55 protein-coding genes (1 of these 55 cut by a window edge) are annotated in these 55,797 nt (G+C 65.1%); 20 read left to right on the top strand and 35 right to left on the bottom strand.

All coding sequences use genetic code 11. The annotated features are described in order from the left end of the window. Positions 1-121 precede the first annotated feature (121 nt). Entirely contained in the window at positions 122-550 is a 429-nt protein-coding gene (locus IF809_RS16415; protein WP_128967868.1) for a GFA family protein, read from the top strand. 9 nt (positions 551-559) lie between these two features. Here the strand turns inward: IF809_RS16415 and IF809_RS16410 are convergent, their stop codons facing one another. Further along, on the bottom strand, positions 560-1,633 hold the full coding sequence (locus tag IF809_RS16410; RefSeq protein WP_128967869.1) for a TauD/TfdA family dioxygenase: 1,074 nt from the start codon (positions 1,631-1,633) through the stop codon (positions 560-562). Positions 1,634-1,737: 104 nt separating this feature from the next. Beyond that, positions 1,738-3,420, bottom strand: coding sequence for a cytochrome b5 domain-containing protein (locus tag IF809_RS16405; RefSeq protein ID WP_462838008.1), 1,683 nt, complete (start codon positions 3,418-3,420; stop codon positions 1,738-1,740). 202 nt (positions 3,421-3,622) lie between these two features. Between IF809_RS16405 and IF809_RS16400 the strand changes: the two genes are divergently transcribed. Next, positions 3,623-4,309 (top strand): helix-turn-helix transcriptional regulator, encoded by a 687-nt coding sequence (locus tag IF809_RS16400; RefSeq protein ID WP_128969445.1) that lies wholly within the window; start codon positions 3,623-3,625, stop codon positions 4,307-4,309. 70 nt (positions 4,310-4,379) lie between these two features. Continuing rightward, positions 4,380-4,751 (top strand): VOC family protein, encoded by a 372-nt coding sequence (locus IF809_RS16395; protein ID WP_128967871.1) that lies wholly within the window; start codon positions 4,380-4,382, stop codon positions 4,749-4,751. Here the strand turns inward: IF809_RS16395 and IF809_RS16390 are convergent. The 5 genes from IF809_RS16390 to IF809_RS16370 are packed head-to-tail and all read right to left on the bottom strand — an operon-like array spanning position 4,748 to position 8,333. Continuing rightward, positions 4,748-5,518, bottom strand: a complete 771-nt coding sequence (locus IF809_RS16390) for a sulfite exporter TauE/SafE family protein (RefSeq protein WP_128967872.1) — start codon at positions 5,516-5,518, stop codon at positions 4,748-4,750. The genes IF809_RS16395 and IF809_RS16390 overlap by 4 nt on opposite strands. Beyond that, positions 5,515-6,768: a CCA tRNA nucleotidyltransferase gene (locus IF809_RS16385; protein WP_128967873.1), complete on the bottom strand. Its 1,254-nt coding sequence runs from the start codon at positions 6,766-6,768 to the stop codon at positions 5,515-5,517. Before IF809_RS16385 ends, IF809_RS16390 begins: the two co-directional genes overlap by 4 nt. A gap of 19 nt (positions 6,769-6,787) precedes the next feature. Next, positions 6,788-7,051 (bottom strand): DUF6111 family protein, encoded by a 264-nt coding sequence (locus IF809_RS16380; RefSeq protein ID WP_092298672.1) that lies wholly within the window; start codon positions 7,049-7,051, stop codon positions 6,788-6,790. Further along, positions 7,048-7,719: a CoA pyrophosphatase gene (locus tag IF809_RS16375; protein WP_128967874.1), complete on the bottom strand. Its 672-nt coding sequence runs from the start codon at positions 7,717-7,719 to the stop codon at positions 7,048-7,050. Before IF809_RS16375 ends, IF809_RS16380 begins: the two co-directional genes overlap by 4 nt. A 2-nt stretch (positions 7,720-7,721) precedes the next feature. Beyond that, a complete protein-coding gene (locus IF809_RS16370; RefSeq protein ID WP_128967875.1) occupies positions 7,722-8,333 on the bottom strand; it encodes a DUF1285 domain-containing protein in 612 nt (203 codons plus the stop codon). Between the two features lie 260 nt (positions 8,334-8,593). Between IF809_RS16370 and IF809_RS16365 the strand changes: the two genes are divergently transcribed. From IF809_RS16365 to IF809_RS16340, 6 genes are all read left to right on the top strand, one after another. Continuing rightward, positions 8,594-9,592: an AAA family ATPase gene (locus IF809_RS16365; protein ID WP_128967876.1), complete on the top strand. Its 999-nt coding sequence runs from the start codon at positions 8,594-8,596 to the stop codon at positions 9,590-9,592. Then, positions 9,592-10,536 carry a DUF58 domain-containing protein gene (locus tag IF809_RS16360; RefSeq protein WP_128967877.1) on the top strand — a complete coding sequence of 315 codons (945 nt, stop codon included), beginning with the start codon at positions 9,592-9,594 and terminating at the stop codon, positions 10,534-10,536. The genes IF809_RS16365 and IF809_RS16360 overlap by 1 nt, the downstream gene beginning before the upstream one ends. Continuing rightward, the gene (locus IF809_RS16355) at positions 10,533-13,346 is read left to right on the top strand and encodes a DUF4159 domain-containing protein (RefSeq protein ID WP_128967878.1); all 2,814 of its coding nucleotides are present in this window, start codon (positions 10,533-10,535) and stop codon (positions 13,344-13,346) included. The genes IF809_RS16360 and IF809_RS16355 overlap by 4 nt, the downstream gene beginning before the upstream one ends. A gap of 7 nt (positions 13,347-13,353) precedes the next feature. Next, a complete protein-coding gene (locus IF809_RS16350; RefSeq protein ID WP_128967879.1) occupies positions 13,354-15,417 on the top strand; it encodes a hypothetical protein in 2,064 nt (687 codons plus the stop codon). A gap of 249 nt (positions 15,418-15,666) precedes the next feature. Next, positions 15,667-16,089: a DUF2946 domain-containing protein gene (locus IF809_RS16345; RefSeq protein ID WP_128967880.1), complete on the top strand. Its 423-nt coding sequence runs from the start codon at positions 15,667-15,669 to the stop codon at positions 16,087-16,089. Positions 16,090-16,237: 148 nt separating this feature from the next. Then, positions 16,238-18,493, top strand: a complete 2,256-nt coding sequence (locus IF809_RS16340) for a TonB-dependent receptor (protein ID WP_128967881.1) — start codon at positions 16,238-16,240, stop codon at positions 18,491-18,493. A gap of 48 nt (positions 18,494-18,541) precedes the next feature. Here the strand turns inward: IF809_RS16340 and IF809_RS16335 are convergent, their stop codons facing one another. The 8 genes from IF809_RS16335 to IF809_RS16300 form a co-directional block, all read right to left on the bottom strand. Beyond that, complete coding sequence (locus IF809_RS16335) at positions 18,542-18,925, bottom strand: RidA family protein (RefSeq protein ID WP_128967882.1); 384 nt, start codon at positions 18,923-18,925, stop codon at positions 18,542-18,544. A 25-nt stretch (positions 18,926-18,950) separates the two neighbouring features. Then, on the bottom strand, positions 18,951-20,561 hold the full coding sequence (locus IF809_RS16330; protein WP_128967883.1) for an N-acyl-D-amino-acid deacylase family protein: 1,611 nt from the start codon (positions 20,559-20,561) through the stop codon (positions 18,951-18,953). Between the two features lie 9 nt (positions 20,562-20,570). Then, entirely contained in the window at positions 20,571-21,851 is a 1,281-nt protein-coding gene (locus tag IF809_RS16325; protein ID WP_462838007.1) for an MFS transporter, read from the bottom strand. A gap of 259 nt (positions 21,852-22,110) precedes the next feature. Further along, on the bottom strand, positions 22,111-22,881 hold the full coding sequence (locus IF809_RS16320; protein ID WP_128967885.1) for an IclR family transcriptional regulator: 771 nt from the start codon (positions 22,879-22,881) through the stop codon (positions 22,111-22,113). Positions 22,882-23,079: 198 nt separating this feature from the next. Beyond that, positions 23,080-23,595 carry a GNAT family N-acetyltransferase gene (locus IF809_RS16315; protein ID WP_128967886.1) on the bottom strand — a complete coding sequence of 172 codons (516 nt, stop codon included), beginning with the start codon at positions 23,593-23,595 and terminating at the stop codon, positions 23,080-23,082. A gap of 58 nt (positions 23,596-23,653) precedes the next feature. Next, complete coding sequence (locus IF809_RS16310; protein WP_128967887.1) at positions 23,654-24,589, bottom strand: glycosyltransferase family 2 protein; 936 nt, start codon at positions 24,587-24,589, stop codon at positions 23,654-23,656. Continuing rightward, entirely contained in the window at positions 24,586-25,737 is a 1,152-nt protein-coding gene (locus tag IF809_RS16305; protein ID WP_462838006.1) for a hypothetical protein, read from the bottom strand. The genes IF809_RS16310 and IF809_RS16305 overlap by 4 nt, the downstream gene beginning before the upstream one ends. 46 nt (positions 25,738-25,783) lie before the next feature. After that, complete coding sequence (locus IF809_RS16300) at positions 25,784-26,275, bottom strand: NUDIX domain-containing protein (RefSeq protein WP_128967889.1); 492 nt, start codon at positions 26,273-26,275, stop codon at positions 25,784-25,786. Between the two features lie 115 nt (positions 26,276-26,390). Between IF809_RS16300 and IF809_RS16295 the strand changes: the two genes are divergently transcribed. Next, positions 26,391-27,272, top strand: a complete 882-nt coding sequence (locus tag IF809_RS16295) for a metallophosphoesterase family protein (RefSeq protein ID WP_128969446.1) — start codon at positions 26,391-26,393, stop codon at positions 27,270-27,272. 126 nt (positions 27,273-27,398) lie between these two features. Here the strand turns inward: IF809_RS16295 and IF809_RS16290 are convergent, their stop codons facing one another. The 3 genes from IF809_RS16290 to IF809_RS16280 form a co-directional block, all read right to left on the bottom strand. Further along, a complete protein-coding gene (locus tag IF809_RS16290; RefSeq protein ID WP_128967890.1) occupies positions 27,399-27,953 on the bottom strand; it encodes a hypothetical protein in 555 nt (184 codons plus the stop codon). Between the two features lie 189 nt (positions 27,954-28,142). Further along, positions 28,143-28,352 (bottom strand): DUF4170 domain-containing protein, encoded by a 210-nt coding sequence (locus tag IF809_RS16285; protein ID WP_008560963.1) that lies wholly within the window; start codon positions 28,350-28,352, stop codon positions 28,143-28,145. A 23-nt stretch (positions 28,353-28,375) separates the two neighbouring features. Then, a complete protein-coding gene (locus IF809_RS16280) occupies positions 28,376-30,010 on the bottom strand; it encodes an isocitrate lyase (protein ID WP_462838005.1) in 1,635 nt (544 codons plus the stop codon). Positions 30,011-30,242: 232 nt separating this feature from the next. Here IF809_RS16280 and IF809_RS16275 point away from each other — a divergent pair, with 232 nt between their 5' ends. The 3 genes from IF809_RS16275 to IF809_RS16265 all read left to right on the top strand — a co-directional run bounded on the left by IF809_RS16275 (position 30,243) and on the right by IF809_RS16265 (position 33,425). After that, the gene (locus IF809_RS16275; RefSeq protein WP_128967892.1) at positions 30,243-31,688 is read left to right on the top strand and encodes a helix-turn-helix domain-containing protein; all 1,446 of its coding nucleotides are present in this window, start codon (positions 30,243-30,245) and stop codon (positions 31,686-31,688) included. A gap of 388 nt (positions 31,689-32,076) precedes the next feature. Then, positions 32,077-32,880 (top strand): anthrax toxin lethal factor-related metalloendopeptidase, encoded by an 804-nt coding sequence (locus IF809_RS16270; protein ID WP_128967893.1) that lies wholly within the window; start codon positions 32,077-32,079, stop codon positions 32,878-32,880. A 176-nt stretch (positions 32,881-33,056) separates the two neighbouring features. Further along, a complete protein-coding gene (locus tag IF809_RS16265; protein ID WP_128967894.1) occupies positions 33,057-33,425 on the top strand; it encodes a hypothetical protein in 369 nt (122 codons plus the stop codon). Between the two features lies 1 nt (position 33,426). Here IF809_RS16265 and IF809_RS16260 read toward each other — a convergent pair whose 3' ends face one another. Then, entirely contained in the window at positions 33,427-34,068 is a 642-nt protein-coding gene (locus tag IF809_RS16260; protein ID WP_128967895.1) for a tetratricopeptide repeat protein, read from the bottom strand. Positions 34,069-34,201: 133 nt separating this feature from the next. Beyond that, positions 34,202-35,158: a zinc metalloprotease HtpX gene (gene htpX, locus IF809_RS16255; RefSeq protein ID WP_128967896.1), complete on the bottom strand. Its 957-nt coding sequence runs from the start codon at positions 35,156-35,158 to the stop codon at positions 34,202-34,204. Positions 35,159-35,343: 185 nt separating this feature from the next. On the opposite strand from htpX, the gene IF809_RS16250 reads away from it, so the two are divergent. The 4 genes from IF809_RS16250 to IF809_RS16235 all read left to right on the top strand — a co-directional run bounded on the left by IF809_RS16250 (position 35,344) and on the right by IF809_RS16235 (position 39,472). Beyond that, positions 35,344-36,642 (top strand): lytic murein transglycosylase, encoded by a 1,299-nt coding sequence (locus IF809_RS16250; protein ID WP_462838004.1) that lies wholly within the window; start codon positions 35,344-35,346, stop codon positions 36,640-36,642. A 111-nt stretch (positions 36,643-36,753) separates the two neighbouring features. Then, entirely contained in the window at positions 36,754-37,257 is a 504-nt protein-coding gene (locus IF809_RS16245; protein WP_128967898.1) for a DUF1993 domain-containing protein, read from the top strand. Positions 37,258-37,438: 181 nt separating this feature from the next. Further along, a complete protein-coding gene (locus IF809_RS16240; protein ID WP_128967899.1) occupies positions 37,439-38,539 on the top strand; it encodes an alkene reductase in 1,101 nt (366 codons plus the stop codon). 129 nt (positions 38,540-38,668) lie between these two features. Continuing rightward, a complete protein-coding gene (locus IF809_RS16235; RefSeq protein ID WP_128967900.1) occupies positions 38,669-39,472 on the top strand; it encodes a tetratricopeptide repeat protein in 804 nt (267 codons plus the stop codon). 80 nt (positions 39,473-39,552) lie between these two features. Here IF809_RS16235 and IF809_RS16230 read toward each other — a convergent pair whose 3' ends face one another. The 8 genes from IF809_RS16230 to glpD all read right to left on the bottom strand — a co-directional run bounded on the left by IF809_RS16230 (position 39,553) and on the right by glpD (position 48,035). Further along, complete coding sequence (locus tag IF809_RS16230) at positions 39,553-40,263, bottom strand: hypothetical protein (protein WP_128967901.1); 711 nt, start codon at positions 40,261-40,263, stop codon at positions 39,553-39,555. A 146-nt stretch (positions 40,264-40,409) separates the two neighbouring features. Next, on the bottom strand, positions 40,410-42,191 hold the full coding sequence (locus tag IF809_RS16225) for an ABC transporter substrate-binding protein (protein ID WP_092298750.1): 1,782 nt from the start codon (positions 42,189-42,191) through the stop codon (positions 40,410-40,412). Between the two features lie 75 nt (positions 42,192-42,266). Next, the gene (locus IF809_RS16220) at positions 42,267-42,596 is read right to left on the bottom strand and encodes a DUF2160 domain-containing protein (protein ID WP_462838003.1); all 330 of its coding nucleotides are present in this window, start codon (positions 42,594-42,596) and stop codon (positions 42,267-42,269) included. A gap of 9 nt (positions 42,597-42,605) precedes the next feature. Beyond that, positions 42,606-43,412, bottom strand: coding sequence for a carbohydrate ABC transporter permease (locus IF809_RS16215; RefSeq protein ID WP_092298756.1), 807 nt, complete (start codon positions 43,410-43,412; stop codon positions 42,606-42,608). After that, on the bottom strand, positions 43,412-44,314 hold the full coding sequence (locus IF809_RS16210) for a carbohydrate ABC transporter permease (protein WP_128967903.1): 903 nt from the start codon (positions 44,312-44,314) through the stop codon (positions 43,412-43,414). Before IF809_RS16210 ends, IF809_RS16215 begins: the two co-directional genes overlap by 1 nt. Then, positions 44,314-45,399 carry an ABC transporter ATP-binding protein gene (locus IF809_RS16205; RefSeq protein WP_462838002.1) on the bottom strand — a complete coding sequence of 362 codons (1,086 nt, stop codon included), beginning with the start codon at positions 45,397-45,399 and terminating at the stop codon, positions 44,314-44,316. Before IF809_RS16205 ends, IF809_RS16210 begins: the two co-directional genes overlap by 1 nt. A 12-nt stretch (positions 45,400-45,411) precedes the next feature. Next, the gene (locus tag IF809_RS16200) at positions 45,412-46,488 is read right to left on the bottom strand and encodes an ABC transporter ATP-binding protein (RefSeq protein ID WP_453980174.1); all 1,077 of its coding nucleotides are present in this window, start codon (positions 46,486-46,488) and stop codon (positions 45,412-45,414) included. Beyond that, positions 46,485-48,035, bottom strand: coding sequence for a glycerol-3-phosphate dehydrogenase (glpD, locus tag IF809_RS16195; protein WP_462838001.1), 1,551 nt, complete (start codon positions 48,033-48,035; stop codon positions 46,485-46,487). Before glpD ends, IF809_RS16200 begins: the two co-directional genes overlap by 4 nt. A gap of 267 nt (positions 48,036-48,302) precedes the next feature. Here glpD and IF809_RS16190 point away from each other — a divergent pair, with 267 nt between their 5' ends. After that, complete coding sequence (locus IF809_RS16190; protein ID WP_128969447.1) at positions 48,303-48,554, top strand: type II toxin-antitoxin system prevent-host-death family antitoxin; 252 nt, start codon at positions 48,303-48,305, stop codon at positions 48,552-48,554. After that, positions 48,554-48,970 (top strand): type II toxin-antitoxin system VapC family toxin, encoded by a 417-nt coding sequence (locus IF809_RS16185; protein WP_128967907.1) that lies wholly within the window; start codon positions 48,554-48,556, stop codon positions 48,968-48,970. The genes IF809_RS16190 and IF809_RS16185 overlap by 1 nt, the downstream gene beginning before the upstream one ends. Positions 48,971-48,974: 4 nt before the next feature. Here the strand turns inward: IF809_RS16185 and IF809_RS16180 are convergent, their stop codons facing one another. Then, entirely contained in the window at positions 48,975-49,820 is an 846-nt protein-coding gene (locus IF809_RS16180; RefSeq protein WP_128967908.1) for a DeoR/GlpR family DNA-binding transcription regulator, read from the bottom strand. Between the two features lie 90 nt (positions 49,821-49,910). Next, entirely contained in the window at positions 49,911-50,585 is a 675-nt protein-coding gene (locus IF809_RS16175; protein ID WP_128967909.1) for an HAD family hydrolase, read from the bottom strand. A gap of 154 nt (positions 50,586-50,739) precedes the next feature. Here IF809_RS16175 and IF809_RS16170 point away from each other — a divergent pair, with 154 nt between their 5' ends. Then, on the top strand, positions 50,740-51,192 hold the full coding sequence (locus IF809_RS16170; RefSeq protein WP_128967910.1) for a nuclear transport factor 2 family protein: 453 nt from the start codon (positions 50,740-50,742) through the stop codon (positions 51,190-51,192). A gap of 105 nt (positions 51,193-51,297) precedes the next feature. Here the strand turns inward: IF809_RS16170 and IF809_RS16165 are convergent, their stop codons facing one another. The 5 genes from IF809_RS16165 to IF809_RS16145 all read right to left on the bottom strand — a co-directional run. Continuing rightward, a complete protein-coding gene (locus IF809_RS16165; RefSeq protein WP_092298786.1) occupies positions 51,298-51,489 on the bottom strand; it encodes a hypothetical protein in 192 nt (63 codons plus the stop codon). Positions 51,490-51,696: 207 nt separating this feature from the next. After that, on the bottom strand, positions 51,697-52,107 hold the full coding sequence (locus IF809_RS16160) for an acyl-CoA thioesterase (protein WP_128967911.1): 411 nt from the start codon (positions 52,105-52,107) through the stop codon (positions 51,697-51,699). Between the two features lie 7 nt (positions 52,108-52,114). Then, complete coding sequence (locus IF809_RS16155) at positions 52,115-54,211, bottom strand: 3-hydroxyacyl-CoA dehydrogenase NAD-binding domain-containing protein (protein WP_462838000.1); 2,097 nt, start codon at positions 54,209-54,211, stop codon at positions 52,115-52,117. A 2-nt stretch (positions 54,212-54,213) separates the two neighbouring features. After that, positions 54,214-55,497, bottom strand: a complete 1,284-nt coding sequence (locus IF809_RS16150; protein ID WP_128967913.1) for an acetyl-CoA C-acetyltransferase — start codon at positions 55,495-55,497, stop codon at positions 54,214-54,216. Beyond that, a protein-coding gene (locus tag IF809_RS16145; protein ID WP_462837999.1) for an acyl-CoA dehydrogenase crosses the window boundary here: on the bottom strand, positions 55,497-55,797 show its end. 1,967 nt of this gene lie beyond the right edge of the window; only the last 301 of its 2,268 coding nucleotides appear in the window; its start codon lies off the right edge, out of view; its stop codon occupies positions 55,497-55,499. Before IF809_RS16145 ends, IF809_RS16150 begins: the two co-directional genes overlap by 1 nt.

The raw sequence follows: 55,797 nt of genomic DNA, 5'->3' as shown, positions 1-55,797 counted from the left end.
CGCTCCCTTGATGCTTTGATCGGGTCGCGCCGCTGATGCCGCCGGTCGCTTTGATTGCGCTCCGGCCCGCGCCTCTCCCCACAATTCAATTTCACCTGACCGGCTCGACGGAGAATCCACCATGGCCGACGCCCAATGCCTTTGCGGTGCTCTCGAGCTCACAGCGCGAGATCAGTCGAAGCTGGTTGCCGCATGCCATTGTTTCGCCTGCCAGAGACGGACCGGCGCGCCATTCGGCGTCGGGGCATTCTACGCGATCGACACTGTCGAGATTTCCGGCGCGGCCACGGAATTCGTCCGCATCGGCGATAGCGGTCGCAAGGTGCGCAGTTATTTTTGCCCCACGTGCGGTTCGACGGTCTACTGGAAGGCGGATGCGCTGCCATCGATGATCGGCGTTGCCGTCGGCGCCTTGGCCGCACCTGACTTCCCGGCGCCCACGTTATCGGTGTTCGAGCAGTCGAAACATCATTGGGTGCATCTGGACGGAGAGGTCGAACATTTTCACGAAGGCGCGATGCGGAAATATTCTGCGGAAGAGCGCATGTGACTTCGACCGTCAGTCCAGCGGAACGTTCAGGCTGGTTCCTTTGACGATGATGCCGCCGCGGTTGCCGACCTCGATCGAGCCATAGCGCTGCCTGAAGCAATCGGGCAGCGGCCGGTCACCTGCCATGCTGAGCCACAAGCGCAGCAAATGACGCTTCCGGCCTGCATCGGGCCAATCGCGGAATCCGGTCCGGTCATGCAGCAGGGCATGATTGTAGACGAACTGCATGTCACCGGGCCGCAGCCGCATGCTGACATGCAGATTGGGATCGTTTGCGAGCGCGTCGAACAGATCGAGCGCCTCGACGCGATCAGGCGTCAGCCTCGGCGCATCGGGGAAGCGCTGCGCGCTGTCGATATATTGGCGCTGATAGAAGCCGGTCAGGAAGCCCGCATGCCAATTCAGCACCGGGATTTCGAGATAGGGCTTCTCGTTCTCCGGCACCTCGCCGCGCCGGTCGGTCGCGATCGGCTCGAACAGGAGAGCGGCAAGGTCGGGACGTCTTGCCTGCATCTCGTTGTAGATGGTCGAGGTGCTGACGAGGAGCGAATCCCCTCCCTCCATCGCCTCGCGAATGCATAACAGGCCGACCACGTCGGACGAATCCGTGTGGAACGTCTGCCGTTCAGACGTCTGATAGATACGTGTGTTCGGGTCCCTCGCATCGGCACCGGTGTCGCGAACGTGGCCGAGAATGTGGCCCGCGGCGTTTTGCGATCGCGCCGATCCCAGATGCGCGCCCACCCCGCAAAAGATCGTCGCCGCGAACTCCTGGCTGTAGTTCTCTACCGGAAGGCCGCGGATGAGTTCGAAACCGAGGCCAGTCAGGAGCCTGGTCTTGAGCTCTTCCAGATGCGCACCGAGCTGCGGAAGCGGGAAGCTCTCTTTTGTGATCTCGGCGATATTCTTGTTCCGACCAAGACAGGACTCAGCCGCATTTTCGAGCTCCGCGATCTCGCTCGCCGTAAGCGACACCAGCCATCGCTCGGGATGGGCCTTCATCTCCGCGCCCAGCCAGGCAGAGGGGATGTCGATCTTCCCTGGAGGGCGATTGCTCCCGCCCGGCGCCGAGATCGGATTCATGGGGTTGCTTCCTGAGGAGATGGGTCGTGGGATGGGAGGAGTGCCAACGATATTGAAGTTTGCGCGCAGCGCAAGCTAACGCCGCGTGGCCTTCGCCCGTCCGGTCATGGCAAGGCGCCTGCAGCCTCGACGAGGTCGCCGATGCAGAAATGAGCCATGTGCGCGACGGCCTCGGCACTGTGGTAGTCGCCGAATTCGGCGGTGGCTTCCTTGCCGGCATACATCCGGGCGATGCCGGCGCCGCCGGGATGATGCGGCGCCCACTCGGTGATGTCGTAGACTCTTCCCCGGATAATGACCCAGCAATCGTCTCTGGTGTTGTGCCGGGCGACCTCGGCGCGCGTGACGGGGCGCGAATTCCTGGCGGGAGCCGCCGGCGTCCACAGCGTGCGGGTGATCGCAGCGTAACTGGCCTTGGCCGCGCGGCGGAAGTCCCAGGGCCCCAATCTCTTGGGCGGCAGCTCGATGCCGATCGTGCGGGCATCGTAGGCATAGATCCAGGAATCGTCCTCGCCGCCACGCTTGTCGTGGGCGAAGGCCGGACTCACCCGCTCGTCGAGCGTCTCCAGCAGCGCCTTCTGCTCGGCGGTGTCCCTCGCCCGCAAGTGATCGAAGGCGAATTTGGAGCCGAGCTGGAAGCGGGTGGCGCGGTAATGCCGCACGCGTTCGTAGTGCAGCAGCGCTGTCGCCACGTCGGTCTTGTGCAGGGCGAAGGCGGAGCCGAGCGCCGCGGCGTCCTCGAAGGACTGCGCGGCGCCCTGGCCGAAGGTGGGAAGCATCGGATGCGCCGCGTCCCCGAGCAGACAGATGCGGCCCTGCACCCAGGTTTCGAGCGCATCGCGATCGTAGAGGCCCCACTTCGTCGGACGAACGATCGCGCCGGCCAGAGCCAGCAGGTCACTTCTGCTGGGGTGCCCGGCGAATGCCTCGCCCACCTCGCGAACGATCTCCTCCCGACCGACTGGAAACCAGTCGCCCTCCTCCTGCTCGAAAGCGGCAGAGTCGGGCTCGTAGCGGGCGATCCACACGTTCAACAACTCGCCGCCGCGCACCCAATACGTCGTCGCCCCGCTCTTGTCGTTGCGATGGCGGTCCATGCTGAAGGAATCGATGGGATTGTTGTCCAGCGCCCTGCCGTCCGCCTTGCGAAGCGCAGCGACCACCGCCCGCGGAATGAGTCCGCGGAAGCATGTCACCTCGGTCCAGCGCCTGGGGCGGGGGTTGGGCCACGCCAGCTGCAACGTGGCGGAGTTGATGCCGTCAGCCCCCACGAGCACCTCTGCCGTGGCGGTCTGGCCATTCGAAAAGGTTGCCGTCACCTCGCCGCCAGTCTGACGCAACTGCGTCAGCCGGCTGTCCATATGCACGGTGATGGGGCATCGCGCGCCGCTGTCAGGACCGAATTCGAACACCCGCTTGTAGAGGCACATCAACAGATCGAGCCGGTGCATGTGATGAAACCCGGCGCCGTCGCCCGCGGCGGTGACATGATCGAACGGCCGCCTGGTCACGCTGCCATCCGCGTTGAACTGCCGCGTCGATTCCAGAATGGCCGCACGGCCGCCGTCGATCGCGCCATCGGGCCCCTTGGGATCGCCGCCATCGAGATCGACGCCGAGCCAGCGACAGATCCGCGCCCCGTTGGGCGGGATGTTCAACCCGGCGCCTGCGGTGCTGGGCACCTTCGTCTGCTCGTAGACATCGACCGATGCGAACACGCCGGACTGCCGCAGCGCCAATGCCGTCATCAGCCCGCCCATTCCTGCGCCGATGATCACTGCCCGCATCCTGTCATCCTCCCGGACTAAGCGAACGCATCGAGTCCAGACTAGCCACGGGCGGACCGGCAATAAAGCGGCTTCTCGCGGAACAGGACGTGTAAGAGGCCCCGATCATCGGCGACAGCAACACGAGTTGCACGGCTTCAGTTTGGGCGAGTTGGCGGCCGATGCTGACAGGATCTGGCAGCATGGCGTGATACGAGCCGGCATGTCGCGCGCTCAACGCCTTCTTGATGTGATCCAGCTCTTGCGCAGCCATCGTCGGCCGGTCGCGGCAGGCCGGCTGGCCGAGGAACTCGGCGTCTCGCTCCGGACGATCTATCGGGACATCGAGACGCTGAAGGGCCAAGGGGCCCATATCGATGGCGAGGCCGGAATCGGCTACGTGCTGCGGCCGGGATTCATGTTGCCGCCTTTGATGTTCTCGGAAGAGGAGATCGAAGCGCTCGTGCTGGGCGGTCGATGGGTTGCGGCACAGCCGGATGAGCCGCTCGGCAAGGCGGCGAGGAACGCACTCGCAAAGATCGCCGCCGTGCTGCCCGATGACCTGCAGCGGAGCCTGGAAACCTCCAGCCTGATGGTCGCTCGCCGTGATCCGGCGGCAGGCGATACCGAATTGCCTGTCATCAGGGCCGCGATCCGCACGGAGCGCAAATTGCGCATCACCTATTGCGACGAACGGGACAATCGCACCCATCGCACGATCTGGCCGATCGCGCTCGGGTTCTTCGATTCCGTACGCATGGTGGCCGCCTGGTGCGAGAACCGTGACGACTTCCGCCATTTCCGCACCGACCGGATCCTGTCGATCACGCTCACGGAGCGGCGCTACCCACGACGCCGCACCGACTTGCTGCAGGAGTGGAAGCAGCAGGAAGGCATGAGTGAGTCCTGATCATGCTGACAGAAACTGTCAGCACCGTCAGTTAAGCGTCGGCCATCGTCAAGCCGAACAGGAGATGCAAATGGCCGATTTCAACCTCGTGGTGCTCTATGTCGCCGACGCGCAAGCGAGCTCCGCCTTCTATCAGACGCTGCTGGGGTGCCCCGTCGCGCAATCATCTCCCAAGTTCGTGGTTCTTCCGCTCGGGAACGGCACCATGCTGGGCCTGTGGCAGCGGGACGCCGTCGTGCCTCCTTCTGCTTCGGAGGCCGGCAGCAGCGAGATCTCGTGGACGGCGCCAGATGCGGAGGCCGTGCGCGCGACCTGTGAGGCGTGGACCACCCGCGGCGTCAGGATCGCGCAGCCGCCGACCGCGATGCCGTTCGGGCACACCTTTGTTGCGCTCGATCCGGACGGGCATCGCCTGCGCGTCCTGGCACCCGCTGCCGTCTAAGCAATCAGCTGCCTCGCCGCCGCCGAGATCATCACCAGCCCGCCGGTGATCACGGCGACGTCGAGGATCGCGGCGTGGATGTGCACCGGCATCCGCTCGACGAAGGCCTTAGCCAGGAACGCGCCGGGGATGGCGATGCCGCCGATCAGGAGTGCGAAGGCGAGCACCTGCGCGGTGACGGCGCCGGCGAGGCCGAACACCGAGATCTTGATCAGGCCGGTGCCGAGCGAAATCATCGCGTCGGTCGCGATCACGGCGGCGCCTTCGAGGCCCGCGGCCATCAGGAGCGAGAGCAGGATCACGCCCGAGCCCGAGGTGCCGCCGACCAGCACGCCGTAGCCGACCGAGCCCGCGGCAAGGCCGGCGTCGCCGATCCTGACCGCGCGCCGCCGCAGCATGCGGCGCAGCGGCACGCTCAGGATCAGCATGGTGCCGATCACGATCGCGGCGCCGGCATTGGTGAGACGGGTGTAACCATAGGCGCCGAGCGCGGTCGTCAGCGCGGCGCAGGCGAGCACGATCAGCGCACGGCGCCGATCGGCGTAGCGGAGATAGGCCACGGCGCGGCTGGAATTGGTGAACAGTGCTGATATCGCGATGATCGGCACCACCGGCTCGGCACCGACCAGCGGCACCAGCACCAGGGGCATCAGGGCGCCGGTGCCGTAACCGGCAAGACCACCGATGATCGAAGCAAACAACGCCATCATCGCGACCAGCAGCAGCTGGAAAATCGAGATGTCGGCGAAGCCTGAGACGATCGTCAATGTTTCTCGCGAGTGGCGCGTGCGGTTGCTTGATCGGCGATGGCGGCGAGTGCGGCTTCCTCTAGTGGAAAATCCGCCGCAAGCCAAGCGTCCTCGGCAAGCGTCAACACGTGTCCGAGCACGGGTCCTTCCGCCAGGCCGCGCGCGATGAAGTCGGCGGCCTTCAGCGGAAATTTCGGCGCAATCCAGCGCTGCGGCAGCTCCGCGAGCGCGCGCCAGCGCGACGAATTCGCGTCGTTGACGCTCCGCGCCCAGGCCAGCAACACGCGATCGTGATAGCGCTCGGGGCCGAGCCGGTAGAGCAGTCGCCGTGCACGCGCCTCGTCCATGGCGGCGAAGCGCCACCAGCGATGGCCCATCGAATCCAGCGCCTTGGTTTCCGCATTGGAGAGCCTGAGGCGCGTGGCAACACGCTTGGCGTCTTCGGTGACGGCCACGGTCAACGCGGCGAGGCGCCGCGTGGGGCTAGCCGGCAGATCGAGCGCGCGCTCGATCGCGATCATCGCGCTCAGCGGCGCGGTATAGGCGACGCCGCCGATCAGGGCTTGCAGCAGGCCGGCATCAGTCATCGCAAGCGCGGCGGCAGATGCGCCTGATGCCACCAGCAGCTTCAGCATCTCCATGCGCACGCGCTCCGCCGAAAGGGCCGCAAGGCCAGCGCGGCCGCGGATGCAGGCGAGGTAGCCGTCGCGATCCGGCTCGCCGGCGCCGAAGGCGGCATGGATGCGGAAGAAGCGCAGGATGCGCAAATAATCCTCGGCGATGCGCTGATCGGGATCGCCGATGAAGCGAACGCGCCGCGCCCTGGCATCGGCGATGCCGCCGACGTAGTCGTAGACCACGCCGCTCGCATCGACCGACAGGCCGTTCATGGTGAAGTCACGCCGCTCGGCGTCCTTCACCCAGTCGCGGCCGAACGCGACCTTGGCCTTGCGGCCGAAGGTTTCGGTGTCCTCGCGCAGCGTCGTGACTTCGTAAGGCGCGCCGTCGATCACCAGCGTGACGGTGCCGTGGTCGATGCCGGTCGGCACGCTCTTGATCCCCGCAGCCTTGGCCCGGCGCACCACCTCGTCCGGCAGCGCCGTGGTCGCGATGTCCAAATCGCCCGGCGGCAGGCCGAGCAGCGCGTTGCGCACGGTACCACCGACGACGCGCGCCTCCTCGCCGTCAGCGTTGAGCAGTTGCAGGACGCGCGCCGTCCCGCCTGCGGTCAGCCAGGGCGCACCAGCAAGTATCGGCTCCGCGCTCATCGTCCGGCCCTTGTCCTTTTCAGCTTTCCCTGCCCGGCACGAGCTTGCCGTTCTCGATATGGGCGGGAATGTAGGTCGAGTTCGGCGCGGCGCCGGAGAAATGCGCAAGGCCAATCAGGCCGGCGATGACGAGCACGAGCGCCACCAGGATCAGGCGCGCGACGACGGTGATCGGCCAGGACGATTGCACGAACAGGCCGGATCGCGTGGCGGCCAGGAACAGCGCATAGACGGCAAAGGGAATGAGGAAGATTCCGATCTCGGTCAGAACCGGCCGGATCATGACGAATAGATCCGCTCATACAGCACACGCAGCATCCCGGCCGTCGCCCCCCAGATGTAACGCTCGGCAAACGGCATGGCATAATAAAACCGCTCCATGCCGCGGAATTCCTTGCTGTGCACCTGGTGATTCACCGGATTCATCAGGAAGGATAGCGGCACTTCGAATGCGTCATCAACCTCGGAATGGTTGATCGTCAGCTGAAAACCCGGCCGCACCCTCGCCACCGTCGGCAGGATGCGGAAGCCGAACGCGGTGCCGTAGAGATCGAGATAGCCGATCGGCTCGACGAACTCTCTGGACAGCCCGACCTCTTCCTCGGCCTCGCGCAGCGCGGCGTCGAGCGGCGAGGAATCGGTCGCGTCGATCTTGCCGCCGGGAAAGGCGATCTGACCGGCGTGATCGTTGAGATGGGCCGAGCGCTGCGTCAGCAGGATGGTCGGCTCGGGATGATCGACCACCGCGATCAGGACCGCGGCGGGACGCACCGGCTGCTCGCGCGCGACGATCTCGAGCATCTTGTCGGTGCCGGGATCGCCGGACGCCGGGATGATGTTGGGATCGTAGAGGCCGGGCGGAACGTCGAAGCCTAGCTTCGCCTTCGAGCGGGCGAAGAAATCCGCGGCCGCCATCGCGACCGGCTCGCTCGTCAGGATAGGCTTGTTCAAATTCAAAGCGCGGCCCTCACCTGCTCCGCATCGGCCATGGGAAAGAATTCGCCCGATGATTCGACGCCGAACATCGGCTGGCCATCGACCATCCGCTCCTCGCCCATGTCAACAAGATCGTAATAGAGCGCGCGGGTGACCTTGGCCCAGAGGTCGGCGCGCACATGCAAGTACGGCGTCAGCCCGCCGTCCGCCGCCTGCTCGAAGCGCAGCCGGTGCGCGGCATCGCAGGTGACCCAATCGTCGACATTGGTGCGGAAGCTGAGCACGCGCTGGTTGCCCTCGCCGTGCTTCAGCATCTCGACCGCCATGAACGGCGCGTCGTCGACGCGGATGCCGACCTTCTCCACCGGCGTGACGAGGAAATGCTTGTCGCCCTCGCGCTTGAGGATGGTCGAGAACAGGCGGACCAGCGCGTGGCGGCCGATTGGCGTGCCCATGTAGAACCAAGTACCATCGGACGCGATTCGGATGTCGAGATCGCCGCAGAACGGCGGATTCCACAGGTGGACCGGAGGCAGGCCTTTTTTGGCGCCTTCGGCCTTGGCAGCACTTTGGGCGGCGGCAGTCAGCCCTTCAAGACCGCGATCGGCGCTCTGCCCTTGGTTCGCCATGGTTTGCCCTGACTTTGTCATTTGGCACGATTGGTGCAGGTCTACGTTGTACGTAACTATACGGTTCCACCCCGGGTAAGTCCGGTGTGGAGGTCTCCACTTCGTGATGCCGTACATAACCCGAAGCCGATAAGGTGGGGATAGGTTAATTCAACGAATACATGGCGTTCCTGCAAGTTTAGCATAGGGCCATGATGCAAAGTTGATGCGGTCGTTTGACGACGCAGGAAAACCGCGTTGCAGGCTGAAGGAGCGAGCGTATGGCGGAAAGTGTCGAGAAACTCGAAGACGGCGTCGTTCGTTCGGCCGAGCAGGTATCGGGTCAGATTCGTGCGGCGAAGGACGCGATCGCATCGGTGATCTTCGGCCAGGATCGCGTGATCGAGAACACGCTGGTCACCATCCTCTCCGGCGGCCACGCGCTGCTGATCGGTGTGCCCGGTCTCGCCAAGACCAAACTGGTCGAAACGCTCGGCGTCACGCTCGGGCTCGACGCCAAGCGCATCCAGTTCACGCCCGACCTGATGCCGTCGGACATTCTCGGCGCCGAAGTGCTGGACGAGAGCACGGCCGGCAAGCGCTCGTTCCGCTTCATCGCGGGTCCCGTGTTCGCGCAGCTGTTGATGGCCGACGAGATCAATCGCGCCAGCCCGCGCACGCAGTCGGCGCTGCTGCAGGCGATGCAGGAGCAGCACATCACCGTCGCCGGCGCACGGCACGATCTGCCGAAGCCGTTCCACGTGCTGGCGACGCAGAACCCGCTGGAGCAGGAAGGCACCTATCCGCTGCCCGAAGCACAGCTCGATCGCTTCCTGATGGAGATCGACGTCGACTATCCCGATCGCGACGCCGAGCGCCGCATCCTGTTCGAGACGACAGGCGCCGAGGAGACGCTGGCGAAGGGATCGATGACTGCGGATGCACTCATCACGGCGCAGCGGCTGGTGCGCCGCCTGCCGGTCGGCGATTCCGTCGTCGAAGCCATTTTGTCGCTGGTGCGCTCGGCGCGTCCGGGACCTGACGCCGGCGAGGCCGGCAAGTTCATCGCCTGGGGCCCCGGCCCGCGCGCCAGCCAGTCCTTGATGCTTGCGGTGCGCGCACGCGCGCTGATCGACGGACGTCTGGCGCCCTCGATCGACGACGTGCTCGATCTCGCCGAGCCGGTGCTGAAGCACCGCATGGCGCTGACGTTCCAGGCGCGCGCCGAAGGCCGGACGATTCCCGACGTGATCAAGCAGTTGAAGACGCGGATCGGTTGATGGCAGCAGAGAACGGGCACACGGCGAAGGAGATCATCGCGATCCGACGTGCCGATGGCGAAAGCCGTACGCTCGCCGCTTCCTTGCCGCGCCTTGTGCTCGAGGCCCGTCGCATTGCCGCCAACGTCATTCACGGCCTGCACGGACGACGCCGCGCCGGCTCCGGCGAGAATTTCTGGCAGTACCGCCGCTTCGTCTCGGGCGAACCGTCGCAGAACGTCGACTGGCGGAGGTCGGCGCGCGACGACCATCTCTATGTCCGCGAGCTTGAATGGGAGGCGTCGCACACGGTCTGGATTTGGCCCGACCGTTCGCCCTCGATGGCCTTCGCCTCGAAGACCGCGCGCGAGTCCAAGCTCGAGCGCACGCTGATCGTCGCCTTCGCGCTGGCTGAGCTGCTGGTCGCGGGCGGCGAGCGCGTCGGCATTCCCGGCTTGATGGCACCGACCGCGAGCCGCAGCGTCATCGACAAGATGGCGCAGGCGATGCTGCATGACGATGCCGACAGGTTGAGCCTGCCGCCCTCCTTCGTGCCCGCGGCGCTGGCCGAAACCATCGTGCTGTCGGATTTCTGGTCGCCTATATCTGAGATCAGGGCGACGCTCGCCGGGCTCTCCGGCTCCGGCGCGCATGGCACGCTGGTGCAGATCGTCGATCCCGCCGAAGAGAGCTTCCCCTATTCCGGTCGCGTCGAGTTCGTCGAGCCAGAAGGCTTTGGCGTGATCACCGCCGGCCGCGCCGAAAGCTGGGCGCAGGATTACACCGCGCGGCTCGCGCTGCACCGCGACCAGATCCGCGCCGAGACCAACAAGCTCGACTGGCTGTTCACGACGCACGCGACCGACCGCTCGGCCGCCGAGCTCCTGCTGTTCCTCCATGCCGGCATGCAGGTGAGCAAATCGGGCGCCCGCACCACGTCGATCAAAGCGGGGCCGGCCGCATGATGGGATTGCCGCTCGCTTTCACCGAACCGCTGCTGCTGATCGGCCTTGTCAGCCTTCCGGTGCTGTGGTGGCTGCTCCGTGTGATGCCGCCGCGTCCGCGCCGCGTCGAGTTTCCGCCGACGCGCCTGTTGTTCGAGATCGCGCCGAGGGAAGAGACTCCGTCGCGCACGCCATGGTGGCTGACCGCATTGCGCCTGCTTGCCGCCGCGCTGGTGATCTTCGCCGCCGCCGGCCCGATCTGGAATCCGCAGACGGGCCTGGCCGCCAGCAAGGCGCCGCTGATGATCATGCTCGACGACGGCTGGAGCGCTGCCTCGAACTGGGACACCAGGATCAGGGCGGCGGACGAGCTGATCGCGAACGCCGACAACGACCGGCGCGCCATCGCTTTGGTGCCGCTGTCGGAGCCGAACCGCGACATCACGCTGATGCCCGCTGGGGCGGCGCGCGTTGCCCTGCGACAGATCGTGCCCAAGCCCTATTCGATCGAGCGTGTTGAAACCCTCACCGCGATCGATCGTTTCCTCAAAGCAACCGGCGATTGCGAGATCGCCTGGCTGTCTGATGGCGTCGACACCGGCCGCGGCGAAGAGTTCGTGGCCGGACTCGGCAAGACCTTGGGGGATCGCAGCTTGACGGTGTTCGAAGGCGGCACCTCCTCCCCGCTGGCGCTGGTCGCGGCGGAGAACGCGGCTGCGAAGATGACGGTGAAGGTGCTGCGCACCGACAGCGGCATTGCCACCGGCACCGTGCGCGCCCTCGACCAGAAGGCCTCGCCGATCGGCGAGGCGCGCTTCACCTTTGGACCGCAGGACAAGGAGACCGAGGCGGCGTTCGACCTGCCGGTCGAGCTGCGCAACGACATCTCCCGGCTCGAGATTTCTGGCGAGCATTCGGCCGGCGCGGTGCAGCTGCTCGACAAGCGCTGGCGCCGCCGCGCCATCGGCATCGTCTCCGGCTCGACCAGCGAAACCGCGCAGCCACTGCTGGCGCCGACCTTCTACCTCACGCGCGCACTGGCGCCGTTTGCCGACGTGCGGCTCGCCGACAAGGGCTCGCCGCAGCAGGGCATCACCCAATTCCTGGACCAGAAGCTGCCGATGATCATCCTCGCCGATGTCGGCACCGTCGCGCCCGAATTGCGCGAGCGCCTCAACGCCTGGATCGACCAGGGCGGCGTGCTGGTGCGGTTCGCCGGTCCCCGGCTGGCGCAGGCCGAAGACGATCTCGTGCCGGTCAAGCTGCGCAAGGGCGGCCGCACGCTCGGCGGCAGCCTCACCTGGGAGAAGCCGCAGCATCTCGCCAGCTTCGCCGCCGACGGTCCGTTTGCCGGCGTCGCCGTCCCCAAGGACGTCACCGTGAGCCGCCAGGTCCTGGCCGAGCCGGATGCGGTGCTCGCCACCAAGAGCTGGGCTTCGCTCGAGGACGGCACGCCGCTCGTGACCGGCGAGCATCGCGGCAAGGGCATCGTCAGCCTGTTCCATGTCAGCGCCGACATGCGCTGGTCTGACTTACCGATGTCCGGCACCTTCGTCGAAATGCTGAGGCGTGTCGTCGAGATGTCCGGCTACACCGCCAAGCCCGGCGCCGGCGTTGCCGGCGAGGCCAGCACCGAGACGCTGGCGCCACTGCACATGCTGGACGGTTTCGGCGCGTTCGGGCCGCCGCCCGCCACCGCCAAGCCGCTGACAGCTGACTATCGCGACCGCGCCACGCCGGACCATCCGCCCGGCTTCTACGGTCCGGCAGAAGGACCGCTCGCCGTGAACACGCTCGCCAATGCCGACCGCATCGCAGCCCTCAACACCGCGAGCCTGCGCGCCAAGCACGCGACTTATACAAATGCCGAGCCGCGCGACCTGCGCGGCTGGCTGCTGTCGACCTCGCTCGCGCTGTTCTTGATCGACGCCATCATCGTCGCACTGCTCGGCGGCGGTCTCGCCGCGCTGCTGCGCCGCCGCACCGCGCCCGCGATGATCCTGCTCGGGCTCGTGCTCGCAGGCGTCGCGGTTCTCTCGCCGACGCCGTCGCGCGCCGACAGCGCTGCCGACGAGTTCGCGATGAAGTCGACCTCGCAGACCCGCCTCGCCTATGTCATCACCGGCAATGCCGACGTCGATTCCATCGTCAAGGCCGGCATGTCCGGCCTGACGCTGTTCCTGGCGCAGCGCACTGCGCTCGAGGCCGGCGATCCCGTCGGTGTCGATCCAGCGCACGACGAGCTCGCCTTCTTCCCGCTGATCTACTGGCCGATCGTGCCGGGCCAGCCGAAACCGCCGCAGGACGCGATCAACAAGATCGACGCCTATATGAAGCAGGGCGGCACCGTGATCTTCGACACCCGCGATGCAATCGAGGCGCCGCCCGGCGACAACGGGGCCTCGCAGACCCCGGGCATGCAGACCCTGCGCGAGATCCTGTCCTCGCTCGACGTGCCCGAGCTCGAGCCGGTACCGCGCGAGCACGTGCTGACCAAGACCTTTTACCTGCTGCGCGACTTCCCCGGCCGGTTCAACTCGGGACAGACCTGGGTCGAGGCGCTGCCGCGCGAGGACGACGACGAAAGCGCACAACGCCCCGCGCGCGGCGGCGACGGCGTCTCGCCGATCATCATCACCTCCAACGACCTCGCGGGCGCGTGGGCGCTGCGTCCCGACGGCCAGCCGATGCTGCCGCTCACGCCCGGCGAGCCGCGGCAGCGCGAATTCGCCTACCGCGCCGGCGTCAACATCGTGATGTACACGCTGACCGGCAACTACAAGGCCGACCAGGTGCACGCACCGGCCCTGATCGAACGGCTGGGGCAATAGGATCGAGATGAACTACGGCATCGCCTTTACGCCGCTTGTCCCTGCGATCGTCCTGTGGATCGCGCTCGCTGCGATCGTGGTCATCGCCATCGTGCTGCTGCTTGCGCGGGCGCGCGGCGCGGCCGTGCGCGTCGCTGCGCTGGCGCTGTTCCTGCTGGCGCTCGCCAATCCCTCCTTCACGCGCGAGGACCGCGATCCCCTCACTTCGGTGGCCGCCGTCGTCGTCGACAAGAGCCCGAGCCAGAATTTCGGCAAGCGCAACCAGGAAGCCGCGAAGGCGCAGGAGGCGCTGGTCGACGCCTTGAAGAAGATCAAGGGGCTGGAGGTGCGCGTCGTCGAAGCCGGACAGGCCGATGGCGAGACCGACGGCACCAAGCTGTTCGGCGCCCTCGCCTCCGCACTGTCGGACGTGCCGGTCGACCGCGTCGCCGGTGCGTTCCTGATCACCGACGGCCGCGTGCACGATATTCCGGCCAACGCCGCCGCGCTCGGCTTCCAGGCGCCGGTGCAGGCCCTGATCACCGGTCAGAAGGACGAGCGCGATCGCCGCATCGCCATCACCGCGGCGCCGCGCTTCGGCATCGTCGGCCAGACCCAGACCATCAGCTACAAGCTCGACGACCAGGGCGTCACCGGCGAGCGCGCCAAGGTCACGGTCCGCCGCGACGGCGAGGTCATCAACGAGCGAACGCTTTCGAGCGGCCAGAGCGCGAGCGTCGACGTCGAGATCAAACATGCCGGCCCGAACATCGTCGAGATCGAGGCCTCGCCGCTCGAAAGAGAATTGACCCCGGTGAACAACCGCGCCGTGGTCGCCATCGACGGGGTGCGCGACAAGCTGCGCGTGCTGCTGGTCTCCGGCGAGCCGCATTCCGGCGAGCGTACCTGGCGCAACCTGCTCAAGTCGGACGCCAGCGTGGACCTCGTGCATTTCACCATTCTGCGTCCGCCGGAGAAGCAGGACGGCACGCCGATCAACGAGCTGTCGCTGATCGCGTTTCCAACCCGCGAGCTGTTCCAGCAGCACATCAACGAATTCCAGCTGATCATCTTCGATCGCTACGCGCGCCAGGGCGTGCTGCCGATCGCCTATTTCGACAACATCGCGCGCTACGTGCGCTCGGGCGGCGCCGTGCTGGTCTCGGCCGGTCCCGACTATGCTTCCAACACCAGCATCTGGCGCACGCCGCTCGACACGGTGCTGCCCGCCGAGCCGGTCGGCGTCACCGAGAAGCCGTTCTATGCGCACCTCTCCGACATCGGCAAACGCCATCCCGTCACGCGCGGGCTGGAGGGCGCGGCGTTCGAGCCGCCGCATTGGAGCCGCTTCTTCCGCACCGTCGACACCCGCAATTCGGTCAACCCGCCCGTGATGACGGGCGCGGACGGCAAGCCGCTGTTGTTCCTGTCGCGCTTCGGCGAAGGCCGCGTCGCCTTGCTGCTGACCGACCACATCTGGCTGTGGGCGCGCGGCTATGAGGGCGGCGGCCCGCATCTCGATCTGCTCAGGCGGATGTCGCACTGGCTGATGAAGCAGCCGGACCTCGACGAGGAAGCGCTGCGCCTGCAGGTGCAGGGCAAGGACCTCGTGGTGGTGCGCCAGACCATGGGAGACAGCGTGCAGCCGGTGAGCGTGACCTCACCCTCCGGCGTCGCGCACGACCTGACGCTCAGCCCCGGCGATCCCGGCGAGTGGCGCGCCAGCCTGCCGGCGAGCGAGCTCGGCCTGTGGCAGGCGACCGACGGCACGCTGAAGGCGCTGATCAATGTCGGCCCGACCAATCCGAAGGAGTTTTCGGAAGTCACCTCCACCACCGAGACGTTGAAGCCGCTGACGCAGGCGACCGGCGGCAATTCAGTGCGGATCGCGGATGGCTCCAGCGTCGAGCTGCCGCGCATCGTGCCGGTGCGCTCGACCAGCGTCTTCGCCGGCGACGGCTGGATGGGCGTGCGCATGCGCGACGCCAGCGTCGTGAAGGGCGTCGGCGTGCTGCCGATCTTCGCCGGCCTGATCGGGCTTCTGCTGCTGCTCGGCGCGTTTGCCGCGACCTGGGTGCGCGAGGGGCGATAGACTCCTGAGAGATGAACCTCGCCTGGCGCCGCAACGGCGGTGCGTTCCCTCCCCCACAAGGGGGGAGGGAACGGAGAGAGCGTCTCTGTTGGTCGAACTCAATTCGATCTCTATCTCTGCAGTTGCCTGAACGACACATTGTGCGGCCGGCCGCACGCAGGGGTCCTCTCCCGGTTGACATCCGCTCCCAGCTCTTGCGATGTTATATTATAACATCGCGGTGCCTCGCGGTGTGAGGTGCGTTTCAAGATGAAGTGGTTTCGCTCGAATATCAGGCACGGCGCCCGGCTCGCGATGTTCGCGATGCTGGTGCAGTTCGCGCTGACGTTCGGCCACAGCCACTGGTTCGCGCAGGCCGCGCCGCTGGCGCAGTCGCAGCTCGCCGACAGCGCCAAGGGAACTGCCAAGGGGACTGCCGAGAGCATTGCGTCGCCCGACAGCGCGGCGGTCCAGAAGCAATCACCGACAAAGCCCGACCGCGAGCAGCCGGGCGACGATAATTGCGCGATCTGCGCATTGGTCGCGATGGCGGGCACGGTCGTGTTCGCGACGCCGCCTCTGCTGCATTTGCCGGAGGCGGTCGAGCTGCTCTACCGCACCACCGACGCCGAATTCCTCCATCTGGAATCGGCAAGCCACGCGTTCCAGCCGCGCGCGCCTCCCGCCTCCTGATCTCCATCGATTGAGCTGCCTTCGGTCTCGGCCGCGCGTCGCGCCGATTCCGCTGGGCTATCGAACATGATCCGTCGCGTGTCGACGGCGCACGCCGCCTGCAAGGGCTCTGAACGAGCGCAGCGGCGTGCGATCGGAAATCAGGACAATGGTGTCTTCAAAGGCAATCCTGGCGGGCTCGAGCCTCGCCGCACTCACGCTATTCCATCCCGGCGGCAGCGCCATGGCGCAGACGATGGCTCCCGTCACGACGCTGCCCACCGTCGAAATCGATGCACCCAAGCAGACGCAGGCGCCGCGCCGCCCCAAGGTCCGTGTCGCCGTCGACCGGCGGCGTTCGACCTCGCAGGCGCGGCCGCAGACCGAGGCGCCTGCCGCCGTGGAGGGCCAGAGCGAAAAGCTCGACACGGCGCGCCAAAGCATTCTGCCGCCCGGCGGAGCCACCGCCCACACGCTCACGCGCCAGGCCATCGAGGCGCTGCCGCAGGGGAGCAATGCCTCGCTCGACAAGGTGATGCTGCAATTCCCCGGCGTCACCCAGGATTCGGCCGCGAGCGGCGACCTGCATGTCCGCAACGAGCACGCGAACCTGCAATACCGCATCAACGGCGTCATGCTTCCAGACGGCGTCGGCGCGTTCGGGCAGATCCTCGACACCGGCATCGTCGGCAGCCTCAGCCTGCTCACCGGCGCATTGCCGGCGCAATACGGCCTGCGCACGGCCGGCGTGCTCGACATCTCCACCAAGAGCGACGCCTTCAACAATTCCGGCGTGGTCGGTGTTTACGGCGGCAGCAACGGCACCATCTCGACCAATGTGGAATATGGCGGCACAGTCGGGCAGACGCAGTATTTCCTGTCGGGACGGTTCCTGCAGAACAATCTCGGCATCGAAAACCCGACGCCGTCGGTCAATGCGATTCACGACCGCACCAACCAGGAGAAGGGCTTTCTCTATCTGTCGACGATGATCGATCCGGCCAGCCGTCTCACCTTCATGAGCGGGGTGTCGAATGCGACGTTCCAGATCCCGAACAATCCCGGCCAGACCCCTGCTAACACGGCGTTCGGCGTCTCGAATTTCGACTCCTCCCGGCTCAACGAGCACCAGAACGAGTTCAACCAGTTCAACGTCGTCTCCTACCAGACCTCGAACGGCGAGTTCGACACGCAGACTTCGTATTTCAATCGGACCAGCCTGCTGCATTTCTATCCTGATCCGATCGGCGATCTCGTCTTCAACGGCGTGTCCTCGGACGTCTATCGCCAGAGCGACGTCAACGGCATCCAGCAGGACACCGCCTGGCGGATCGGCTATGCGCACACGCTGCGCTTCGGCCTGTCAGTGAGCGCCGAGCGAACGCTGGTCAACAGCGGGACCACGGTGCTGCCGCTGGATCCGGCAGGGGGGACGATCGACGCGCCGTTCTCGGTTTTCGATTCCAACGCCAAGACCGGCTGGCTGGTCGGGACCTACGTCCAGGACGAATGGAAGATCACTGACAATCTCACCCTGAACGCCGGCCTGCGCTTCGACCAGATGTATCAATTTGTCGATGCGAACCAGCTCAGCCCGCGCGTCAGCCTGACCTGGAAACCGTTCGCGGGCACCGTTTTCCACGCCGGCTATGCGCGCAACTTCACCCCGCCCTCGCAGGTGATCGCTTCTCCCGTCAATCTGGCGCTGGTGACGCCGCCCGGCGCGCCTGTTAACACCCAGACCCCGGCGGTCGGGCAGAGCAGCCCGGTGCTTCCCGAACGCTCGCACGTGTTCGATGTCGGCGTGACGCAGCAGATCTATGCGATCCCCGGCCTCGAGGTCGGCGCCGACGCCTACTACAAGAAGGCGCGCGACCTGCTCGACGACGGCCAGTTCGGCGCGGCCTATGTGCTGAGCGGCTTCAACTACGATCGCGGCGAGAATGTCGGCGTCGAGCTGAAATCGACCTACAGGAACGGCAATTTCAGCGCCTATGCCAATCTCGCCTGGGCCAAGCAGATCGCGACCGACGTCGTCTCGAACCAATATCTGTTCGGCGCGGACGAACTCGCTTATATCGCGGGGCATTACATCTATACCGATCACGCGCAGATGCTGTCGGGATCGGCCGGCGCGTCCTATCTCTGGGAGGGCACGCGCTACAGCGTGTCGATGATCTATGGCAGCGGCCTGCGTTCGGGCTTTGCCAACACCGATCATCTGCCCGGCTATACGCAGGTGAATCTCGGCCTGTCGCACGATTTCAACATCGTCGCGCCGAACAAGCCGACGACGCTGCGATTCGACGTGGTCAATGTGTTCGACACGATCTACCAGATCCGCGACGGCTCCGGCATCGGCGTGTTCGCCCCGCAATACGGCCCGCGGCGCGGCTTCTATTTCGGCGTTTCGCAGCGATTTTAGCTGCCCGGCTTGCGCGCGTCGGGGCCTGCGAGCCCCGACGCGGGAAGCTCACTTGCGATAGGCGACGCAGTCGATTTCCACCTTGCAATCCACCACCATGCTCGACACCACGCAGGCCCGCGCCGGGGGATTGGCGCCGAAATATTCGGCGAAGACCTTGTTGAAGCTTGGAAAGTCCCGGGGGTCGTCGAGCCAGACGCCGCAACGCACGACATCCTTGGGCTCATAACCGGCCTCGGTGAGGATGGCGAGCATGTTGCGGATTGCCTTGTGCGATTGCGGGATGATGCCGCCCTCGATCACCTCGCCGTTCTCCATCGGCGTCTGGCCGGAGACGTAGAGCCAGCCATCGGCTTGCACGGCGCGGGCAAACGGAAGGTGCTGGCCGCCGGTGCCGGTGCCACCGGCCGCGCCGTATCGTTTCAACGTCATTGCATATTGTCCTGCGTCTGGTGGTTTAAGTCAGAGCACGGCCCGGCCGCGCGAAGGTGCTGCGTCCGTCCATGACCACGGCCTCGCCGGCGACGAACACCGCACGGATGCCGGCTGGCATCTCCGTCGGCCTCTCGAACGTCGCCTTGTCCATGATGGTGTCGTCGAACAGCGTGAGATCGGCGATCATGCCCGGCCGCAGGATGCCGCGGTCGGACAGGCCGAAGCGCTGGGCGGGCAACGCGGTCATCCGCCGCACCGCATCTTCCAGCGTCAGCCAGCCCTGCTCGCGCGTCAGCCGGCCGGCGACGCGCGGGAAACTGCCATAGGCGCGCGGATGCGGCTTGGTGCCCGGACGCGGAATGCCGTCGGAGCCGACCATGTGCAGGCGATGGGTGAAGGCGGCGCGCAAGTCCGCCTCGTCGAGCTGGAACATGATGATGCCGGTCTGGCCCTGATCCTCCTCGATGCAGCGAACCATGAGGTCGAAAGGCGAGATGCCGAGCTCACGCGCGGCATCGACCATCGACTTGCCCTCGAGCGGCTTCAGCGCTGCATTGCCGGTGCCGGAGATCCGCACATTGTGCCAGCCGATCAGCACGATCTTGGACTGCGCGGCATGCGGATCCGGATCGCCCTCCTCTACGAGCGCGCGCAGCGCCTCGCGCCGCGCCGGATCGCGCAGCCGTTCGCGCAAAGCATCGATGCCGCCTTCGAGCGCGGCCGGCGGCAGCAATTGCAGCATGTAGGAGCTGCCGGCGGGATAGGGATACATGTCGAAGGAGATGTCGATCCCCTCCGCGCGCGCCACCTCGAGCCGGTCGAGCGCCTTGGGGATGGCGCCCCAGTTCGGCTTGCCCGCCGATTGCAGATGCGACAGCAGCCCCGCCGCGCCTGAGGCGCGCAGGATCGCGATGAACTCGTCGATCGATTGCAGGAGGCCCGCTTCATAGCTGCGGATATGGGCGGTGAGCAGCTTGCCGTGCGCCCGCACGGTCTCGGCCAGGGCGTTCAGCTCAGTGGCGTCGGCAAAAGCGCTCGGCGGATAGACGAGGCCGAGCGACAGGCCCGCGGCACCTTGGGCGAGCTGCTGCGCGAGCAGCGCCTGCATCGCCGCGATCTCCTTGCCGGTCGCCGCGCGGCGCTCGTAGCCGAGCACGGCGAGCCTGATCGCGGCATGGCCGACCAGGGAGACGAGGTTGAGCGCGACCCCCGGCCCTTCCAGCGCGCGCCGGTAGCCGTCGAAGCTGCCGAAGACTTCGTTCGCTTGGGTCTCGCCGGCGAGACCGGAGAAGTGCAGGCGCAGCATCTCGGCGGAATTTTCGGTTGCCGGATAGAGCGAGAAGCAGCAATTGCCGACCACGAGCGTGGTCACGCCTTGCAAGACCTTCTCGGGCCTGTCGGGCTCGCGCAGGCAGATCAGATCGTCATGGCAATGGGCGTCGATGAAGCCGGGCGCGAGATAGCATCCGCGGCCGTCGACGATGTCGGCGTCCTCGGCAGGCAAGGCGGCGCCGATCGCCGCGATGCGGCTGCCGCTGATGCGCAAATCCGCCTCGAACCACGGCGCGCCGGTGCCGTCGATCACGCGGGCCGCGCGGATGAGCGTATCCTTGCCGTTGGACTTTTGGGACATGCCCTCTCCTCAAGTCGCAGGCACGGCGCCGGCGGGCGATGCCTCCTCGAAATCCGGGATCGACTCGATCCGGCCGAGCACCACGACATAGAAGAAGATGCCGATCAGCAGCACGACGCCAGCAATCATGAAAGCGCCGGCAAAGGATTGCGTCCAGTCGACGACGATGCCGGTCACGATCGGCGCAAGCACGCCCATCATGTTGTTGGTGAAATTCAGAATGCCGCCGACGGTTCCCGCCCCGCCCTTCGGCGCGATCAGCGACACGATCGAGGAGCCGACGGGTGCGGCGGCCGACAGCCCCGAGATCGCGATCGACAGCCACAGCAGCGCCCAGCCCGGCTTGACGGTGAAGGCCGCGCCGATCACGGCGAGCCCCATCAGCATGCCGACGATGATCACCGATCGGCGCACCCGCGTCGCATCGTAGCCGCGCGCGATCAGATGATCGACCAGGAAGCCGCCGATCAGGAGGTCGGACAAGGTCGCGAAGATCCAGGGAATGGTCGAATAGCCCGCCGCCGACATCAGGTTCATATGCATGGTCTGGGCGAGATAGCCCGGCAGCCAGGTCAGGAAGAGATAGAAGGTGTAGCCATAGGCGGAGAAGCCGATGGTGAGGCCCCAGACCTTGCGGTTGCGCAGGAGGTAGCCGAGCATGCGGCTCTGTCCCGCCGTGGCCCGTCCTTCCGGCGTGCCGCCGCCAGCGATGATGTAGTCATGCTCCGCCCTGGAGAGCTTCGGATCCTCGCTCGGGTTCCGGTAGATGACATAGTAGGCGACGAAATACAGAAAGCTCAGCAGCGCGGTGACGCCAAAGCCCCACCGCCAGCCGTAGAGAAAGATCACATAGGCGACCAGCGGCACGCCGATCACATTGGAGAATTTGGCGGCGGAATCGAAGATCGCGGTCGAGCGCGCGCGCTCATCCAGCGGAAACCAGTGGCCGGTCGCCTTCTGGCTGGCCGGAAAGGCCGGCGCTTCGGCGACGCCGAGCAGCAGGCGCGCGGCAGCGATGCCCCAGAGCCCGCTGGCGAGCGCGGTGATGGTGGCGGCGACCGCCCAGAGGAAGCTCGAGGCACGGCCGACCGCGGTGACGCCGAAACGGTCGAGCACCATGCCGCCTGGGACCTGCAGCAGCGAATAGGTCCAGAAGAATGCGCTGCCGAGCAGCCCGATGTCGGTCGCGGTGAGGCCAAGCTCCTTCGTGAGCTCCGGCGTCGCGGCGGAGAGCCCGACGCGATCGATGTAGTTGATGAGAATTCCGACGCCGAGGAGACAACCGATCATCCAGCGTCGCCCGGGTACCTGTTGGCCTGCATTTGCCATGTCGTATCCTCGCTTGGACGCAGGTGCGCCTCTCCCGCTCCGGCCTGGGACCGGGAGACCTTCGCGACGCCTGCAACTACATTGTCTCTTATAGTGGACAATATTATCTTATAGCGTCACGTTAGATATCACGACGGCATCGTGTCAAGCCCTGAGCGCGCGTCGAGCACGCAGCAGACAATGCGCCTGCATCGTCCGTAGCGCTGCCGATCGGCTCAGCTTAGTGACTGTCCGAGAGTTCAGTCGCGGTCGCGACCAGATCGTCGAGCAGCGCGGTCCTGCGCGCCTTCAGCGAGTCCGCGGGGATGACGAAGCAAAGTGTCGCGACCGCGACGCCCTTCTTGTCGCGAATGGGGGCGGCAAGACACGACGTGAACCGATCGGACAATGCCGTGGTCACGCATTTGCCGTCGCGTCTGGCGCGCGCGACGTCCTTGATGAAATCATCGACGTCGAGCACGCGGCCATCCGGAAGACGAAAATCCTCCTTCGGAACGAATGCACGAATTTCCGTCGGGCTCATATGATCGAGCAGCAATCTGCCGGATGCCGTCCATGGCAGCGGCACCTCGACGCCGACATCCGTCGTGATCCGGAACAGGCCCGACCCGTCGCGGGTATCGACCACGACGTATTTGCGGCCGCGCAGCGCGCAGAGTTGCGCGGTGGCGCTGTGCCGGGTCGCCAGCCGGTCGAGCGCCTCGCCGCATCGGCGATGCAGGGGATTGGCCTCCGCATAGGCCTGGCCATAGAGATGCACCGCCTTGCCGAAATAGACCTGACCGCCCTCGCCGACACTCTCGAGCAAATCCGCCTCGATCAGGCGATTGGCGATGGCGTAGACAGTCGACCGCGGCGCTCCCATCTGCTTGGCGAGGTCACTGAGCTTGGAGGGCGCGCGCAAATGCAGCAGCGCTTCCAGGAGATCGATGGTCCGATCAATCCCGTTCTGGCGTTCCGCGGGCGGGGCGCCCTTCTTGGGTGCGGCCAAACTTCAACAATCCTTCGTCAGGTTCGCGGTTAGCGGTTTTGGCACAATCCGTGCCGACGGTATAGCGGGCGGGGCGCGGCCGAGACGATCGGCTTGTGCAGCTCGGCCACATCGCTGTTTCGCTCCGGCTCGAAAGCGAGAGAGGCCTCAAGGTCTCGGCGATCCCGCGAGACATGTGAGCCTCGACCGGTCGCTACGCTAGCCCCGCGCCTTGCTCCAGTCGGGGGCTACGGTGCCCGAGACGCCCTCAAAGGCACCGTCGACGAGCTCGAACACCAGCACGCGCGCGGCATCGACCGGGCCCGGCATGGTGATGCGTCCCTTGGGCACGAGTTTGAAGCCGACGCGGCTGTAATAGGGTTCGTCGCCGACCAGCAGCACGAGGCGATGGCCCTTGTCCCTGGCGTCCTTCAGGGCGCGCTCCATCAACATGCGGCCGATGCCGCGGCTGCGGAACGGCGGCTCGACGGTGAGCGGCCCGAGCAGCAGCGCCGGCGTCTCGCCGATCATGACAGGCAATTGCCTGACCGAACCGACCAGCAGCGTGCCGATGCGGGCGGTGAAGGAGACGTCGAGCAGGTGATCGACATGCTCGCGGATGCGATAGGCGCTGAGCACGAAACGGCCGGGGCCGAAGGTGCGCTCGTGCAGGCGCTCGATCGCCTGAGCGTCGCCTGGGGATTCAGGACGGATGGTGATTGAGAGATCGTTCATGTTATTTCGCGGAGTAGCATCTGCGCATCGGCAGGTCCATGGGCCTTGCGCCCCGCCCTCAGCTCCTTTTCGGCGCCGGCTGGGACAGATAGGCCAGCATCTTCATCTCCCGTCGCCCCCGCGTGACGGTGTCGAGCACGAGGCCCGATGAGACCGACAGCAACGCCATGATCGTCAAGCCCATCGACAGCACGGCGGTCGGCAGGCGCGGCACGAGGCCGGTTTCGAAAAATGTAACGACGATCGGGATCGCGAGCGTGATCGCGGCCAGCGCCAGCAGGATTCCGATCACGGTGAAGAAGCGCAGCGGCCGCTCCGAGCGGTACAGCTTCAGCATGGTCCCGAGAATGCGAAAGCCGTCGCGCCAGGTGTTGAGCTTCGAGAACGAGCCTTCAGGTCGCGCGTAGTAGGGTGTCTCGACCTCGGTGACCGGCAGCGACAGCTCGAGCGCGTAGACTGCGAGCTCGGTCTCGATCTCGAAACCATCGGACAGCACGGGGAACGATTTGACGAAACGCCGCGAGAACACGCGGTAGCCGGACAGGATGTCCTTGAAGACCTGGCCGAATGTCGAGGACAGGAAGCCGGTCAGCATGCGATTGCCCATGCGGTGGCCGAGCCGGTAGGCGGCCTGCGACTGATCGATGCGGAGCCCGACCACCATGTCGAGATGTTCGTCGAGCAACTTGTCGATCATGCGTGGAGCGCTCGGCGCATCGTAGGTGGCGTCGCCGTCGACCAGCACGTAGATATCGGCCTCGATGTCGGCGAACATGCGGCGCACGACGTGACCCTTGCCCTGCCGCCGCTCGCTGCGCACGATCGCACCGGCCTCGCGCGCGACGGACGCGGTGCGGTCGCGCGAATTGTTGTCGTAGACGTAGATCTCGGCCGCCGGCAGCGCCTTGCGGAAGTCGGCGACGACGGTCGCGACCGCCGCCTCCTCGTTGTAGCAGGGCACCAGCACGGCGATGCGTGGTTGCGCAGATGTCATCGCGGCAGCACTCCCAAATTGGTCGACTTGCGCCGGACGGGCGCCGCCTCGCGCGCCTCGAGCGGTTGCAGCAGCCGCGCGAACGACAGGGTCCACAGCGACAGCATCGTGATCGGTACGACATAATAATGCGTGAAGATCGGGTGAGTCATGAAGAAGCCGAGGTTGAAGGCGAGGTTGCCGACAGTGAGGAGGGCGGCCTGCCGCGCATGCTCCTCGCCGGCGGCCAACAGCCAGGCCGTCGCCCCGACCGCCAGCACGATCAGCACGAACTGCATGTCGCGCAGATACTGGCCGAAGACGGCGAGATCGAAGACCGGCGCGACCACGTCGGCGCTGCCATAAGTCGTTGCCAGTGCGCTGCCGGCGTTGATGGCCTGGGCGGCCAACGTCGGCGCCATGCCGACGAGCACGCCGGCACCGAAGGCGAGGCCCCGCACGAAGGTCGCGAGCGAGCGCGTCCACAGGAAGGGAAGGCCGAGGATCAGGAAATAGCCGGCAGCCAGCAGCGCGTTCGGCAATCTGAAGTTGACGGACACACCGAGCAGGAGGCCGATCAGCGCAACCAGCAGGACGCTGCGTTTGTTCCTCATCAGCCACAACGACGTGAGCAAGCCGGCAACCGCGCACAGCGCCATGGTCGGCGGCACCGAATAGCTCGCCTTGGCCGGATTGATCATGAGATAGACGGCAAGCGCGCCGAGGACGCCTGCACTGATGACCGACGGCAGCGTCCGCGCCATGGCAAGGCCTGACAGCGCGAGGACGCAGAGGATCAGGCTCGCGGCGATATAGAGCGGCGCCACCTGGTGGCCTTCCGGAAACAAGGCGAGCAGAAAGCCGGTGCCCGGCGGATATTGCAGCACGACCTTGCCGCTGGGCATCGGATTGTGGCAGGGCCAGCGGATCGGATCCTTCCAATCGGCGAAGCCGATCTCCTTCATCTTGCCTTCGAAATAATGGTCGTCGTCCCTGACCGCGTTGGTGTCGAGGCCCCCGATGCCGAAGCGCTGGAACAGATGCGCCTGCCTGAGATAGCAGATGTCGTCATAGACCCCGCGCGCCTCGCCCCATCGTGACATCGCGACGATGTCGCTGGCAACGATCGCAAGGCAGATCAGGCCGAAGGCGAGTTTTACGGCTTTCATCGGGCTCCCGTGGCGCCCGTTCGGGCCGGCAGCAGCATAGCCGCCCTCAGCGCCACGTCGCAATCGGAGGCTTGCCATCGAGCACCTCCGCGATCCTCAAGCGGGTGCCGGGCGTCGCCCCCGCCGGCAGCGCGGCGGTATCGAAGAACCCGCATTCGATGATCTCGCGGTTCGGCTCCGGCAGGCGGTCCTGGCGGAAATGCCTGACGACATAGACTGCGACATGGTCGCGGCGGGAGACGTGGTTGTTGAAGAATATCCCATGCAGCACGGCGTCCCCGGTCAGCTCGATATCGCCCTCCTCCTTGAGCTCGCGGCGCATCGCCTGCTCCATGGTCTCGCCATGGTCGACGCCGCCGCCCGGCAGATACCAGCCCGAGACGTAGCTGTGCTTGACCAGGAACACCTTGTTGTCCGCATCGAGCACCACGGCGCGGACGCCCAGCGTCATGCCGCGGACCATCAGGAAATAGGCGTGGAAAATCCGCCGCAGCAGCGGCTCGAATCTTCGTCGGATCTCGTTCAGGCGCGTTCCCATGAGCCTCTCGTGACGGGCGCCGCACAGGCCCATGCAGGCTTGTCTTGCGCGTTGCCGGCGACCTTGCCATTACAGCGGGGGAATAGCGAGGCAATCGCGCGCGATGACATCTCTGTTGGCACCTTTCACGCTCGCCCATCTGTCCGACCCGCATTTGCCGCCGCTGCCGAAGCCGCGGCTGGCCGAGCTCGTGGGAAAGCGCGCGCTCGGCTACGTCAACTGGACGCGCAATCGCCACAAATACCAGCGCCGCGAGGTGCTCGACGCGCTGGTCGCCGACATGCAGGCGCAGGCGCCCGACCACGTCGCAGTCACGGGCGATCTCGTCAATCTGGCGATGGAGGCGGAGTTCGCGCCGGCCCGCGCCTGGCTCGACGAGCTCGGACCGCCCGACCGCGTCACCACGATTCCCGGCAATCACGACGCCTATGTCCGTGCCACCTTCCATCGCTTCGGCGAGACGTTTGCGCCCTATCTTGCGGGTGATGACGGCAGGGTCGGCTTTCCGAGCGTGCGCCGCCGCGGGCCGGTCGCGCTGATCAGCCTCTCCAGCGCGGTGCCGACGCCGCCCCTGATGGCGACGGGCATGCTCGGACGCCACCAGCTCGCCGCGCTCGAACAGATGCTCGACCGGCTCGCGGCCGAGGATGTCTTCCGCGTGCTGCTGGTGCATCATCCCCTGAAGTCCGACGCGCGCCAGAAGCGGCTGACGGATTCCGCAAGCCTGCTGGCGCTGCTCAAGCGGCACGGCGTCGAGTTGATCCTGCACGGGCACGACCACATCCATTCGACGATGTGGTTCGAAGGCCCTCGCGGCAACATTCCCGCGGTGGGCGTGCCGTCGGCTTCCGCGCTCGCGCACGGGCGCTATCCGGCGGCGGCCTACAATCTGTTCAGGATCGAGAAGGATGATCTCGGCTGGCGCTGCGAACAGATCGTGCGCAGCATCGATCATGGTTTGCAGGTCCGGGAGATCAAGCGCATGCAGTTGATCTAGTCTCACCGTCATTGCGAGCGCAGCGAAGCAATCCAGGTTCCCTCCGCGGATGCAAGCTGGATTGCTCCCTCGCAAGCGCAAAATTGCTTCGCAATTTTGTCGCGAGCTCCTCGCAATGACGACGCCTTACCAGCTCCGCAACGCCGCAAGCACGGCGACGCCGAACAGCGCGGCAGCACCGAGGATGAAGCCGAACACGAACGGCCACAGGCGCGAGCGGCGCGGCGGCTCTGCGACCTCCACCTTTGGCTCTGATGGCACCACCATCGCGTGCTCGCGCTCGATCATGCGGCGGGCGACGTAGTCGGTCACGGCGTCTACGATGACAGCCGTGTCGTGCGATTCGGCGAGCACGATGCGGCCGAAGCGGGTGTCCTGGACGAAGCGGTACTGCCGCTTGTCGCGTCCCATCATGATGTGGGCGACGACGTCGATCCAGAGTCTCGGCGTATCGCCCTGGCTGATGCCGCGATCGAACAGGTCGATCTGATCGGGCACCTGCGCAAACAACGGATCGAGCGCGTCGTTGAGGATCTCGAGCCGCGCGACCTCGGCGTCGCGCAAATCGACGACGACGCCGGTCCGGTCGGCGGCCTCGATCCGCGCGCGGAGCAGCGCGTCGCGCAGCCGCACCGGGCGCGGCTGGCTCGGATGGGTACCGCTGGTCTCGGGCTCTGACATTGGTCGTCCCTGTCCTCACTTGCCGCCATTAACCTATCAGCAACCATCACGCCCGCAAAGGCTTATAGTTCCAGACACTTACCGTGCCCACAGCCCATTGATGTGTGCCAAAAACAGACGATCCCACCCGGCTTGCGCCGGATGGGACCCTCCGTCCTTGGACGTCTTCTTGAATTTGTCAGGCAGCCGTCAGGCCGAGACCCGCGACGGCTCTTCCACGATCGAGAAGCGAACGCCAGCCTTGTGGCGGCTCTCTTCCGACACCTCGCGCCAGCAGTCCTCGGCTTCCTTGCGGGTCTTGAACGGACCTTTGACCTGGGCCGAGCCTTCGACGAGCTTGTGGAAGTTCATCGAGCCGAACTCGCCGCCGATCACCCAGAAATTGCTGCCTTTGGTCATTGTCAGTCTCCTGTTGCCTGGCGCTAGCCGAACTGGTTCATCGTGTTGTGGACGCCGCCCGCCTTGAGGGCAGCCTCGCCCGCGAAATACTCCTTGTGGTCGTCGCCGATATCGGAGCCGGCCATGTTCTGGTGCTTGGCGCAGGCGATGCCCTGACGGATCTCCTGGCGCTGCACGTTCTTCACGTAGCCGAGCATGCCCTGCTCGCCGAAATACTCCTTGGCGAGGTTATCGGTGGACAGCGCGGCCGTGTGGTAGGTCGGCAGCGTGATCAGGTGGTGGAAGATGCCGGCGCGCTTGGCCGAATCCGCCTGGAAGGTGCGGATGCGCTCGTCGGCCTCCTTCGCCAGCGGGGTCTCGTCGTATTCCGGCTTCATCAGCTCGGCACGGCTGTACTTCGAGACATCCTTGCCGGCCTCCTTCCACGCATCATAGACCTGCTGACGGAAGTTGATGGTCCAATTGAACGACGGCGAGTTGTTGTAGGCGAGCTTGGCGTTCGGGATGACCTTGCGGATGCGGTCGACCATGCCCGCGATCTGCTCGATGTGCGGCTTCTCGGTCTCGATCCAGAGCAGGTCCGCGCCGTTCTGGAGCGAGGTGATGCTGTCCAGCACGCAGCGGTCCTCGCCCGTACCGGGACGGAACTGGTAGAGGTTCGAGGGCAGCCGCTTCGGACGCATCATCTTGCCGTTACGGTTGATGATGACGTCGCCGTTCCTGGCGTTCTCCGCGGTGATTTCCTCGCAATCGAGGAAGCTGTTGTACTGGTCGCCGATGTCGCCCGGCTTGTGGCTGACGGCGATCTGCTGCGTCAGGCCGGCGCCGAGGGAGTCGGTACGGGTGACGATGATTCCGTCTTCGACGCCAAGCTCGAGGAAGGCGTGGCGGCAGGCGCGGATCTTGGCGATGAACACCTCGTGCGGCACAGTGACTTTGCCGTCCTGGTGACCGCACTGCTTCTCGTCCGAGACCTGGTTCTCGATCTGAAGCGCACAGGCGCCCGCTTCGATCATCTTCTTGGCGAGCAGATAGGTCGCCTCGGCGTTGCCGAAGCCGGCGTCGATGTCGGCGATCACAGGCACGACGTGGGTCTGGAAGTTGTCGATCTTCGCGATCAGCTCCTTCTCGCGAGCCTTGTCCCCTTCCTTGCGCGCCTTGTCGAGGAGACGGAAGATGTCGTTGAGCTCGCGGGAATCCGCCTGACGCAGGAAGGTGTAGAGCTCTTCGATCAGTGCCGGCACCGCGGTCTTCTCGTGCATCGACTGGTCGGGCAGCGGACCGAACTCGGAGCGCAGCGCCGCGATCATCCAACCGGACAGATACAGATAGGTGCGATCGGTCTTGCCGCCGAAATGCTTCTTGACCGAGATCAGCTTCTGCTGGGCGATGAAGCCGTGCCAGCAGCCCAGCGACTGGGTGTACTTGGTGGGATCCTTGTCATAGGCGACCATGTCGGCGCGCATCAGCGCCGCCGTGTAGCGGGCGATGTCGAGGCCGGTCTTGAAGCGGTTCTGCAGGCGCATGCGCGCGACGGCTTCGGCCGTCACCCCGTTCCAGGTCGGCTGGGTCTCGAGGAGGGCTTGGGCCGCCTTGACCTCGTCCTGATACGAAGACGGGCCCTGGAGGGAGCTGATGCCGCGTGGCTGGTAGTTCATGAGCCTGATCCTTTTCGCTGACGATGGCGATGGCTAGCCATCGACATTCTTGACACTGCATTGCGAAATGCGTGCTCAGAGCTAAACGCGAAAAGAGAAACTTCGTATAGACACCTTGTTTTTTATTGGTGATGTCATGTAACATCAGAACATGTAATAGATGTTATTTTGTAAAATCTGTAAAAAATATAGGTCAGTAAACCTGTCCTTGATGTGCACGGAGAACTGAAGCATGGCCACCGAATCCGGGAAAAAGCTGTTCGTCGGGCCGCGCTTCCGCAGGATCCGGCAGCAATTGGGATTGTCGCAGACCCAGATCGCCGAGGGGCTCGGGATCTCACCGAGCTATGTCAATCTGATCGAGCGGAACCAGCGCCCGGTGACGGCGCAGATTCTGCTGCGGCTGGCCGAAACCTACGACCTCGATCTGCGCGATCTCGCGACCGCCGACGAAGACCGGTTCTTCGCCGAGCTGAACGAGATCTTCTCCGATCCCCTGTTCCGCCAGATCGACGTTCCCAAGCAGGAGCTGCGCGACCTCGCAGAACTCTGCCCCGGCGTCACCCACGCGCTGCAGCGGCTCTATGCAGCCTATACCGAAGCGCGCCAAGGCGAGACACTGGCGGCCGCCCAGATGGCGGACCGTGACGTCGGCACACGTTATGAAGCCAACCCGGTCGAGCGCGTGCGCGAGCTGATCGAAGCCAACCGCAACTATTTTCCGGAGCTGGAGCAGGCCGCGGAAGCCTTGCGCGACGAGCTGAACGTGCCGGCCGAAGGGCTCTATGCGGCCCTCGCCGCTCGTTTGCGCGAGAAGCATTCGGTCCAGACCCGCATCATGCCTGTCGACGTGATGCGCGAGACGCTCAGGCGCTTCGACCGTCACCGCCGCCAGCTCCTGATCTCCGAACTGGTCGACCCGCCCGGCCGCACCTTCCAGCTCGCCTTCCAGCTGGGCTTGGGAGAATGCGCGCAAGCGCTGGAGACCATCATCGGCCGCGCCGGCCCGCTCGACGATGCGCCGCGGCGGCTGTTCCGGATCACGCTCGGCAATTATTTTGCGGCGGCCGTGATGATGCCCTATCCCGCTTTCCTCGCCGCCGCCGAGGCGCTCAATTACGACATCCACGTGCTGGCGCAGCGCTTCAATTCCGGCTTCGAGCAGGTCTGCCATCGCCTCACCACGTTGCAGCGGCCGAACGCGCGCGGCATTCCGTTCTTCCTCCTGCGCGTCGACAATGCCGGCAACGTCTCGAAGCGGTTTTCGTCCGGCACCTTCCCGTTCTCGAAGTTCGGCGGCACTTGCCCGCTCTGGAACGTGCACTCGACCTTCGACACGCCGGACCGCCTGCTCAAACAGGTGATCGAGCTGTCCGACGGCACGCGCTATTTTTCGATCGCGCAGATGGTGCGCCGTCCCGTCGCGCCGCACCCGCTGCCCCAGCCGCGCTTTGCCATCGGCCTCGGCTGCGAGATCCGCCACGCCGCGCGCCTGACCTACGCCGCCGGCATGGACCTCGAGAAGACGGAGGGCACGCCGATCGGCGTCAACTGCCGGCTGTGCGAGCGCGAAAACTGCGCCCAGCGCGCCGAGCCGCCGATCACCCGCACGCTGATTCTGGACGAGACGACGCGGCGGGTGTCGAGCTTCGCATTCTCGAATGCAAGGGAGTTGTGAGCGGGCGCGTCTGCCTCTCTCGTCATTGCGAACGAAGCGAAGCAATCCAGACTGTCTCCGCAGCAACAGCCTGGACTGCTTTGGCGTCATTCCTGAGGTGCGAGCGGCGCGATGCAAGGCATCGCTCCGGGAGCTCGAAGGATGAACGGCCACAGATGCAGCCGGGCCGTCGCCCTTCGAGGGCCGCTGAAGAAGCGGCCAACTCAGGGTGACGGTGACAAGGCCAGTGCGCGCGGCAGCGTTGGTTAACCCCGCCCTAACCGGCAGCCGCGTTCTGCAACCAGGGATTAAGCACGCCTCAACATCGCAGCCTTAATCTCGCCCCACTCACTCTTCGCAAACAAGGGCAGCCTATCCTGCCGCGAGATGTGACATCAGGGGGTCTTACATGCGCATTGCGTTGCTGCTGACCGCGACCATTGTCGGCGCGCTGTTCGCCAATACGTCCAACGCCGGCTCGCTCGACATCGCGTCCGCCGATGCGAAGCTGCCGCCCGGCTTTCAAAACTACCGCGGCTACATGTTCGACGTGTCGGAGGCGTCCGATCGCAAGGACCTCGACAAGCTCACGGAGAATCTGAAGCAGCAGATCGACGTCGTCGAGGCTGCCGGCCTCTCCCCGCGCGTGATGCGCTTCTTCCATACCGTTCCGATCATCGCAAGCGAGCTCGCCTGCCTCGACGAAGGCGCTGCGACCGCATGCTATGGCCGGGTCACGCCCGACATTCCGCGCACCACACCGCGCACGCTGACCGTGTGGGACCACGACAGGCAGCGCTGGACCAATCCGAACGCGGTCGACCTCGCGGTCGATTCCGGGCTCGGCGTGATCATGGTTCGGCCGGACATGATGCGTTACGAGAAAGAGGCCGTGTTGCTCCACGAGATGCTGCACGCCTACCACGCGCGGCTGTTGCCGGACGGCTACGCCAACAAGGGCGTGATCAGCTACTACGTCTATGCCAAATCCAAGAACCTGCTGCCCAAGGAGGCCTACGCGCTGAAGAATCCCATGGAATTCTTTGCCGTGACCGCCAGCATCTTCCTGGCCGGCAAGAGCGACTACCAGGATCCCAAGACCCGCGAAGCGCTCAAGGAGAAGATGCCGGACTATTACAAATACCTGGTCGGCGTGTTCGGCTTCGACCCCGATCCGGCGGCCTCGAGCGGCCCGGTTGCCTCGCTGAAGTAAAGCCGGACGCAAGGCCTGAAAAAGCCGCGGAAAAGGCGCGCCGCGCAAAAGGCGCGGCTTTTCTGTTTTGTGGAGCGGAAGCTGCGGATGACGCCCTGGCAGGAATTGCCAAGCCGGGGGCTGATCTGCATAGTCCCGCCGCATCGATTGGGACTGCTTCGAAGAGGATGGAAGACATGGCGGACGCCGACCTGGATGTCGTGATCCGGCAACTGGCCAGACAGCTGCATACGGGCCTGATGTCCCGCGCCAAGGAGCGGCGGGATCGTTTCAACGGCCTTGCGGCCAAGGCCAAGGGCAAGGAGACCGGCACCCGCTTCAAGATGATGGCCAAGGCCACCATGGAGCAGGCCACCGCCGCCGCAAGGCGCCTGCAGATGTCCGCCGACAACGTCGCCGACAGCTACGCCCGCGCCATGCGGCTCGCCGCCAGCACGCCCGTCGAGGTGAAGGCGGAGAAGCCGGCGAAGGAAAAGCCTGCCAAGGATAAGCCGGCGAAGAAGGCTGCGAAGGCGAAGAAGGCGAAAGCCAAGAAGGCGGCCTAACTCACCGCTGCGGTGTGGAGACCTGGGTCGGCTCGGCGCGCGTGAGCTCGGCGAGCTTTGCGCGCGCGGTGTCGCGGGCGCGGCCGTCCTTGCCGGGAGGCAGCGCGAGAGCAGCCTCGAAATCGGCGCGCGCGTCCTCGGCCTGACCGCGGGCGAGAAAGGCAAGGCCGCGGTCGAGACGGGCCTGCGCGTCCGCGGGGTCGAGGCGGACCGCCGTGCTGTAGCTCAAGATCGCGCGGTCGAGATCGCCCTTGGCGGCGAGCGCGAAGCCCCGCTCGCGATAGGGCACGGCCGGCCTGGGATCGAGCGCGATCGCCTCGTCGTAATCGGCAATCGCAAGATCCAGCTCCCCGTTCTGACGATGCGCCTGCGCGCGGTCGCGATAGAGCGAAGCGCGGTTGGGATTGAGATGGATGGCCTCGTTGAAGTCCGCGATCGCCCGACCGTTGTCGCCGTGGCGCAGCGCGATGCGCCCGCGCCCCTCATAGGCGAAGGCGATCAGGGAGCCGCGAAGCGGCGAGAAGCCGATCACGGCCGAACAGATGTCGGGCTCGTCCTCGTCGCCACAATTCACGACGGTATGCGTGGACAGGCCAATGGCCACGCCCAGGACGATCAACAATGGCACCGCAGCTTTGGTCATGTTCGACCGTGGCCGGCGACAGGCCTGCCACGCATCCCCTTTCGAACCAATACTCTCTATCGGGTCATTAACACCGACAGACCTGCGCCTCTGTGCGCCAGGTCACAAAGCCGGGCAAATTGGCCCGGTTCCGTCAGCCCCAGGGACCACGGGCAGGGCCACGGGAAGGACCCGACGAGGACGAGCGGCCCCACGGGCCCTGCGGGGGATAGTTCTCGTTGGCGCCGACCGAAGGCGCAGCGCGCGTGCCGAGCTCGGCCGCGAGCTGCTGGAGCGCCGCGATGCGATTCTGCGTCGAGGGATGGGTGGCGAAGAGATTGTCGACGCCGTGGCCGGACAGCGGATTGATGATGAACATATGCGCGGTGGCGGGGTTTCGCTCCGCGTCGAAGTTCGGCACCTGATGCGCGGCATTTTCGATCTTCACCAGCGCCGACGCAAGCCACATCGGCTGCCCCGCGATGCGCGCGCCGAGATTGTCGGCGGCGTATTCGCGCGTGCGGCTGATCGCCATCTGCACCAGCATCGCGCCGAGGGGAGCAAGGATCATCATCAGGATCGAGCCGACGATGCCGGGGCCGTTGTTGTCGCGGTTGCCGCCGAAGAACATGCCGAACTGGGCCAGCATGGAGATCGCGCCGGCGATGGTCGCGGTCACGGTCATCAGCAGCGTGTCGTGATTCTTGATGTGCGCGAGCTCGTGAGCGATCACGCCGGCTAGCTCCTCGCGGCTGAGCTGGTTCATCAGGCCGACGGTGACGGCGACGGCGGCGTTCTCGGGATTGCGGCCGGTCGCGAACGCGTTGGGTTGGGCCTCGTCCATCAGGAACACGCGCGGCATCGGCAGGCCGGCGCGGCCCGCAAGCTCGGCAACGAGCCCGACGAGCTCCGGCGCGCTGCGACGGTCGACCTCATGGGCGCCGTACATCGAAAGCACCGCGCGGTCGGAGTTCCAGTAGGTGAAGAGGTTGGTCGCGGCAGCGATGACGAGCGCGATCATGGCGCCGCTGGCGCCGCCGATCAGATAACCCACCGCCATGAACAGGGCGGTGAGACCTGCGAGAAGCATTGCGGTACGCAGATAGTTCATGGCCGTCTCCAGAGCGGGCCATGGCCGCCGATGGCGTCGCAGGCCGGCAAACGTCAGGTAGGGATGACCCCGCCCCCGGCGCAAGGCTTCAGGGTGCGTCGCGGAGCCGCGGCACTGGTTTGAGCGCGATCAATCCATTAAACTTCGCCCAGAATCCAAGCGTCTCTCCCCCTTGCGGAAACCTCATGCTCCAGACCCGATTTGCGATCGCGGCCGCCGCGCTTGTCGCGCTCGCCCTTCCCGCCTCCGCCCAGTTCGCGCCGCCGCCACGGCCTGCTGCGTCCAAGATCACCGCGCCTTCGCCGCGCGCGGCCTCGTGCCACAATGGGGCGAGCTTCGATCGTTTCCTCGCTGACGTGAAGAGCCAGGCGGTCGCCGCAGGCGTGTCGCAGCGAACGATAGCGGAGACTTCGCCCTACCTCGTCTACGACCAGGGCATCGTCAACCGCGACCGCGGCCAGCGCGTGTTCGGCCAGCTCTTCACCGAATTCGCCGGCCGCATGGCCGCGCCCTATCGGATGCAGAACGGCCAGCAGCACATCAAGCGGCACGCAGCGGCATTCGCCCGCGCCGAAAAGGAATACGGCGTACCGCCGGCGGTGATCGCCGCGTTCTGGGGCCTGGAGAGCGACTTCGGCGCCAACATGGGCAATCTGCCGACGCTGAAATCGCTGGTATCGCTCGCTTATGATTGCCGCCGTTCCGAGATGTTCGTGAACGAGACCATCGCCGCGCTGAAGATCATCGACCGCGGCGATCTCACGCCCGAGGAGATGATCGGCTCCTGGGCCGGCGAGCTCGGCCAGACCCAGTTCCTGCCGACTCACTACGTCAACTACGCCGTCGATTACGACGGCGACGGGCGGCGCGATCTCCTGCGCAGCGAGGACGACGTGATCGGCTCGACCGCGAACTACATCGCCAACGGCTTGAAGTGGCGGCGCGGCGAGCCGTGGCTGGAAGAAATCAAGGTGCCCTCGAGCCTGCCGTGGGAGCAGACCGATCTCAGCATTCAGCTGCCGCGTTCGAAATGGGCGCAGCTCGGCGTCACCTATCCCGACGGCCGGCCACTGCCGAACGACAATCTCGCAGCTTCCGTGCTGCTGCCGATGGGACGCAATGGGCCGGCCTTCATGGCCTATGCGAACTTCGCGGCTTACACGGAGTGGAATAACTCGCTGATCTATTCGACCACCGCGGGTTATCTCGCCTCGCGCATCGCGGGCGCACCGCCGATGCGCAGGCCTTCCGGGCCGGTCGCGCAATTGCCGTTCAACGAGCTCAAGGAATTGCAGCAATTGCTGGTGCGCGCCGGCTTCAATGTCGGCAAGGTCGACGGCGTGCTGGGCCAGCAGAGCCGCGCCGCCGTGAAGGCGATGCAGATCAAATACGGCCTCCCCGCCGATTCGTGGCCGACCGCAGAGCTCCTGGCCCGGATGCGCGGCGGCACCGCACAGGCCCAGCCACAGGCGACGGTGCGGTAGAATTATCGCACCGCACAAGCCGCTTTTCGCGATTGTATTATTGCATGAGCCTCCCATGTGAGTGGCTCAGGTTTTCTCCTGAGATTTCCCACCCTTTGAAGCGAGCATCACATGTCCTTCTATGACGCCGTCGTCCCCGCCTATTTGCAAATGCTGAACAGCCTGACCGGCCTTCTGACCAAGGCCGAGGCGCATTGCGCGGCTAAAAAGATCGACCCCAGCGTCCTGCTCGGCTCCCGCCTCTTCCCGGACATGCTGCCGCTGTCGAAGCAAATCCAGCTCGTCAGCGACTTTTCAGCCAAGGGGTGCGCACGTCTGACGCATACCGAGGTGCCGTCGATGCCGGACACCGAAAAGACCTTCGAGGAGCTGAAGCAGCGCCTCGCCAAGACCATCGACTATGTGAAGTCGTTCAAGCCCGAGCAGTTCGAGGGGGCCGACGTCAAGGACGTCACCTTCCCGACCGGGCCAGACAAGACCACGACTCTCAAAGGCCAGCAGTTCCTGAGCGCGTTCTCGCTACCGAATTTCTATTTCCACTGCGCCACCGCTCACGGCATCCTGCGCCACAACGGCGTCGAGATCGGCAAGCGCGATTTCATGGGCCTGACCTGATTTGCGGATTCGCACGGCCCCGGCGGCCAAATTCTGCTGTCGCAGCCGGAATTGCACATGAATTATGCTGCGCGGAGCCTGCCGCGCAGCTCGCCTGCACTTTCCGTATGGCTCATCCCTTGCGCCTGATGTCGCAATGCACAAGTGTTCCGGACCTCTTAACCCCCTGGAAGCACCCTCAATGAGCCGCCCCACCAAATTGTTTGAGACCTACAAGCTCGGCCCGATCGCGCTGGCCAACCGCGTGGTGATGGCGCCGCTGACGCGCAACCGCGCCGCGCCCGGCACCTTTGTCCCCTCCCCGCTCGCGGCGGAGTATTACGGCCAGCGCGCCTCTGCAGGCCTCCTGATCACCGAAGCGAGCCAGGTCTCGCAACAGGGCCAGGGCTATCAGGACACGCCCGGCATCTACAGCAAGGAGCAGGTCGCCGGCTGGCGCAAGGTCACCGACAAGGTGCATGAGCGCGGCGGCAAGATCTTCATCCAGCTCTGGCATGTCGGCCGCATCTCGCATGTCGATCTCCAGGCGGGTGGCGCAGCCCCGGTGGCGCCGAGCGCGATCCGCGCCAAGGGCAAGACCTTCGTCAACGGCACCTTCGCCGACGTCTCCGAGCCTCGCGCCCTCGAGCTCTCCGAAATTCCAGGGATCATCGACGACTTCAAGCGCGCCACGAAGAATGCGCTGGAAGCCGGGTTCGATGGCGTCGAAATCCACGGCGCCAACGGCTATCTGCTCGACCAGTTCGCCAAGGACGGCGCCAACAAGCGGACCGATGCCTATGGCGGCTCGATCGAGAACCGCGCGAAGCTGATGCTGGAAGTCTCCAGGGCCGTCGCGGCCGAAGCCGGCGCCGACCGCACCGGCATCCGCATTTCGCCGGTGACGCCGGCCAACGACATCTCGGATTCCAACCCGCAAGCGCTGTTCGACTACATCACCGACGGCCTCAACGCCTTGAAGCTCGTCTATCTCCACGTCGTCGAGGGCGCCACCGGCGGCCCGCGCGACTTCGCGCCGTTCGACTATACGTCCTTGCGCAAGCGCTTCTCGGGCGCCTACGTCGCCAACAACGGCTACGATTTCGATCTCGCCACCAAGGTGCTCGAGGCGAACGCCGCCGATTTGATCGCGTTCGGCAAGCCGTTCATCTCCAATCCCGACCTGGTGGAGCGGCTGAAGAAGGGCGCGGCGCTGAACGATTGGGACAAGAACACGTTCTACGGCGGCGGCGCCAAGGGCTACACGGACTACCCGACGCTGGCGGCCGAGCCGGCGGAATAGCTTTTCTTCCCCCTCTCCCCGCTTGCGGGGGAGAGGTAAGAAACAAAAAGGCCGGGATCGCTCCCGGCCTTCGTTATTGACTACTCCCGCAATATTGCTGCGCCTCGGCATCCTTGCTCTAATGCGGCGATGGATGACACCCAGACACTCGTTCGCCGCGCGACTGCAGCGGTCAATTCGGGCAAGCCCGACGAGGCGCAGCGTCTGTGCGAACAGGGCCTTGCCCGCGATCCCGGCGATCCGGTGCTGCATCATCTGCTGGCGGCCGTATTGTTCTCCAGAGGCGTCATCGGCCCGGCTCACGCGCATATCGACGTCAGTCTTGCCAAGCGGCCGAACAACGCGCCGGCGCGTCTGCTGGCCGCCCGCATCGCGCGCAGCGAAGGCCAGTTCGACGCGGCGCTCAGCCATCTCGATGCCGCGATCGCCGCCAGCCCGCAGCGCGAGATGTTCATCGAGAAGGCCCGGACGCTCGATATGGCGGGGCTGCGAGATCAGGCACGCGGCGCCTGGCAGGCAATCCTCAAGGTCATTCCTGGTCATCAGGAAGCAACGGCGCAGCTAGGACGGCTGGCCTGGGAGGATGGCGACCCCGCCACCGCTGCAAACCTGCTCGCGCAAGCGACCGAGACGGACGCGCCGGCGTCCGTCTGGTTCAATCTTGGTCTCGCGCGCCAGGATTTGCGTGACCACGAGGGTGCAGCAAGAGCCTATCGCAAGGCGTTCGACCTCAAGCCCGACCATGCCGAGGCCGCGCTCAATCTCGGCATCGCCCTCCAGGAGACTGGGGACCTGGATGCCGCCATGGATGCGTTCGGCAAGGCCTATCGCCTGCGTCCGCAGCTGTTCGGCTCCATCGCAATGGCGCTGACCTCCGCCCCTCACGGCCGGCTGTGGCTCGACGAGGATGCGCTGCGGCGCATGCTGGCATGATCCGGAAAAGTGCGAAGCGGTTTTCCGAAAAGATCATGCTCAAACAAAAACCTAAAGCGCGATGATTCTCTCGTCGCACTTTAGCGCGTTAGGCGTCCACGTTTGGCGCGGAACTGCTTGCGGTAGACATTGGGCGCGGCCAGCACGTCGCCGACGACCTTCTCATAGGACTTCCGGTGCGCCGCATCGAAGCTTTCGAACACGAGTTCGGGCGCCTGGCGTGGAACGGCAAAGCACTGCGCGACCGGCGTCCCTTTTTTCAGCACGCCCGAAAAATCAGGCTTGACCCAGACGGCCGGAAAATTGATGCCGCCGTCGTGAAAACGGTCGGCATCGACGAGGCCCGAAACGAGGCGGAACGGCAGGTCGTCTCGGTTGACGGGATGTGTCGCGAACAGCGACCAGCCGGGCTCGAGCTCGATGGTCCAGAAACTGTTGAACTTGAGCGCGGATCGTCCATTCGAGAACGGTGCCGCGGCAAATTGCGCGACAGGGTGGAAACTGAGCGGTGCGCGCGGATGCCCCGCCGTCTCCGGCTCGGGGATGTCCCAATCCCACGAAAATTCGCCGCCGTCGATCCTGATGTCGCACGGCAGCGGAATCATGACCCCGTAAGCCATCGCATCGACGAAGGGCGGGCACTGCTTGACGGTGCGGATGTCGCGGCCGTGGATCTCCGAATGCGCCGTGGCGGGCATCGCCCGCAGCCAGTCCGGCAAGGCGCTGCGCGCCGGAAACGGGCGCAGCAGATGATCGGCCAGCCTTGGATCGCAACGGAAAATCATGCGCATGGCGAAGTCTCGCGTCTGGGTCGGGGCCAGTTCAGATCACGGCCGCCGATAAGGCAAGAGGTCACACGACAAAAGGCCGGGATCGCTCCCGGCCTCCTGTCTTCATGGTTGGCCGGGATCACCCCGGCCATGATGATATCGGCGAATTACTTCGCTTCGGCGCGCTTGGGCGGCGAGGCCGGCCACGACTTGATCAGCGTGTCGTAGTCGACGGTCTCACCCTTCGGCTTCTCGTTCGCAAGCTTGCGCTGCGGAGCGATGTTGCCGTCCTTGGCCGACTTGTCGTACCAGAACTCAGCCGTCTTCTTCGGGTTGAGCTTCGGTCCGCAAGCGCCCTGCACGCCCGACTTCTCGAGACGCTCCATCACCGAGTCCTGAGCGGCTGCGAGCGAGTCCATCGCGGCTTGCGGCGTCTTCGCACCGGACGACGCATCGCCGATGTTCTGCCACCACAGCTGAGCAAGCTTCGGATAGTCAGGCACGTTGTTGCCGGTCGGGGTCCACTGCACGCGCGCGGGCGAGCGGTAGAACTCGATCAGACCGCCGAGCTTCGGCGCACGTTCGGTGAACGACTTGTCCCAGATGTCGGATTCGCGGATGAAGGTCAGACCCACATGGCTCTTCTTCAGCGACACCGTCTTGGAGACGATGAACTGGAGATACAGCCAGGCAGCCTTGCGGCGATCGACCGGGGTCGACTTCAGCAAGGTCGCCGATCCCACGTCCTGGTAGCCGAGCTTCATGCCGTCCTTCCAGTAGGCGCCGTGCGGCGACGGAGCCATACGCCACTTCGGCGTACCGTCCGCGTTCATCACGGGCAGGCCGGGCTTCACCATGTCGGCGGTGAAGGCGGTGTACCAGAAGATCTGCTGGGCGATGTTGCCCTGCGACGGCACCGGGCCCGATTCGGAGAAGGTCATGCCCTGAGCCTGCGGCGGAGCATACTTCTTCATCCAGTCGAGGTACTTGACGATCGAGTAGACCGCCGCGGGGCCGTTGACGTCGCCGCCACGCTCGACCGACGAGCCGACCGGACGGCAGCCTTCCATGCGGATGCCCCATTCGTCGACCGGCAGGCCGTTCGGGATGCCCTTGTCACCGTTGCCGGCCATCGAGAGCCAGGCGTCGGTGAAACGCCAACCGAGCGAGGGATCCTTCTTGCCGTAGTCCATGTGACCATAGACGCGGACGCCGTTGATCTCCTTGACATCGTTGGTGAAGAACTCGGCGATGTCCTCGTAAGCCGACCAGTTCACGGGAACGCCGAGATCGTAGCCGTACTTGGCCTTGAACTTGGCCTTGTAGTCCGGATTGGTGAACCAGTCGTACCGGAACCAATACAGGTTGGCGAACTGCTGGTCCGGCAACTGGTAGAGGTGACCGTTCGGCGCGGTCGTGAACGACTTGCCGATGAAGTCGTTGACGTCGAGCATCGGGTCGGTGACGTCCTTGCCGTCCTTCGCCATCCAGTCGGTGAGGTCCACCGCCTGGCCGTAGCGGAAGTGCGTTCCGATGAAGTCGGAGTCGTTGATCCAGCCGTCATAGACGTTCTTGCCGGACTGCATCTGGGTCTGGATCTTCTCGACGACGTCACCTTCCTGGATGATGTCGTGCTTGACCTTGATGCCGGTGATCTCCTCGAACGCCTTCGCGAGCGTGCGGGATTCATATTCGTGCGTGGTCAGCGTCTCGGAAACGACGTTGATCTCCATGCCCTTGAAGGGTTCAGCGGCCTTGATGAACCACTGCATCTCCTTCAGCGCATCGTCCTTCGACAGGGTCGACGGCTGGAATTCGCTGTCGATCCACTTCTTGGCGGCGGCTTCGTCCGCGCGCGCCGGCGCGGCGATCGTGACTGAAGCCGCGATCAGCGCGATCGCGCTGGTCATGGTCAGAAGACTGTCCTTGGTCGTTCGCAAGTGTCGCATTAAGTTTCCTCCGGTTGAAGCGACAAACTAAATCCAGGCCCGGGTAGACCCCGGATCTGCTCTTTCTCGCAGGCCTCAGACGGTGCGAAAGATCACCACGCCCGAGGCAAGCGAAATCACTGTTGCGAGCCACAGGCTCGTTATTTCAAATCCTTCCTCTCCGATCGGAATCGTCGCGATCGGATCGGTACCAACGAGGCCGATCCACACCAGGTGGATGACGGCGGCCACGATCAGCGAGACGAACAGGCGGTCGCCGCGCGTGGTCGGGATGCGCAGGATCCCGACGCGCTCGGCTTCCGGATAGACCGCCGCGAGCCAGGTCATGATGGCCAATGTGCACGCCAGCGCCACGAAGAAAATCGCGGTCGGCAGCGTCCAGGCCATCCATGCGATGGAGTCCATGAAAACCTCCTACACCCGGCCGAGCGCGAAGCCGCGCGCGATGTAGTTGCGGACGAACCAGATCACGAGTGCGCCCGGGATGATCGTGAGCACGCCGGCAGCCGCCAACAAGCCCCAGTCCATGCCGGCGGCCGAGACCGTGCGGGTCATGACCGCAGCGATCGGCTTCGCGTTGACCGAGGTCAGCGTCCGCGCCAGCAGCAGCTCGACCCAGGAAAACATGAAGCAGAAGAACGCGGCGACGCCGATACCGCTTGCGATCAGCGGCACCAGGATCTTGATGAAGAAGCGCGGGAAGGAATAGCCGTCGAGGAAGGCGGTCTCGTCGATCTCGCGCGGCACGCCGGAGACGAATCCTTCGAGGATCCACACCGCCAGCGGCACGTTGAAGATGCAGTGCGCGAGCGCAACCGCCCACGGCGTATCGAACAGCCCGATCGCCGAATAGAGGTTGAAGAACGGCAGGGCATAGACTGCGGCCGGCGCCATGCGGTTCGACAGCAGCCAGAAGAACAGATGCTTGTCGCCGAGGAAGCGGTAGCGCGAGAACGCGTAGGCGGCCGGCAACGCCACCGAGATCGAGATGATGGTATTGATGACGACGTATTCGAGCGAGTTGATATAGCCGGAATACCAGCTCTCGTCGGTGAAGATGCGCCTGTAATGCTGCAGCGTCGGCGCATGCGGCCACAGCGTCATCGTCGAAATGATCTCGCCGTTGGTCTTGAAGCTCATGTTCACGAGCCAGTAGATCGGCAGCATCAGGAAGATCAGGAACAGCCCCATGATGAGGCGGCGGCCGGGAATCGAGTGCATCACGCGGCTCCTTCCTGGGGTTTCCGTTCGCTGCCGGCATTGGTCATGACGGTGTAGAAGATCCAGCAGACGATCAGGATGATGAGGTTGTAGACCAGCGAGAGCGCGGCGGCCTTGCCGAGGTCGAACTGGCCGAGCGCAATCTTGACGAGCTCGATCGACACGAACGTGGTCGAGTTGCCGGGGCCGCCGCCGGTGACGACGAAAGGCTCGGTGTAGATCATGAAGCTGTCCATGAAGCGCAGCAGCACCGCGATCAGCAGCACGCGGTTCATCTTCGGCAGCTGGATCGCCTTGAACACCGCCCAGCGCGAGGCACCATCGATCTGGGCGGCCTGGTAATAAGCCTCCGGGATCGATTTCAGGCCGGCATAGCAGAGCAGCGCGACGAGGCTCGTCCAGTGCCAGACGTCCATCACGATGACGGTAACCCAGGCATCGATGTCGTTGGACACGTAATTATAGTCGAGCCCGATGTGGTTGAGGACATAGCCGAGCAGGCCGATGTCGGGGCGGCCGAAGATCTGCCAGATCGTGCCGACCACGTTCCACGGAATGAGCAGCGGCAGCGCCAGCGTCACCAGGCAGGCGGCGACGGTCCAGCCCTGACGCGGCATCGACAGCGCGATGACGATGCCGAGCGGCACCTCGATGGCGAGGATCACCAGCGAGAAGAACAGATTCCGGCCGAGCGAGGCCAGGAAGCGGCCGCCGAGATCGGTCGAGGGATCGAGCAGCTCCTTGAACCAGCCGACGCCGTTCCAGAAGAACTGGTTGTTGCCGAAGGTGTCCTGCATCGAATAGTTCACCACCGTCATCAGCGGCAGCACCGCCGAGAAAGCGACGACCAGGAACACCGGCAGCACCAGGAACCAGGCTTTTTGGTTGACGGTCTTGTCCATCAGGCGGCTCCCTCCACCAGAAGGCTGTCGGCATAGACGTGGATGTGCGCGGGATTGAATTTCAGCCCGGCATTGCCGTCGGAGCCGGTGAAGCCGGCCGGCGCACGTGCCGCGATCTTGGCCTCGCCCACGCGCACGCGCGCGAAGCGGATGCGGCCGAGGTCGTCGATACGATCGATTTTTGCGGTGAGCAGGCCGGCTGCGGGCGCAACCGCCTCGACGAATTCCGGACGTACGCCGATCTCGATCTTGGCGACTGCCGGAAGGTTGTCGTAGCTGCGGTTCAGCGCGATGACATGGCCGCCGACCCTGGCTTCGCGCCCCTTCACCTCGGCCGGCAGGATGTTCATGCCGGGCGAGCCGATGAAATAGCCGACGAAGGTGTGGGCGGGCTTGTCGAACAGCTCGGCCGGCGTGCCGCTCTGCACCACGCGGCCGTCATGCATGACGACGACGGTGTCGGCGAAGGTCAGCGCCTCGGTCTGGTCGTGGGTGACATAGATCATCGTGAGGTCCAGCTCGCGATGCAGCGCCTTCAGCTTGGAACGAAGCTGCCATTTGAGCTCGGGATCGATCACCGTCAGTGGCTCGTCGAACAGCACGGCGGCGACGTCGGAGCGGACCAGACCGCGGCCGAGCGAGATCTTCTGCTTGGCGTCGGCGGTCAGCCGCGTCGCCTTGCGATTCAGATAGGGCTCGAGGTCGAGCAGGCGGCCGATCTCGGCGACGCGCCTGTCGATCTCGGCTTTCGGCACGCCGCGGTTCTTCAGCGGAAACGCCAGGTTCTGCCCCACCGTCATCGTGTCGTAGATCACCGGAAACTGGAACACCTGGGCGATGTTGCGCTTCTGGGTTGACAGCGGTGTGATGTCTACCCCGTCGAACAGGATTTTCCCCCGTGACGGCGTGATGATGCCGGAGATGACGTTGAGCAGCGTGGTCTTGCCGCAGCCTGACGGGCCGAGCAGCGCATAGGCGCCGCCCTGCCGCCAGGTCATGGTGACCGGCTTCAGCGCAAAGGTTTCCTGCGGCGCATCGTTGCCGCCGTAGGAATGGGCGAGATCGACGAGGTCAATGCGAGCCATCGCGCATCTCCCTCAAGAACCGGGCGCCGCGACGAGGCGATCAGCCGCGTCGAAGACGAAGACGTCATTGGGATCGAGCACGGCGTCCAGCGTCTGGCCGGGCTCGAACTCGTGCACGCCGTGCAGCACCGCAACCCAGTTCGATCCGTCGCGGGTCAAATGCACGAAACTCTCCGAACCGGTGATCTCGGTCACCGTCACCGTGGCGTGGAAGGCGTGACGATCGGCCTCGCCATTGGCGAGTCCAAGCTGATGTGCGCGGAAGCCGACGCGATAGGCACCGTCGGCGAGCGACGAATAGAGGCCCGAGGCCGGCGAGGAGGTGCCGCCGGCATATTGCACGGAGCCGTTCTTCTTCTCGATACCGACGAGATTGAGCGGCGGGTCGGAGAAGACCTGGGCGACGCGCAGGGTCTGGGGCCGGCGGTAGACGTTGGTGGTCTCGCCGATCTGGAGCGCCTGCCCTTCCCACATGCAAACCGTATTGCCGCCGAGCAGCAGCGCCTCGGTCGGCTCGGTGGTGGCATAGACGAAGATCGCGCCCGAGGCCTCGAAGATGCGCGGCAATTCGGCGCGCAGCTCCTCACGCAGTTTGTAATCGAGATTGGCGAGCGGCTCGTCCAGCAGCACGAGATCGGCATCCTTGACCAGCGCGCGCGCGATCGCGGCGCGCTGCTGCTGGCCGCCCGAGAGCTGCAGCGGCGTGCGTTTCAGGAACGGCTCGAGCCGCAGCAATTTCGCGGCTTCCGCCACCCGCGTCTCGATCTCCTCGCGCGGCTTGCCCTGCACGCGCAGGGGCGAAGCGATGTTCTCGTAGACCGTGAGCGAGGGGTAATTGATGAACTGCTGATAGACCATCGCGACCGAACGCTGGCGCACGTCGGCGCCGGTGACGTCCTTGCCGTTGACGAGCACCTTGCCCGACGTCGGCTTGTCGAGGCCGGCGAGCAGCCGCATGATCGAGGTCTTGCCCGACAGCGTCGGCCCGAGCAGCACGTTGAGCGTGCCGCTCTCGAGCGTCAGCGAGACGTCGCGGATGTGCTGGACCCCATCGACGGTCCGGGTCACGTGATCGAGTGTCACGCTCATGAGCGTCCTCCTGCTTCCAGCAGTGGACTTTGCGACACGGCGTGGGTCCTGATCCAGTCGTCCAGGGACGCAATTTCGTCGGCGGATAGTCGCAGACCGAGCTTGGAGCGGCGCCAGACGATATCCTCGGCGGTCACCGCCCATTCATTGGTCATCAGGTAGCGAACCTCGCGTTCGGTCAGAGTTGCGCCAAAGACCTGGCCGAGATCGGCGGCCGACTTGGCGTCGCCGAGCAGTTTGATGGCGCGGGTGCCATAGGCGCGTGCGAGCCGCCGCGCATGCTCATGGCTGAGGAAAGGGTAGCCGCGCTGAAGCTCGGCGATCAAGCCATCGACAGCCGATACGTCCATGTCGCCGCCGGGCAGCGGCCATTTGCCGGTCCAACCCTCGCGCGCTTTCGCACTGCGAAGATAGGGCGCAAGCCGTTCCAGTGCCTCTTCGGCAAGGCGACGATAGGTGGTGATCTTGCCGCCATAGATCGACAGCAGCGGCACGCCACCCGGCGTGTCGAGCTCGAACACGTAATCGCGGGTCGCAGCCTTGGCCTCGCTGGCACCGTCGTCATAAAGCGGTCGCACGCCGGAATAGGTCCAGACCACGTCCTCCGACGTCACGGGCTTGGCGAGATACTCGCTCGCGGCCTTGCAGAGATACTCGATCTCCTCCGGCGTCGCCTTCACCTTGGCCGGGTCGCCGGCATAGTCGCGATCGGTGGTGCCGATCAGCGTGAAGTCGTCCTGATAGGGGATGACGAAGATGATGCGGCCGTCGGCGTTCTGGAACATGTAGGCGCGGTCATGGTCGTACAGCTTCTTGACCACGATGTGCGAGCCTTGCACCAGGCGCACCTTTGCTTTCGCGTTGACGCCAGCGCCGCGACCGAGCACGTCCTCGACCCAGGGCCCGCCGGCATTGACCAGCGCGCGGGCCTGAATCTGCGAGCGCGCGCCGGTCAGCGTGTCGACCATACTGACGGTCCATATCCCGTCGGATTGACGAATCTCGGTGGCGCGGGTGCGGGTGCGGATCTCGGCGCCCTTGTCGGCGGCGTCACGTGCGTTGAGCACGACGAGGCGAGCGTCATCGACGAAGCAGTCGGAATATTCGAACGCGCGGGCATAGCGATTCGGGATCAGCGGCTTGCCCACTTCGTCGCGCCTGAGATCGAGCGAGCGGGTCGCCGGCAGGAGATGACGGCCGCCGATGTGATCATAGAGAAACAGGCCAAGCCGCAGCAGCCAGGCCGGACGCAGACCGGCGTGATGCGGCAAAACGAAACGCAAGGGGCGGATGATGTGAGGAGCGATGCCCCAGAGAATCTCGCGCTCGATCAGCGCCTCGCGGACCAGGCGGAACTCGTAATATTCGAGATAACGCAGGCCGCCATGCACCAGCTTGGTCGACCAGGACGACGTCCCGCTCGCCAGGTCGTTCATTTCGCACAGGAAAACAGTGTTGCCGCGGCCCACCGCGTCACGCGCGATCCCGCAACCGTTAACACCGCCTCCAATGATGGCGAGGTCGAAAATACACTCCAACAGACGCATCCCCCGGAAACCGCCCGTTCAGTCGCGCGGCTACTTTCGTTTTTGATTAGATCACACCGGAAAACGAAAGCAAGACGAAAGAGAGACGAAAGGAAATGAAAGTGGAACTTTTTCCCCGGCAAAGTGACGCGGAAATCGGCGGGTAGAGGGCCAATTTCCGAGGCATCGCGTGCAACCGCAAGGCATGCTCGCTCACGATCCTGAATGTAGCAACGTAGCTACATATATTTTGCGTGACTGTAGACGCGGCAACCTGGAGTGCTGACGATCGTGATCACCCTCACCAGCCGAGAATTCAATCAAGACACCAGCGGCGCAAAAAAAGCTGCTGCGCAAGGACCTGTCTTCATTACGGATCGCGGCCGCCCGGCTCATGTGCTGCTAACGATCGAGGATTATTTGCGTCTGAGCGGCGGACACATGAGTCTTGCCGAGGCCTTGCCGCAAACAAGTGCGGACTTTGATTTCGATCCGCCTCGCGTAGCCGGTGGGATCTTGAAGCCCGCCGACCTCGATTGATGTTTCTGCTCGACACCAAGGTCATTTCCGAGCTCCGGCGACCGGATAAAGCCGATGGCAATGTCGTTGCCTGGGCCAATGCAATTCCTGCTACGAATTTCTTCATATCCGTTATCTCGGTTCTCGAGATCGAACTTGGCGCGCGCCTGATCCAGCGCAAGGACGCGGCACAAGGTGCCATCCTGCGCAAGTGGATCGACGCTCAAGTGCTGGTTCGCTTCGAGGGCCGGATACTGGCCATCGACATGGCCGTGGCACAGCGCTGCGCGCAACTTCACGTTCCCAATCCGCTGGCTGAACGCGACGCTCTCATCGCGGCAACAGCGCTTGTTCACGGCCTCACGGTTGTCACGCGCAATGTGGAGGATTTCGAACCGACGGGCGTGCCGCTGCTCAACCCGTGGGACGGCGTCTAGCCTTTTAGCGCAGCCGCACCACCGGTGCTGCATCTGGCGCGGCATCCTGCGCCTCGGCCTGGGTCTCGTCGACGTCAGCGCCCTTCGGCATCGCCTCCACCACTTCAATGCCCTTGCTGTGGCAGATGGTGGCGAGGCGCTCTGGCAGCTCCTGATCGGTCACGAAGGTCTGGATCTGCGTCATATGCGCGATGCGGACCGGCGCGCTACGGCGAAGCTTCGTGGAATCGGCGACCAGCATGACGCTGCGGGCATTGGCGATGATGGCCTGCGCCACCTGCACCTCGCGATAGTCGAAGTCGAGCAGCGCGCCCTCCTCGTCGATCGCGGACGCGCCGATGATGGCGTAGTCGACCTTGAATTGGCCGATCAGCTGCGTCGCGGTCGAGCCGACCACGGCGCCGTCGGCCCGCCGCACCGTGCCGCCGGCCACCACCACCTCGATGCGGGGATGGCGGTAAAGCAGCATGGCGACGTTGAGATTGTTGGTGATGACCAGCAAATCCTCATGCGAGGTCAGCGCGCTCGCCACCTCCTCCGTCGTGGTGCCGATGTTGATGAAGAGCGAGCAGCCGTTCGGGATCAGCGAGGCGGCGGCGGCCCCAATCGCCTTCTTCTCGTCGGCGGCGACGAAGCGGCGCGCCTCGTAGGCGAGGTTTTCCACGCCGGAGGCGATGATCGCGCCGCCATGGATGCGGGTGAGCGAACGGCGCTCGCAGAGATCGTTGAGGTCCTTGCGGATGGTCTGCGCCGAAACCTCGAAGCGGCGCGCCAGCTCCTCCACCATGACGCGGCCGGAGGCGCGGGCGATGTTGAGGATCTCGGCTTGGCGATGGGTCAATCCGGTCACGGCAATGGCCTCAAATCAGAACGATGCATGGTGCGGCTTCTCGCCCGCGCGGTCAATGCGGATGCCGATCACGGTTAGTGGATGAAAATCTCACCACGCCATCGCGCGCGCGAGCCGCGCGAGCAGCAAGGGATCGTCGAAGGCGCTTGCGGACGCGACCGCGCCTGCGCCAACGAGGTCGGCATCGCTGAGGCTGGTCCGGATGCCGATCGTCGGAATCCCGGCGGCGGTGGCGGACTGAACGCCGGAGCGGGAATCCTCGAACGCGATCGAGGCGGCCGCGCTGGCCCCGACGAAGCGCAACCCCTCCTGATAGGGCAGCGGATGCGGCTTGCCGTGCGGCAGTTCCTCGCCGATCACGAGCGCCTTGAAACGACGCGTGATGCCGAGGCCGGAGAGCAGCAGCTCGGCATTGAGACGCGGCGCGTTGGTGACGGCGACCATGGGAATACCGGCCTCGTCGGCACGGTCGAGCAGCGCCATCAGGCCCGGCAACGGCTCGATCTGCCCCGCAACCAAATTGCGAAACACTTCTTCCTTCTCGTCGAGGATCGCGGCACGCCGCTCCAGGCTCTCGTCTGGCAGAAAGCGCTCGCCAATCGAGACGTTGGCGAAGCCCTGTAACTCCTTCGAGAAGCGCGCGTGGTCGAAGACATGGCCGCGCGGACCGAGGACCTGGTTGAACGCTTTCAAGTGCAGAGGGTCCGTATTGGCAAGCGTGCCGTCGATGTCGAACAGCAACGCCCTGCCCAGCGTCTCGATCATGTCAGTACTTTCCCGAATGCACCGCGCATCAATGCCGAAGACGTATCAATAGAGCCTCGCGCGCGCAATGACGCATACGCATGACCACCACGCGCCACTCGACAAAGCCGCGCCCGGCTGCAAGACTTCGTGCAAGATCAAAAAGGAGGAAACGATGACGATCAACCGACGCGATCTGGCTCTCTCGACTCTGGCCGTCTCCGCGCTTGCCCTCTCGACGCCGGCGCTGGCGGCTTCCGCGGACGAAGACGCCGTGGCGAAGAAGGTCGAGGCCTTCCGCCTCGCCCAGATCGCGGCCGATCCCAAGGCGCTCGGCGCGCTGTGCTGGGACGCTCTCAGCTATAGCCATTCCAGCGGCAAGGTGGAGGACAAGGCGACCTTCATCGCCAACGCGACCGACGGCAAATCGAAATTCCTCTCGATCGAGTACAAGGACCCGACCATCAAGGTCGTCGGCCCCGCGGCGATCGTGCGCTTCCACTGGATCGCGGAACAGGAGATGGCGGCCGATGGGAAAAAATTGCCGACCAATCTTCACATCCTGATGAACTGGCTGAAGCAAGGCGACGACTGGAAGCTGTTGTCGCGCGCCGCGACGAAATTGTGAACAAGACCGTCATTTCGGGACGCGCGTAGCGCGGGCTCGGCAATTTCGCAGCAAGATGGATTCCGGGTTCGCGCTACGCGCGCCCCGGAATGACCGAGCGGGCGCTTACGCCGCCTCCTTCACATCGCCGTTCACCAGCTTGCGGGCGGCGCGCTCGGCTTCGCGGGCGTTGCGAAAGAGCTGGCCTTCAAGACGATTGAATTGCTGGGACGAGGCGAAGAAGCGGTAGCCTCCCTGACCGCGGACCACGATGCCCGCGGTCTCTGAATTCACTTCGATGATGTAGCTGTCCGGCATGTCCCGTGGATTCCTCAGTGCGGGCAAATAACGGTCAGTCTGCCCAAAGGTTCCTGAGGGCAATCAACCGGTTTCCACCCCGAATCGACGCGCTATCGAGTACGCCGGGACCTCATCCGTTTTATGACCCGTTGTTGGCAAAGAAGCGACGCGTGGACTCGACGGCGCCGCACATGTTGCCGAGATGGGACAGAGTGCCGCGCGCGATTACGTCGCGATCGGCGCGGCGATCGAACGCACCTCTTGCGGCCGACCATGCTCGTCGATCGAGACGTAGGTAAAATTTCCGTCGGTGACGAGGAACGGATGCTCTTCTCCGCGCCGGAGCGCCCACGCTTCGAGATGTACGGTCATCGAGGTACGGCCAACCCGCACGAGGTTCGCGTAAACCGAGACGAGATCGCCGACATAGACGGCTTTGCGAAAATTCATTGCCTCGATCGCGACCGTGACGGTGCGCGACTTCGCGACTTTGGATGCAAACACGCCGCCGCCGACGTCCATCTGGCTGAGCAGCCAGCCGCCAAAGATGTCGCCATTGGCGTTGGTGTCGGCGGGCATCGCCAGCGTGCGGATGCAGAGATCGCCGCTCGGCTCGATGTCGGACTTTTCGCTCATGCAGGTCTCACTTGAAATTGTCCCAGCCCGGATCGGGCGCGAAACGCTCGCCGAATCGTTCGGCCAACGTGCGCAAGGTCGATACGACATTCTCCACGCCGCGTGCACGCGCATAGTTCAGTGGACCGCCGCGGAACGGCGCGTAGCCGGTGCCGAAGATCATGGCGCCATCGACCGCATCGGGATCGTCGACGATGCCTTCGCGCAGAGCCGCGACGCAGACGTTGGACATCGGCAGCACCAGGCGGTCGATCATCTGGTCGGTGACACCAGGACCGGTCTCGGGCAGCGGCGCCTTCTCGGCCTTGCCGTCCTTCCAGGTGTAAAAGCCCTTGCCGGTCTTGCGGCCGAGCTCGCCCCTGGCGACTTTTTCGCGCAGCCAGGCGGGCGTCGGCGGCAGCAGGTCACCGAACTTGGTGCGCAGCATGTCGCCGACGTCGAGGCAGATGTCGAGCCCGACCTGATCGGCCAGTTCGATCGGGCCCATCGGCATGCCGAACTGCTCGGCCGCGGCATCGATCAGGCGCTGGTCGGTCTTCTCGTCCAGCATCACCATCGCTTCCAGCATATAGGGCGTCAGCGCACGGTTGACGAGGAAGCCGGGCGAGCTCTTCACGGAGAGCGGCAGGCGGTCGATCGCGCCGACGAAGGCAAGCGCTTGCTTCAGCACCTGCGGGTGGTTGCCGTCATGGCTAACGACCTCAACCAGTTGCAGCCGCGACACCGGATTGAAGAAGTGCAGGCCCATCAGCCGCTCCGGGCGCGCCAGCGTGGTGCGCAGATCCTGCAGTGGAATGCTCGACGTGTTGGTCGCAAGGATCGCGCCCGGCTTCATCTTCGGCTCGAGGCTGGCATAGACCTTCTGCTTCAGGTCGAGCTTTTCCGGCACCGCCTCGATGACGAGATCGGCGTTGCGGACGCCCTCGCCGTCCATATCAGGGATGAGGCGATCGAGCGCATCGCGCACCTCGGTCGGCTTGCGGATGATCTTGCCGTAGAGGTCGGCGGCGCGCTTGATCGCGCCCGCGATGGGCTCGGGCTTCATATCGGCGAGCGAGACGCGAAAGCCCTGCCCGGCGACCCAAGCCGCGATGTCGCCGCCCATGGCGCCCGCGCCGATGACGTGGACATGCTTGATTGCATTCCCGCTGCCTGCCGCCTTCTTCATCTGCTCGCGCAGGAAGAAGACGCGGATCAGATTCTGCGCCGTCGGCGTCACCATCAGCTTGGCGAAGGACGCCTGCTCCGCCTTAAGCATCGCGGCCTTTGTGCCACCATGCGTCTCCCACAGGTCGATCAGCGCATAGGGCGCCGGATAATGCTCACTCGGCGCCGCCTTTGCCGCCTCGCTTCGCATGCGCTTGGCGAGCAGCCCGCGCACGGGGCCGAGATTGGCCGCGCGCGTGAGCAGTCCGGGCTTGGCCCGCTTCAGGCGTCCGAACACGACGTCCCTCACGGCGTCCCGGACATGGCGCTCCTCCGTGACGGCATCGACGAGGCCGAGCGCTTTGGCGCGGCGCGCATCGATGGTGCGGCCCGTCAGCATCAGGGACATCGACTGGGTCGGATTGACCAACGCGCTGAAGCGCGCGGTGCCGCCGAGCCCGGGATGCAGACCCAGCATCACCTCCGGGAAGCCGAAGCGTGCGCCGGCGATGGCAATGCGCGACTGGCAGGCGAGCGCGACTTCGAGCCCGCCGCCGAGGCAGAAGCCGTGGATGACCGCGAGCGTCGGCAGCTTCAAAGCTTCCAGATGGTCGACCACCGCGTGCGCAGCGCGGATGCGTGTCTCCACCATCTCGGCGTCGCTCGCGCCGCGGAATTCGTTGACATCGGCGCCGGCGATGAAGCCGGACGGTTTTGCCGAGCGGATCACGAGGCCCGCAGGCCGCTCGGTCTCGATCGCCGCGAGCACGGCGTCGAACTCCTCCATCACGTCGGAGGACAGCGTGTTGGCGCTGGCATCGGCGCGATCGAACAGCAGCCACGCGAGGCCGTCGGCATCGCGCGTCAGCTTGAAGTGCCTGTAGGGACCGTCGGCTGCGGGTCGGGGCCCGAGCGAGAGCACGCGGTCGCCGAGCGCGGTCATGATCTTTGAATCCATGGTTACACCGCCTCGATCAGCATGGCGCCGCCGAGCCCGCCGCCGATGCACTCGGTGGCAATCCCACGCCGCGTGCCAAGCCGCTTCATCGCGTTGACGAGATGCAGCACGATGCGATTGCCGGAAGTGCCGACGGGATGGCCGAGCGAGATCGCGCCGCCATCGACGTTGAGCTTTTCACGGTCGATCTCGCCGGCTGGGCCGTCGAGCCCCAATATCTCGCGGCAGAACTTTTCGTCATTCCAGGCGGCGAGACAGCCGAGCACCTGGGTGGCAAAGGCCTCGTTCAGCTCCCAGGTCTCGACGTCCTTGATGGTGAGGTCGTTGCGCTGAAGCAGCGGCGTGACTGACATCACAGGACCGAGTCCCATGATGCTGGGATCGAGTGCGGCCCAGTTGCTGTCCACGATCGCGGCCTTCGGCGTCAGCTTGTGCTTGGCAACAGCCGCGTCGGAGGCGAGGATCACCCAGGAGGCACCGTCGGTGATCTGCGAAGAATTCCCGGCCGTGACCTGGCCCCAGGGACGCTCGAACACCGGCCGGAGCTTTGCCAGCGTCTCGGCTGTCGAGTCCGGGCGGACGCCATCGTCATGGTCAAAGAATTTTCCGTCACGGGAGAACGCCGTCTCGACCTCGCCTTTCAGATAGCCTTCGGCCTGCGCATGCGCGAGGCGGCGATGGCTCTCGGCGGCGTAGGCGTCGGATTGCGCGCGGGTGATACCGAAGAGGTGGCCGACGACCTCCGCGGTCTGGCCCATGTTCAATTCGGTGACGGGATCGGTCAGCCCCCGCTCGAGGCCAATGATCGGCTTGAGATCGCGTGGCCGCAGCTTGAAGGCTGCGGCCAGCTTCGCGGCCACGCCTTTGGCGCTGGCAAGGCCGCCGAACCAGCGCACGCCGGAATTCGGCCAGACCAGCGGTGCGTGGCTCAGCGCCTCGGTGCCGCCGGCCAGGATCAGGTCGGCATGGCCCTCGCGGATGTAGCGGTAGGCGGTGTCGATCGACTGCATGCCGGAGCCGCAATTGATCTGCACGGTGAAGGCGACCATGTCCTCGCCCATGCCAAGCCGGAGCGCGGCAACACGGGCCGGGTTCATCTCGTCGGCGATGACGTTGACGCAGCCGAGGATCACCTGGTCGAAATCTTCGGGCGAAAACGGCTGACGCGCCAGCAGCGGCCGCCCGCACTGCACGGCGAGATCAACAGGCGTGAACGGCCCCGGGCCGGAGCGTGCCTTCAGAAACGGCGTCCGGCTGCCGTCGACGATGAAAACCGGTCGTGCCATCAGCTCGCCGCCCTCTGTTCACCGAGTTCCTGGAAGAACTGATGCACGTCGCCGGATTTCTTGTAAATCGGTGACAGCGCTTCCGGCGCAAAATCGTCGACTTCGATGACTTTCGCGACCGCTTCATGAGCGGCTGCCAGCTGCTCGCCTTCGGCCTGCGTGATCACGCCTCTGGTGACGGCGTCTTTCCAGTCGCGGATATGCGCGGCCCGCATACGCCTGGCGATGGCGTCGCTCGCTGCGACAAGCCTGAACGCGCGCTCCAGCCGGGCGAAGCCGCTGTCGTCGTCGACATAGGCG

It is taken from the genome of Bradyrhizobium sp. UFLA06-24, assembly GCF_054967145.1.
Note: the sequence above shows the minus strand (reverse complement) of the source record. Positions and strands in the feature narration are given on the sequence as shown.

What these genes read in the sequence shown, in the direction of transcription:
- IF809_RS16300 (WP_128967889.1), bottom strand. Translation starts at nt 26,275, where the DNA reads ATGGGAACGCGCCTGAACGAGATCCGACGAAGATTCGAGCCGCTGCTG.
- IF809_RS16165 (WP_092298786.1), bottom strand. Translation starts at nt 51,489, where the DNA reads ATGCCGGACAGCTACATCATCGAAGTGAATTCAGAGACCGCGGGCATC.
- IF809_RS16310 (WP_128967887.1), bottom strand. Translation starts at nt 24,589, where the DNA reads ATGACATCTGCGCAACCACGCATCGCCGTGCTGGTGCCCTGCTACAAC.
- IF809_RS16330 (WP_128967883.1), bottom strand. Translation starts at nt 20,561, where the DNA reads ATGTCCCAAAAGTCCAACGGCAAGGATACGCTCATCCGCGCGGCCCGC.
- IF809_RS16415 (WP_128967868.1), top strand. Translation starts at nt 122, where the DNA reads ATGGCCGACGCCCAATGCCTTTGCGGTGCTCTCGAGCTCACAGCGCGA.
- IF809_RS16270 (WP_128967893.1), top strand. Translation starts at nt 32,077, where the DNA reads ATGCGCATTGCGTTGCTGCTGACCGCGACCATTGTCGGCGCGCTGTTC.
- IF809_RS16170 (WP_128967910.1), top strand. Translation starts at nt 50,740, where the DNA reads ATGACGATCAACCGACGCGATCTGGCTCTCTCGACTCTGGCCGTCTCC.
- IF809_RS16160 (WP_128967911.1), bottom strand. Translation starts at nt 52,107, where the DNA reads ATGAGCGAAAAGTCCGACATCGAGCCGAGCGGCGATCTCTGCATCCGC.
- IF809_RS16400 (WP_128969445.1), top strand. Translation starts at nt 3,623, where the DNA reads ATGTCGCGCGCTCAACGCCTTCTTGATGTGATCCAGCTCTTGCGCAGC.
- IF809_RS16215 (WP_092298756.1), bottom strand. Translation starts at nt 43,412, where the DNA reads ATGCACTCGATTCCCGGCCGCCGCCTCATCATGGGGCTGTTCCTGATC.
- IF809_RS16240 (WP_128967899.1), top strand. Translation starts at nt 37,439, where the DNA reads ATGAGCCGCCCCACCAAATTGTTTGAGACCTACAAGCTCGGCCCGATC.
- IF809_RS16405 (WP_462838008.1), bottom strand. Translation starts at nt 3,420, where the DNA reads ATGCGGGCAGTGATCATCGGCGCAGGAATGGGCGGGCTGATGACGGCA.
- IF809_RS16185 (WP_128967907.1), top strand. Translation starts at nt 48,554, where the DNA reads ATGTTTCTGCTCGACACCAAGGTCATTTCCGAGCTCCGGCGACCGGAT.
- IF809_RS16250 (WP_462838004.1), top strand. Translation starts at nt 35,344, where the DNA reads ATGCTCCAGACCCGATTTGCGATCGCGGCCGCCGCGCTTGTCGCGCTC.
- IF809_RS16315 (WP_128967886.1), bottom strand. Translation starts at nt 23,595, where the DNA reads ATGAACGATCTCTCAATCACCATCCGTCCTGAATCCCCAGGCGACGCT.
- IF809_RS16200 (WP_453980174.1), bottom strand. Translation starts at nt 46,488, where the DNA reads ATGAGCGTGACACTCGATCACGTGACCCGGACCGTCGATGGGGTCCAG.
- IF809_RS16350 (WP_128967879.1), top strand. Translation starts at nt 13,354, where the DNA reads ATGAACTACGGCATCGCCTTTACGCCGCTTGTCCCTGCGATCGTCCTG.
- IF809_RS16410 (WP_128967869.1), bottom strand. Translation starts at nt 1,633, where the DNA reads ATGAATCCGATCTCGGCGCCGGGCGGGAGCAATCGCCCTCCAGGGAAG.
- IF809_RS16335 (WP_128967882.1), bottom strand. Translation starts at nt 18,925, where the DNA reads ATGACGTTGAAACGATACGGCGCGGCCGGTGGCACCGGCACCGGCGGC.
- IF809_RS16220 (WP_462838003.1), bottom strand. Translation starts at nt 42,596, where the DNA reads ATGGACTCCATCGCATGGATGGCCTGGACGCTGCCGACCGCGATTTTC.
- IF809_RS16395 (WP_128967871.1), top strand. Translation starts at nt 4,380, where the DNA reads ATGGCCGATTTCAACCTCGTGGTGCTCTATGTCGCCGACGCGCAAGCG.
- IF809_RS16265 (WP_128967894.1), top strand. Translation starts at nt 33,057, where the DNA reads ATGGCGGACGCCGACCTGGATGTCGTGATCCGGCAACTGGCCAGACAG.
- IF809_RS16225 (WP_092298750.1), bottom strand. Translation starts at nt 42,191, where the DNA reads ATGCGACACTTGCGAACGACCAAGGACAGTCTTCTGACCATGACCAGC.
- IF809_RS16340 (WP_128967881.1), top strand. Translation starts at nt 16,238, where the DNA reads ATGGTGTCTTCAAAGGCAATCCTGGCGGGCTCGAGCCTCGCCGCACTC.
- IF809_RS16355 (WP_128967878.1), top strand. Translation starts at nt 10,533, where the DNA reads ATGATGGGATTGCCGCTCGCTTTCACCGAACCGCTGCTGCTGATCGGC.
- IF809_RS16235 (WP_128967900.1), top strand. Translation starts at nt 38,669, where the DNA reads ATGGATGACACCCAGACACTCGTTCGCCGCGCGACTGCAGCGGTCAAT.
- IF809_RS16280 (WP_462838005.1), bottom strand. Translation starts at nt 30,010, where the DNA reads ATGAACTACCAGCCACGCGGCATCAGCTCCCTCCAGGGCCCGTCTTCG.
- IF809_RS16210 (WP_128967903.1), bottom strand. Translation starts at nt 44,314, where the DNA reads ATGGACAAGACCGTCAACCAAAAAGCCTGGTTCCTGGTGCTGCCGGTG.
- IF809_RS16175 (WP_128967909.1), bottom strand. Translation starts at nt 50,585, where the DNA reads ATGATCGAGACGCTGGGCAGGGCGTTGCTGTTCGACATCGACGGCACG.
- IF809_RS16365 (WP_128967876.1), top strand. Translation starts at nt 8,594, where the DNA reads ATGGCGGAAAGTGTCGAGAAACTCGAAGACGGCGTCGTTCGTTCGGCC.
- glpD (WP_462838001.1), bottom strand. Translation starts at nt 48,035, where the DNA reads ATGCGTCTGTTGGAGTGTATTTTCGACCTCGCCATCATTGGAGGCGGT.
- IF809_RS16360 (WP_128967877.1), top strand. Translation starts at nt 9,592, where the DNA reads ATGGCAGCAGAGAACGGGCACACGGCGAAGGAGATCATCGCGATCCGA.
- IF809_RS16380 (WP_092298672.1), bottom strand. Translation starts at nt 7,051, where the DNA reads ATGATCCGGCCGGTTCTGACCGAGATCGGAATCTTCCTCATTCCCTTT.
- IF809_RS16345 (WP_128967880.1), top strand. Translation starts at nt 15,667, where the DNA reads ATGAAGTGGTTTCGCTCGAATATCAGGCACGGCGCCCGGCTCGCGATG.
- IF809_RS16370 (WP_128967875.1), bottom strand. Translation starts at nt 8,333, where the DNA reads ATGGCGAACCAAGGGCAGAGCGCCGATCGCGGTCTTGAAGGGCTGACT.
- IF809_RS16275 (WP_128967892.1), top strand. Translation starts at nt 30,243, where the DNA reads ATGGCCACCGAATCCGGGAAAAAGCTGTTCGTCGGGCCGCGCTTCCGC.
- htpX (WP_128967896.1), bottom strand. Translation starts at nt 35,158, where the DNA reads ATGAACTATCTGCGTACCGCAATGCTTCTCGCAGGTCTCACCGCCCTG.
- IF809_RS16305 (WP_462838006.1), bottom strand. Translation starts at nt 25,737, where the DNA reads ATGAAAGCCGTAAAACTCGCCTTCGGCCTGATCTGCCTTGCGATCGTT.
- IF809_RS16260 (WP_128967895.1), bottom strand. Translation starts at nt 34,068, where the DNA reads ATGACCAAAGCTGCGGTGCCATTGTTGATCGTCCTGGGCGTGGCCATT.
- IF809_RS16285 (WP_008560963.1), bottom strand. Translation starts at nt 28,352, where the DNA reads ATGACCAAAGGCAGCAATTTCTGGGTGATCGGCGGCGAGTTCGGCTCG.
- IF809_RS16325 (WP_462838007.1), bottom strand. Translation starts at nt 21,851, where the DNA reads ATGATCGGTTGTCTCCTCGGCGTCGGAATTCTCATCAACTACATCGAT.
- IF809_RS16245 (WP_128967898.1), top strand. Translation starts at nt 36,754, where the DNA reads ATGTCCTTCTATGACGCCGTCGTCCCCGCCTATTTGCAAATGCTGAAC.
- IF809_RS16205 (WP_462838002.1), bottom strand. Translation starts at nt 45,399, where the DNA reads ATGGCTCGCATTGACCTCGTCGATCTCGCCCATTCCTACGGCGGCAAC.
- IF809_RS16155 (WP_462838000.1), bottom strand. Translation starts at nt 54,211, where the DNA reads ATGGATTCAAAGATCATGACCGCGCTCGGCGACCGCGTGCTCTCGCTC.
- IF809_RS16150 (WP_128967913.1), bottom strand. Translation starts at nt 55,497, where the DNA reads ATGGCACGACCGGTTTTCATCGTCGACGGCAGCCGGACGCCGTTTCTG.
- IF809_RS16290 (WP_128967890.1), bottom strand. Translation starts at nt 27,953, where the DNA reads ATGTCAGAGCCCGAGACCAGCGGTACCCATCCGAGCCAGCCGCGCCCG.
- IF809_RS16385 (WP_128967873.1), bottom strand. Translation starts at nt 6,768, where the DNA reads ATGAGCGCGGAGCCGATACTTGCTGGTGCGCCCTGGCTGACCGCAGGC.
- IF809_RS16230 (WP_128967901.1), bottom strand. Translation starts at nt 40,263, where the DNA reads ATGCGCATGATTTTCCGTTGCGATCCAAGGCTGGCCGATCATCTGCTG.